Here is a 50,317-nt window from a genome sequence, read left to right as displayed (position 1 = left end):
CATTTTTCGTGGGGGGGCCCTTTTTTTTTTTTTATATGCCCCTGGGCCCCCCCCGCTACACTCTCGGCGCGGGGCGCCCCCCCCCCCGGCCACGGGGGGCCCCCCCACGTCCGGGGAGGTGGCTAACTCCGGCGCCGGGACGCCTCGTAGAGCACGACGCCTGCCGCGACACCGGCGTTCAGGGACTCCGTGCCGCCCGGCATGGGGATCCGCACGCGGTAGTCGCAGGTCTCGCCGACCAGCCGCGAGAGGCCCTTGCCCTCGCTGCCGATGACGATGACGACGGGGCCGGAGAGCGCCTCGAGGTCGCCGACCTCGTGCTCACCGTCCGCCGCGAGCCCGACGATCGCGAGCCCGGCCTTCTTGTACGACTCCAGGACGCGGGTCAGGTTCGTGGCCCGCGCCACGGGCGTACGGGCGGCGGCACCGGCGGCCGTCTTCCAGGCGCCCGCGGTCATGCCCGCTGCCCGGCGCTCGGGGACGACGACGCCGTGCCCGCCGAAGGCGGAGGCCGAGCGCACCACGGCGCCCAGGTTCCGCGGGTCCGTCACGCCGTCGAGCGCGACGATCAGCGGGTCCTGGCCCAGGTCGTACGCGGCGGCCGCGAGCTCATCGGGGTGGGCGTACTCGTAGGGCGGCACCTGGAGCACGAGGCCCTGGTGGTTGAGCCCGTTGGTCATGCGGTCCAGCTCGGGCCGCGGGGCCTCCATCAGGTGGATGCCGCCGCGCTCACCGGCGAGCTGCAGCGCCTCGCGGACGCGCTCGTCGTTGTCGATGAACTGCTGGACGTAGAGCATCGAGGCGGGCACGCCCTCGCGCAGCGCCTCGACGACGGAGTTGCGTCCGACGACCATCTCGGACGTGCTCTTGCCGCGGCCCTTCACGGAACTGGGACGGCGGCTGCCGCCGGGGCCGCCGGAGGCCTTCTTGGCCGCGGCGTTGGCGATGCGGTTCTTCTTGTGTCCCTTGCGCGCCTCGGCGGGCGGCGTCGGGCCCTTGCCCTCAAGGCCGCGGCGTCGATTTCCGCCGCTGCCGACCTGCGCGCCCTTCTTGCCGGACATGCGGCGGTTGTTAGCGGCCATGACCTACCTGTCTCTGTGTTGCGTGCGGCTGCCTGCGTGCTGCATGGCTGCCCACTGCGTGACTGCGTACGTATATGAAGTGTGCCGCCCGGGTCGCCGGGCGGCACATCGCGAGCCCCGACGGACTCGGCCGCTCAGCGCGGGCCGAGAGTCCACCGCGGTCCGGTCGGGCCGTCCTCGATGACGAGACCGGACTGGTTGAGCTGGTCGCGGATGGCGTCGGCGGTGGCCCAGTCCTTGCGGCCACGCGCCGCCTCCCGCTGCTGGAGGACGAGGCGGACGAGCGTGTCGACGACCCCGTGGAGGTCCTCGCCGCGGTCGCCGTCGCCGGCCCAGTGCGGGTCGAGCGGGTCGAGGCCGAGCACGCCCAGCATGGCCCGCACCTCGGCGAGCCGCTCCACCGCGGCTTCCTTGTCGTCGGCGGCCAGGGCGGAATTTCCCTGCCGGACCGTCGTGTGCACGATGGCGAGCGCCTGCGGGACGCCCAGGTCGTCGTCCATCGCGTCGGCGAAGGCGGGCGGCACGTCGGCGGCGGGCTCCACGACGCCCCCGGCCTTCTCCACCACGCGCTGCACGAAGCCCTCGATCCGCGCGAACGCGGACTCGGCCTCGCGCAGGGCCTCCTCGCTGTACTCGATCATCGAGCGGTAGTGCGGGGTGCCCAGGTAGTAGCGCAGGACGATCGGGCGCCACTTCTTGACCATCTCGGACACGAGGACCGAGTTGCCGAGCGACTTGGACATCTTCTCGCCGCTCATGGTGACCCAGCCGTTGTGCACCCAGTACCGCGCGAACGCGTCGCCGAAGGCCTTGGCCTGCGCGATCTCGTTCTCGTGGTGCGGGAAGATCAGGTCGATGCCGCCGCCGTGGATGTCGAACTCACGGCCGAGGTACTTGTGGGCCATCGCCGAGCACTCCAGGTGCCAGCCGGGACGGCCGCGGCCCCAGGGGGTCTCCCAGCTGGGCTCCCCCTCCTTGGCGGTCTTCCACATGGCGAAGTCACGCGGGTCGCGCTTGCCGGTCTCGCCCTCGCCCGAGGGCTGCAGGAGGTTGTCGAGCTCCTGGTTGGACAGCTCCAGATAGCCCGGGAAGGACTTCACGTCGAAGTAGACGTTGCCGTCCGACTCGTACGCGTGGCCGCGCTCGATCAGGCCGCGCATCATCTCGACCATCTCGGTGATGTGGCCGGTGGCGCGCGGCTCATAGGTGGGCGGCAGGCAGCCGAGGACGTCGTAGCCGTCGTTGAAGGCGCGCTCGTTCTCGTACCCGATCGACCACCACGGGCGGCCCTGCTCGGCCGACTTCCGGATGATCTTGTCGTCGATGTCCGTGACGTTGCGGATGAAGGTGACGTCGTAGCCGCGGTGCTCGAACCAGCGGCGCATGATGTCGAAGTTGAGACCCGACCGGATGTGCCCGATGTGCGGGGCCGCCTGCACCGTCGCGCCACACAGGTAGATCGAGACACAACCGTCGTTGAGCGGGCTGAAGTCTCGGATCTGCCGGGCGCTGGTGTCGTACAGGCGAATCGTCACCACTCCAGGGTAGTGGTCCAAGGACAGTGCCCTGCGACCTCCTGGGTCAACAGGGCACGGAACTGTGACATGCGCGGGGTCGGGGAGCCCTCAGAGGCGGCCGACGACCTTGCGCGGAGTGACGCGGACGACGACGCGGGGCTCGTCGTTCACGGAGGACGGGTTGAACTCGACGTACTTGAGGCCGGTGTACTTCAGCGCCAGTTCGTCGATGAGCTCCGGCCCGCCCTCGGTGGTCATCGAGGCCTCACCGCGGATCTCGGCGTACGTGTACGGCGCGTCGAAGGGCTGGAGCAGCACCGTCACGCGCGGGTCGCGGCGCAGGTTCTTCTCCTTGCGGCGGCCGAGCGTGGTGGAGAAGAGCAGTTCGTCGCCGTCACGCTTCACCCAGACCGGTGAGACCTGGGGGGTGCCGTCGGGCTGGATGGTGGCCACGCTGATGAAGACGGGGGTGTCGAGAAGGGCCTTGAGCCTGTCGGACAGTTCGGCGACCATGGGGGATGCCTCTCTCTCGTACGTCGACGGGTGACGTGGAGCTGTTGGAGCTGTGCAGGGGTGCTGTAGGGGTGCGTTCCCGATACTGCGCCAACGCACCCCGCCCCAGCGGCATTTCCCCCTTCGCCGGTACCGAGGTCAGGCCGTCCGCACGACCAGTGCCGTCGCGATCGCGGCGAGGCCCTCGGCGCGGCCGGTGAGGCCGAGCCCGTCGGTCGTCGTGCCGGACACGGCGACCGGGGCGCCCGCGGCGGCGCTCAGCGTCTTCTGCGCCTCGTCACGCCGCTTGCCGACCTTGGGGCGTACGCCGATGACCTGGACGGCGATGTTGCCGATCTCGAAGCCTTCGGCGCGCACGATCCTGGCCGCCTCCGCGAGCAGCGTCACACCGGAGGCACCGGACCACTCGGGCCTGCTGGTGCCGAAGTGCGCGCCGAGGTCGCCGATGCCGGCCGCGGAGAACAGGGCGTCGCAGGCGGCGTGCGCGGCGACGTCCCCGTCCGAGTGCCCGGCCAGGCCCGCGCTCTCGCCCTCCCAGAGGAGCCCGGCGCACCACAGCTCGCGCCCTTCCTCGAAGGCGTGCACGTCGGTGCCGATGCCGACCTGCGGCAGGGCGATACGGGCCGGGGTCTCAGAAGCCATCGTTGGCCCTCCTGCGGGCGAGCACGGCCTCGGCGAGGACGAGGTCGAGGGGCCGCGTGACCTTGAAGGCCTCTTCGTGGCCGGGCACGACGACGACCTGGAGGCCCAGCTGCTCGACCATGCTGGCGTCGTCCGTGACGTTGTCGGTGACCGTCGCGTGGGCGCGGACGAGGGTGTCGCGGTCGAAGCCCTGCGGGGTCTGCACGGCGCGCAGCCGGGCCCGCTCGGGGGTGGCGACCACGGGCTCGGGTACGCCCGGTTCCTTGGGGTCCCCGGGCTCGACCTGCTTGACGGTGTCGGTCAGGGGCAGCGCGGGGACGACGGCGGGGGCGCCGTCGCGTACGGCCTCGATGACGCCGTCGACGGTGTCGACGGGCACGAGCGGGCGGGCCGCGTCGTGCACCAGGACGACGCCGATGCCGTCCGGCAGGGCGTCGAGGCCGAGCTTCACGGACTCCTGGCGGGTTTCGCCGCCGGGGACCACGAGGAAGTCGGTGCGCTCGGGCAGCGCGTGGTCGGCCAGGAGTGACTTGACCTCGGCGGCGCCCTCCGGCGGGGCCACCACGACGACGAGCGAGACGGCGCGGGAGGCGGCCATGGCCCGTACGGCGTGGATGAGCATGGGCGTGCCGTTCAGCGCGCGGAGCGCCTTGGGGGCGCCCGGGCCGAGCCGTACGCCGCGTCCGGCGGCGGGGATCACGACCGCGGTGCGGGATTCCTCAGACATCGCTTCCGTTCAGGTTTGTGTGCTCGGCCGAGGTGGGTATGGCCTCAGCGACGCCGGGCGCGGGCCCTTGACCGGACCCTTCCGTGACATCTGGTCGAGCCAGCTGCCCGAGCCCGGCACGCACGCTTAAGGGATTACATCTGGGTACGAACATGCCGCAGCGCCCGGCGACACCATTGAGGGTCAGCGGGCACCGCGGCATTCATGGCGCCAAGACGTATGCGTATGTCAGGACGCGATCAGGACGCGAGGACCTCGTCAAGCAGGGCCTCGGCCTTGTCCTCGTTCGTGTTCTCCGCGAGGGCGAGCTCGCTCACCAGGATCTGGCGAGCCTTGGCGAGCATGCGCTTCTCACCCGCGGACAGTCCGCGCTCACGCTCACGACGCCACAGGTCACGCACGACTTCCGCGACCTTGATGACATCGCCCGATGCGAGCTTCTCGAGATTTGCCTTGTAGCGACGGGACCAGTTCGTGGGCTCTTCGGCGTACGGCGCGCGCAGCACTTCGAAGACCCGGTCGAGCCCGTCCTGACCGACCACATCACGCACGCCGACGAACTCCGCATTGTCCGCAGGCACACGTACCGTCAGGTCGCCCTGGGCGACCTTCAGCACCAAGTAGGTCTTGTCCACGCCTTTGATCTGGCGAGTCTCAATGGCCTCGATCAGCGCGGCCCCGTGATGGGGATAGACCACGGTGTCGCCAACCTTGAACGTCATGTGACAGGTACCCCTTCCGTGGCTATCCATCCTAACACGAGAACCGCCTCTTCTGAATGGCGTTTTCGCAGGTCAGGGCATATCTCGGGGCTTGACAACAGCAACAGGAACGTGCTGCGAAGGGCTTCCGGAGTGGGGTATTCGCAGGTGAGAGCGGCTCTTCGGGGAAGCGGAAACACGCCCGTCACACCCCCTCCGAGAGCGCTCCACGAGGCTGAACGTCCCGGTTTGCCAGGTTCCAAGCGGTGAACTTCCGCTACTCCGTTCGGCGACTGGAGAGACGTGCGAGCCCGCGTTCGATGTGAATCCGGAATTGATCAAGTGCCCCCGGTGATCAATTTCCCGGACTTCCCCGGACCGCCATGCATTCCTTACCGGAAATCCGCAGGACGGGCCGCGATGACTCTTGACGGCACTTAAGTGAATGGTGAACGAGAGGCCAATGTCGCCGACGTGACGGCTGGGGCGTGCGTGTCGGGGTACGAGCCGTGGGAGGCAGGCTCACCACCCGTAGGGGCGGGTCGGGTGCGGTGGCGCGGGAACGGCTCGGTAACCTAAGCCCGCTGACACACACTTAGGGCGGCTTTACGGCCGCCCGCCCTCCCGTATCGCCCTCGTTCAAGGAGTTGCCGCCGCCGTGAGCCGCAGCCTTCGACGTGGCGCCATTGCCGCCACCGCCATCGCGTTCTCGCTCGCGTCGCTCGCCGCGTGCGGCGCCGGTAACAACGCCCAGACGCACGAGATCAAGCCGGACAACGCCGCGACCGCCGTCGGCGACATCCAGATCCAGAACGCCATGGTGATCACCCAGCCCGACCTGAAGTCGACGGGCCCCGCGGTGATCGCCGCCACGATCTTCAACAACGGCAGCACCGACCAGACGCTGGACGAGATCGCGGTCAACGGCACCGGCAAGAAGGCCAAGATCACGCCGGCCAAGGACGACAAGACCTCCAAGCGTGGCGGTCCGCTGACCATCCCCGCGGGCGGCTCGGTCGTCATCGGCGGCAAGGACAACGCCTCCGCCGTCCTGTCCAGCAGCCGCGAGGCCGTCAAGGACGGCAACGCGCAGCCGGTCACCTTCGCCTTCAGCAAGACCGGCGACGTGAAGATGAAGACCTTCGTCGTGCCGGCCGAGAGCTACTTCAAGAAGTGGGGCCCGACCGAGGTTCCCGAGGCGCCGGGCTCGAAGCCGTCGACGAAGCCTTCGGGCTCCGCGAGCGGTGAACCCGCTGAGGGCGCGTCCTCCGGCGCGAGCACCAACCCTTCGGGGCAGCCGTCCGGGCAGCCGTCGGGCAACGCGTCCGGTGCGGCGAACACGGACCCGTCCGGCGCCGCGTCGCACGATGCGGGTGCGGGTGCCGGTTCCGAGCACTGATCGACGTACGAACGAGAGGGCGGGAACCCGGTACCGGGTTCCCGCCCTCTCGTGTGTCTGCGGCGTCTACAGGGGGGCCGTCTACGGCTCGAACTTGTAGCCGAGGCCCCGCACCGTCACCAGGTAGCGCGGGGCGCCGGGGTCCGGTTCGATCTTGGCGCGCAGGCGCTTGACGTGGACGTCGAGGGTCTTGGTGTCCCCCACGTAGTCCGCGCCCCAGACGCGGTCGATGAGCTGCATGCGGGTCAGGACGCGGCCCGCGTTGCGCAGGAGCATCTCCAGGAGGTCGAACTCCTTGAGGGGCAGGTCGACCTTGGAGCCGGAGACCGTGACGACGTGGCGGTCCACGTCCATGCGGACCGGGCCCGCCTCCAGGGCCTGCGGGGCCACCTCCTCGGGCTCGCCGCGGCGGCGCAGGACCGCACGGATGCGGGCCACGAGCTCGCGGGACGAGAAGGGCTTCGTGACGTAGTCGTCGGCTCCTATTTCCAGGCCGACCACCTTGTCGATCTCACTGTCCTTGGCGGTGACCATGATCACCGGGACGTTGGAGCGGCCGCGCAGCTGGCGGCAGACCTCCGTGCCGGGCAGGCCCGGCAGCATCAGGTCGAGCAGGACGAGGTCGGCGCCGTTGCGCTCGAACTCGTCGAGTCCGTCCGGGCCGGTGGCCGCGATGGCGACCTCGAAGCCCTCCTTGCGAAGCATGTAGGACAGGGCGTCGGAGAAGGATTCCTCGTCCTCTACGACGAGCACTCGGGTCACGGAAGGACCTCCGGGGCAGGAATGGGTTCGTACGAAGTGGTCTCGTCGGGCCGTGCGGTGTCGGCTTCGCTGCCGTCTCCGCCGTGACCGGATCCGCGGTCGCGGTTCGCGGCTGCCTCGGGCAGCCGCAGGGTGAAGGTGGAGCCCTGTCCCTCGGAGCTCCACACGGTGACCTCCCCGCCGTGCGAGGCGGCCACATGCTTGACGATGGCGAGGCCGAGGCCCGTGCCGCCGGTGGCGCGGGAGCGCGCCGGGTCCACTCGGTAGAAGCGCTCGAAGATGCGCTCCTTGTCCTTGTCGGAGATGCCGATCCCCTGGTCGGTGACGGCCACCTCGATGAGGTCTCCGCCGGGCGCGCTGACCCGGCGGGCGGCGATGCCCACGCGGGTGCGGGCGGGCGAGTAGTTCACGGCGTTCTCGACGAGGTTGCCGAGTGCCGCGGCGAGCTGGCCGCGGTTGCCCCATATCTGCAGGTCGGCGGTGCCGCCCGCGGCCATGGTGATCTGCTTGTGCGAGGCCTGGTGACGGCTGCGGTCGATCGCCTCCGCCACCAGTTCGTCGACACGGACGGGTTCGGCGTCCTCCAGGGGGTCGTCGTTCTGGACCCGGGAGAGGTCGATGAGCTCCTGGACGAGGCTGGTCAGGCGGGTCGCCTCGATCTGCATGCGGCCCGCGAAGCGCTCGACGGCCTCGGGGTCGTCGGAGGCGTCCATGACGGCCTCGGAGAGCAGGGAGAGCGCGCCTACCGGAGTCTTGAGCTCGTGGCTCACGTTCGCGACGAAGTCGCGTCGTACGGCCTCGATGCGGCGGGCCTCGGTGAGGTCCTCCACGAGGAGCAGGACCAGGCGGGAGCCGAGGGGGGCCACGCGTGCGGAGACGGCGAGGGCCTCGCCCCGGCCGGTGCCGCGGCGCGGCAGGTCCAGCTCGACCTGCCGTATCTCACCGTCACGGCGGGTGTCGCGCGCCATCTGGAGCATGGGCTCGACGGCGAGCTTGCCGCCGCGGACCAGGCCAAGGGCGTACGCGGCCGAGCTGGCCTTGACGACGCTGTCCGCCTCGTCGAGGACGACGGCGGACGAGCGGAGCACGGAGAGGACGGTGTCGACGCCCGGTGGAAGTACGGGGTCGGTGTGCAGGGAGGTCCGGGTGGGGCGTTTCAGGTCGCGCTCGCTCCAGCGGAACGCCAGCATGGCGATGACACCGGTGCACACCCCGGCGATCGCTGCCGCTGCGGCGACCGCCGCGTTCACGTCCATGCCTCCAGGTTATGCGCCGGACGAGCACCTGCCCCAGCCATCCGGGTGCCCGCTCGAACACTCGTCGCCCAGAGTTCACCGAGGGGACGGTGTTGGTTCACTTCGGCTGAACGGGTTACTCCGGGCCGCGGCGGGGCGGCTCCCGGCGGGGCGCTCCCCGTCGCCCACAGTTCACCTGGGTGACAGGGACGGTTCATTCGGGATGCCGGAAACGGACGCGTCGGGGCCGCACCGTGGGAGCGTGGGGGTCACCCCCCGGGACGTACTAGAGAGGGACATCCACATGCGGGACGCGTACCACGAGGAACTTGACTCGATCGGCGAAGGCCTGGTCGAGATGGCCCGCCTTGTCGGGTCCGCGATCGGGCGCGCCACCACGGCCATGCTCGACGCCGATCTGAAGATGGCCGAGAGCGTGATCGCCGCTGACCAGAAGGTCGACGATCTGCAGCACGAGCTGGAGGCGCGCGCGATAGCCCTCCTCGCACGGCAGCAGCCGGTCGCCACCGACCTGCGCATCGTCGTGACCTCGCTGCGGATGAGCGCCGACCTGGAGCGCTCGGGCGACCTCGCCCAGCACGTCGGCAAGCTGACCCGCCTGCGCTTCCCCGCGTCGGCCGTTCCGCAGGATCTGCACGCGACGATCCTGGAGATGGGTCAGCTGGCGCAGCGTCTGATGGCCAAGGCGGCGGAGGTCATCATCACGAAGGACGTCGACCTGGCGCTCCAGCTGGAGCAGGACGACGACGAGATGGACCTGCTGCACCGCACGCTCTTCCAGCACCTGATGGACGACCGCTGGAAGCACGGCATCGAAACGGCCGTGGACGTGACGCTCCTGGGCCGCTACTACGAGCGCTTCGCGGATCATGCGGTGTCGGTCGCGAAGAGGGTCGTCTACCTGGTCACGGGCGAACACGCGGACGAAATGCAGCAGACCGGGACGCCCGTGGAAGGCGCCTGAGGTCGTTCGTACGCAGGGGTGTGCCCCGCGCCGGTGGTGCGGGGCGCACCCTTTTGTTCTGCGGGCGTGGCTCAGCCGCAGCAGCCGCCGCACTGGCACGGGCCGCCCGACTGGCAGCCGCAGCCGCAGCCCGAGCCGCAGCCGCAGGAGCCGAGGAGCACGAGCTCGGGCAGGCCAGGTGTCTTCGCCGACTGCTCGGGGACGGGTTCGGTCATGGGGGACTCGGCCATGGGTCTCCTCCTCGAAGGCGTACTGCCTGATGCCCGTTCCATGCCCACTGCAGAGGGGCGCACCAACGGCGCACATGCGCGTTCGGAGGCCCCGCGACTGCCCCGCCGCGCCGGACGTGGCACGGCCCGTCACCACGGAAGTCACTCGTGAAACTCTCTCCACAACCTTCACAGTGATGGCCTAATGTGAGGGCTCTGTAACGGGGGATCAAGGCCCAGGCGTCTGACCTGGGTTCTTCTTATGTGGGGGGTCACATACCGTGCGTACGCGCACCATCTCGACCGCGACAGCGCTCGCGGTCCTCTTCAGCTCCGCGGCCCTGGTCGCGGTCACGTCGGCCCCGGCCGCGGCGGACTCGGCGAAGCTCCTGAACGTGAAGTCGGCGGGTGACGTGCTCGTGGACGGGGAGCACCAGCGCGTCTACGTCTCCGACCCGAGGGGCGGCAAGATCGTCGTCACGGACTACGCGGGCGCCGTCAAGGCCACCCTGGACGGGCTTCCGGACGTCGAGGGCCTCGCGCTCTCGCCCGACTCCGGCCAGGTGTACGCGGCCGTGGCGGGCCTCAACCGCATCGTCTCCGTGGAGACCTCCTCGTACACGCAGAGCGCGAGCTACGCGCTCGACGGCGCCGAGAAGCCGCGCACGCTCGCCCTCGCGAGCGGCAAGCTGTGGTTCGGCTACGGCCCGGACGCCGAGGGCGGCATCGGCTCGCTCGACCTCTCCGGCGCCGAGCCCGTCGTCGCGCTCGGCCAGGACGGTGACGCGAGCTTCTACGCGGCGCCCGAGCTCGGCTCCGATCCCGATTCCGGCATCCTCGTCGCCGGTGAGAAGGCGACCAGCAACGACACCCTGACCGTGTACGACGTGTCGGGTCCGAAGCCGGAGCTGAAGGTCTCCAAGTCGGTGGAGGGCAGCTTCTTCGACGACATCGCGGTCTCCCCCGACGGAACCCAGATCGTCACGGCCAGCGGCGCCCCGTACTACCACCCGGTGTACTCCACCAAGGACCTCTCCCCCCTGGGCCGCTACGACTCCGGTGACTACGGCACCGCCGTGGACATCGCCCCGGACGGCACCGTGGCGGCGGGCACCTCCTCCTGGTACGCGCCCGACGTGCACATCTACCGGCAGGGCAAGTGGTCCAAGGTCCGGGAGTACGAGTTCCCGAACACCGGCAACAGCAGCGGCGCCGACACCCTCGCCGACGGCGGCCTCGCATGGGCGCCGGACGGCAGTCGGCTCTTCGCGGTCTCCGAGAACAGCCAGGGCGCCTTCTCGCTGCGGGTCCTGACCGAGCCGGGCAAGTCCCTGCCGAAGCTCACGGTCACGGCCCCCGCGAAGGCCCCGCGCGCCAAGTCCCTCACCGTCACCGGCAAGATCACCGACTCGGCGGCGCCGCTGCCCGCAGGGACCGAACTGACCGTCACGCGCACGGACATCGAGTCCTCCGACGGCAAGAAGCTGCCCGTGGTGAAGACCAAGGCGGACGGTTCCTTCTCGCTCACCGACACCCCGCCCGCGGGCGGCAAGGTGAAGTACAAGGTCGCGTACGCGGGCGACGCCGCGCATGCCGCGGCCTCCGGCTCGGACACGGTCGACGTCTCGCGCTCCACGACCAAGCTGACGCTGAACAAGAACGGCAACGTCTACTCCTACGGCGCCGACGTCTCCTTCACCGCGCACCTCGGCACCACGTACAAGAACCGCACCGTCGAGATCTGGGCCAACCCCTACGGCGCCGACAAGCCCAACAAGCTGATCAAGAAGGGCGTCGTGAACTCCCGCGGCGACCTGTCGGCCACCGTCGACATGAAGCGCGACACGGATGTCACGGCCGTCTTCGCGGGTGACGCCCGTTACGCGTCGAAGAAGGCCACGTCCACGGCGTACGCCAAGGTGAAGGTCTCCACCGCCGTCTCCAAGCACTACAAGACGGGGACGATCGGCTCCACGAAGTACCACTACTTCCACAAGAACACCGACCCGGTCCTCACGACGTCGATGACGTACTACGAAGGCCGCAAGCACCGCTTCCAGCTTGAGGTGCGCGTGGACGGCAGGTGGCGCTCCGCGGGCGCGTCCGAGTACTTCAGGCTCGGCACCAACGGCAAGTCCGCCGTGCGCCTGGAGGCTCCCGGCGAGTCGGGCATCAGGGCGCGGATGCGCGCCTCGTACATCAACGGTTCGTCGGGCGACAACGTGAACTCGACGACGCACGGGTCCTGGAAGTACCTCAACTTCACCCGGTGACACCAGGGACGCGGTCGGCGACCGCGTCGGGGGCGGGGACGGTGGGTGTGGGGACGGTGGGTGTCGGCACCACGCCCACCGTCTCGGCCTCCTCCTCCGGGAGCCCCCTCATCAGCGACCAGTAGCCGAGGGCGGCGACCGTGCCGATGACCGCGCAGGCGCCCCAGAGCCACTCGGCCCCGAAGCGGTCGATGACGAAGCCGGACATCAGCGGGGCGACGAGCGCGGCGACGGCCCACGACAGGGTGTACATGCCCTGGTAGCGGCCCCTGCCGTGGGTCGGCGAAAGGCGTACGACGAGGCCGGTCTGGGTGGGGGCGTTGACGATCTCGGCGAGGGTCCAGACGCACACGGTCAGGGCGAAGACGCCGATGGACCCGGCGAAGGCGGTGAGCCCGAAGCCGTAGCCGGCGAGCAGCGCGGAGACGACCAACAGCCGCTGCGGGTCGCGGTGTTCGATGAACCGCGTGACGGGGATCTGGAGTACGACGATCAGGACGCCGTTGACGGCGATGGCCATCCCGTAGTCGGCGGGCGTGAACCCGGCCTCGCCCATGGCGACGGGCAGCCCCACGGCGCCCTGCTGGAAGATCAGCGCGATGAGGAAGGAGAGCCCCACGACGCCCATGAACCGCCCGTCACGCAGGACGGTCCCGAGGCCGACGTCCGGTTCTGACGCCTTCTCGAGGGCGGTCCGCACGGGCCGCGACTCCGGCAGCTTCACGAAGACGACGATGGCGCAGACCATGGTCATCACGGCTTCGATGAGGAACCCGGCGAGATAGCTGAACTCGGCGATGAAGCCCGCGCCCGCGGACGAGATCGCGAACCCGAGGTTGATGGCCCAGTAGTTGAGCGAGAAGGCCCGCACGCGGTCCTCGGGGCGGACGATGTCGGCCATCATCGCCTGGACGGCGGGCCGTGACGCGTTGCTCGCCATGCCGACGAGGAAGGCGACGGCCGCGATGGCCAGGGGGTCCTTCATGAAGCCGAGGAGGGCGACGGAGAGCGCGGTGGAGGTCTGGGCGATGAGGAGGGTGGGCCGCCGCCCGAGCCGGTCGGTCATGACACCGGCGCCCAGCGAGGAGACGACACCGCCGAGTCCGTGCAGGGCGGCGACCAGGCCGGCGTACGTGGCGGAGTAGCCGCGGTCGAGGGTCAGGTAGAGCGCCATGAAGGTGGCGACGAAGGCGCCGAGGCGGTTGACGAGGGTGCTGGTCCACAACCACCAGAACTCGCGGGGAAGACCGGAGACGGACTCCTTGGCGGCGCGTCTCAGGGCGGCGAGTGGCATCGGTTTTCCCCCACGGTTCAGGCACGGCTCGGGCAGACGGGCAAGCGTGTTCTGTAAGTGTCTCTGGCGCCGAGCGAACATTACGACGTGGCTGTCCCGGAGAGCCAGTGGATTAGCGAAACCCGTCAATCGACCGGCCCTCTGTCCGGGGCACGGGCGGACGCGCGGGCCACCCGGCGGTTCGATTACGCTCAGGGGCATGGCCGACGCACCGTACAAGCTGATCCTCCTCCGCCACGGCGAGAGCGAGTGGAACGCGAAGAACCTGTTCACCGGCTGGGTGGACGTCAATCTCAACGAGAAGGGCGAGAAGGAGGCGGTCCGCGGCGGTGAGCTGCTCAAGGACGCCGGCCTGCTCCCCGACGTGGTCCACACGTCGCTCCAGAAGCGCGCGATCCGCACCGCGCAGCTCTCCCTGGAGGCCGCCGACCGCCACTGGATCCCGGTCCACCGCTCGTGGCGCCTGAACGAGCGCCACTACGGCGCACTCCAGGGCAAGGACAAGGCGCAGACGCTGGCCGAGTTCGGCGAGGAGCAGTTCATGCTCTGGCGCCGCTCGTACGACACCCCGCCGCCGCCGCTGGACCGCGACGCCGAGTACTCCCAGTTCGAGGACCCGCGCTACGCGACGCTCCCGCCGGAGCTGCGCCCGCAGACGGAGTGCCTCAAGGACGTCGTCGTCCGCATGCTCCCGTACTGGTTCGACGGCATCGTCCCGGACCTCCTGACGGGCAGGACGGTCCTGGTCGCGGCCCACGGCAACTCGCTGCGCGCCCTGGTCAAGCACCTGGACGGCATCTCGGACGAGGACATCGCGGGCCTGAACATCCCGACGGGCATCCCGCTGGCGTACGAACTGGACGCCGAGTTCAAGCCCGTGAAGCCGGGCGGCACGTACCTCGACCCGGACGCGGCGAAGGCGGCCATCGAGGCGGTCAAGAACCAGGGCAAGAAGAAGTAGCCCGCGTTTGCATGAGCTGAGCCCCCTGCCTGCGGGTTTTCCCGTCGGCAGGGGGCTCTTCGCTGTGCAGAGGGGTCTTCGCTGTGCGGGGGCGGGCCTTTAGACGTTGTGCGGGGCGGGCCTTTAGACGTTCACCACGCACGTGGTGGGAACCCAGCCCTTGAGGCCCCGGTAGCTAATGTAGTTCCACTGGTCGCTGCCCTGGCCGCACTTGTCGTACCACTGACGTGCCTTCTCGTTCTTGAGCTTGCACACGATCTTGCCCTTCGGCACGAGTCCGAGAGCAGTGCCGTTGACGCTCTTGGTCTTACGGATCTTGACGCTCTCCTGGGCCTTCTGCTTGTGGCACGCGGCGGCCGCGAAGCCTCCGCCGGAGGCGGCAGGTGAAGCAGACGAAGCAGCGACCGCGGGAGTCGAGGCGAAGACAGCACCGGTCAGTACTGCGGCACCCAGGACACTCGTGAGCTTTTTGCGCATGATTCCCCGTATCTGTGTGAGTGGGACGAGGACCACGCTAGGGAACCGCACCAACAGCTCGCCAACAGCCCTCGGTCACGGGCTGCCCGTGTCCGAGATCCCCTGGGCGAGCTCGCCCACCGCGTCCAGGATCCAGTGGCCGAAGGCGGTCGGGGCGATCAGGACGCCGAAGACAAGGACGACCGCCATGGTCATCCCCGTGTCGAGCTTGGTCCTGGGCGCCACGCGTCTGCGCAGCAGCACGATGATGACCACAGCCAGCAGAACCGCGAGGTCGATCGTCATCACCACTGGGCCGGTCCCCCCATCAGGCAAGAACGTTCCAGTTCCCCTGTGTAGCCCGAACCGTGTGATGGGGGCACTCAGTTGGGCGGGGTTGGCGGCAAAGCGCCCATCCGGGGCCGAATCGGCGGACTTGCCAACCGTCGAGGGCTACAGCTCTCTCTGCGCCTCGTACAGGTTCCGCGGGCGGACCGTATCCGTGGTCCCGTAGAGCTCGATTCGGGAGTGAAGGTCTCCGGAGAAGTCCGGTACGTCGATCTGGTCGAACTCGCGGACTTCGTTGATGCCCACCGTGGCGCTGTACGGGGCCAGGCCGTCGATCTTCATCAGGCCCGCGCGCTCGTTGGTGACGCGAATGTTCCAGTGCGTGAAGCGGGCTCCGAAGAGAGGGCCCGCGCTGGCGTCTCCCCCGTGGCGGCCGTTGTTGTCGACCGTGATGTCCGTGCGGACGTTCGCGAAGGGCATGCCTCTGTGACTGTCGAAGGTGCCCATCCCCATCTCGCCCCGGGACCAGACGTTGTAGGAGGACAGGCCCTCTACGTTGATGCCGTGGAGCTGGGTGCCCGAGGGCGCCGGGGTCGTGCGCCGGGCTATACGGAAGTCCTCGATCAGGTTGTCGTGCGAGCCCTCCCGGCAGAAGTACGGGTGGTGCGATCCCCGGCCGGTGACCCCTGTGCGGCGCAGGGTGCAGGCCGAGGCGCTCACCAGGCCGAAGCCGTTGTCCACGTGCCGGACCACGATGCCGTCCGCCCAGCAGTCGTACGTGCACTGGAACGTGACCCCGTTGTAGCCCTTGTCCAGGAGGTGGGGGGATTGGGGCGTCTCGACTGCTTCCAGCGTCAGCGCTTCGACTCCCGCGCCCGTCAGTGCTTTTACGTGTGTCGTCAGTCGCGGGTCCCACTCAGGGCGCACGTCCAGGGGGAGCGGGCGTTCCAGGGTGACCGTGCTCTTCTTTACTGAAGTGATCCGTACCGGCCACTCGTACGGGACGTACGACGTCAGCTTCGTCTTGTCGTCCCAGGTGTACGCCTCCGGGCCCTCGCCCCCGCCCGCCATGTGCTCCAGAAGTGTGTGGCCGGCCTCGTCCGCGAGGCGCAGGAGCACCAGGTCGCCCTTGTGGAGGCGGGAGGTGTCCGCGACCCTCAGGGTGCGGTCGCCTCGGCTCGCGGTGCCTGTGGTCGTGAGCGTTTCCCACTCGTCGCGCTTGTTTCCCGTCCAGCCCTCGAAGGGCCACGCCTTCGCCCTGATGGCCGTCGTCAGCGACTCCCAACGAGGCTGCGGGCAGAGCCAGATGAGGCCGCCGGCCCAGGACCAGCTCGACTTGTCGCCGCCGTAGCGGGAGCCGTAGGGGCCGATCAGTTGCGTGAGGTTCTTCGTCGCGTGGAGGGTGGTGCGGGCGCTTCCCGCCCCACGAAGCACCACGTTGTCGTGGGCTATGCGGATGATGTCGTCGATGCGGTACCTGCCGGGCGGGACGAGCACCGTGCCGCCGCCGCGCTCCCCCGCTTCGGCCAGGGCACGGTTGATCGCCGGGGCCGCGTCCTGCGTTCCGTCCGGCCTCGCTCCGTAGTCCCTTACGTTCGCGATCACCTTGGGGCGGGGGAGGCGGCGGATGCCGGAGCGGGCGCCCGCGCGGGCTACGTAGGGGATCTGGGGGTGCGTGTACGGGGTCGCCCTGAACTCCCGCCAGAGGGTGGGGGTTTCGGCCACCTCGCCTGCCCCCGTGTGCGCCTGTGCCGCCGCCCCGCCGGTCGCGGCGACCGCCGCCACGGCAATCGCGCCGCCGAGTACGCCACGTCTGCTGGGGTGTTCCGTGCCCATGCCCGTGCCCATGCCGCCGCCACCTTCCATGGATGTGAACGCCATTCATGTCTGCGATGGGCGCGAGCATGCCACGGGGACCCCGTACGGGGAAGGAGTCGTACTGAGAGTCGTACTAAGCCTCTTGGCTCTGTTAGCTCTGCGGCTCAGCCCCGCGGCCGGGTCAGGTGAGTGAACGCGTCCAGGTTGCGCGTGGACTCGCCCCGCGACACCCGCCACGCGTACTCCTTGCGGATCGCCGAGGCGAATCCCAGCTCCAGGAGCGTGTTGAAGGAGCCGTCCGCGTTCTCCAGGACCGAGCCGAGCAGGCGGTCAAGCTCGTCCGGGGTGACCGCCGCGAGCGGGAGCTTCGCGGTGAGGTAGATGTCGCCGAGGGAGTCGATCGCGTAACTCACGCCGTACAGGCGCAGGTTCCGCTCCAGGAGCCAGCGGTGCACCGCTTCGTGGTTCTCCTCGGGGTGCCGGATCACGAACGCCGTCAGCGACAGCGCGTGCTTGCCGAGCTTCACGGAGAGGGTCGTCGAGAGTTTGCGCGTGCCGGGCAGCTTCACCACGTACGAGCCCGGCTCCGGGCTCTCCCACTCCAGGTCCGCCTCTGTCAGCGTCCCCTCGATGATCTCCGCCGCGCCCGCCTCATCAGCCATGATGCGAGCGTACGCGACGCCGGTACTCATGCACGGCTGCCGTGTACACGTCCGCCGTGGCCGACGCGGCCGTGTCCCAGCCGAAGGATTCCGCGTGCCGGGCGGCCGCCTCGCCCATGCGGTCCACGAGGTGCGGGGTCTCGGCGAAATCGCGCAGCACGCGCGCGTAGTGGTCCGGTTCGTGGCCGTCGATCAAGAAGCCCGTCACCCCGTCGCGTACGGCGACCGGCAGACCGCCCACCGATGCCGCCAAGACCGGGGTGCCCGCCGCCTGGGCCTCTATGGCCACCAGGCCGAACGACTCGCTGTACGAAGGCATCACCAGGACCGAGGCCGCCCTGAACCAGTCCGCGAGCTGCTCCTGGCCCACCGGCGGCTGGAAGCGGACCACGTCCGCGATGCCCAGCCTCGCGGCCAGCTTCTGGAGCCCCTCCGGCTTCGCGAGGCCGCTGCCGCTCGGGCCGCCCACCACGGGGACGACGATGTTCGAGCGGAGCTCGGGGCGCTGGTCGAGGAGGACCGCGACCGCGCGGAGCAGGACGTCCGGCGCCTTCAGGGGCTGGATACGGCCCGCGAAGAGCGGGACCAGGGCGTCCTGCGGGAGGCCGAGGCGTTGGCGGGCCGCCGCGCGGCCGTCGGCGGGGCGGAAGCGGTCGAGGTTCACGCCGGGGTGGACGACGGCGACCTTGCCCGCGTCGGCTTCGTAGTGCCGTACGAGCTCGTCGGCCTCTTCGGAGGTGTTGGCGATCAGGCGGTCGGCCGCCCGCACGATCTGCGTCTCACCGATCACGCGCGCCGCGGGCTCCGGGGTGTCGCCCTCCGCGAGCGCCGCGTTCTTGACCTTGGCCATCGTGTGCATGGCGTGCACCAGCGGCACGCCCCAGCGCTCGGCGGCGAGCCAGCCGACATGGCCGCTGAGCCAGTAGTGGGAGTGGACCAGGTCGTAGTGGCCGGGGCGGTGGCCCGCCCACGCCTGCATCACGCCGTGCGTGAAGGCACAGAGCTGGGCGGGCAGCTCCTCCTTCGCCAGGCCTTCGTACGGCCCCGCGTCCACGTGGCGCACGAGGACGCCCGGGGAGAGTTCGACGGCCGGCGGCAGCGCGCCCGTCGTCGAGCGCGTGAAGATCTCCACCTCGATGTTGATGGCCGCGAGGCGCTTGGCCAGCTCCACGATGTAGACGTTCATGCCGCCCGCGTCGCCCGTGCCCGGCTGGTGCAGCGGGGACGTGTGCACGCTGAGCATGGCCACGCGGCGGGGGCGCCGGTGCGTGCCCGGGATCCGGAGCCTGCTCGGCGCTGCCGGCGAGCGACGGCCGAGCCTGGTCACGTACTGGCTCACGTGGCGGTCCTCCTTGTGCGCGCGCGGGCATGGCTTAAGGGAGGGCGTGCACGGTCCTCCAGAGGGAGAACACCGGAAGGCGCAACTCCATTTCCTCTTTGCCAAATCATTACCGGCCAACGCTCAACCGATGCCCTCGCGCGGCTCGGCGAGTACCCCGGCCGCCGCGGCGCATACCCTTTTGCCCATGGCCTCCCGCACTCCTTCCCGCCCCGTGGGAACGGTGACGCGCGGGACCACCAACCCCAACCGCCTGCGCCGCATGGACCGCTGGATCGCCGCCACGCACGGCGCCGAGCTGCGACGTTCCGCCGATCCCCTCGCCGTCGACCTCGGCTACGGGGCCGCCCCCTGGACGGCCGTCGAGCTGCTCCTGCGGCTCAGAACCGCGGCCCCGCACGCGCGCGTGGTCGGCGTCGAGATCGATCCGGCGCGGGTCGCGGCCGCGAAGCCGTACGAGAGGGAAGGGCTCTCCTTCCGGCACGGCGGCTTCGAGATCCCGCTGCTGGGCAGCCCCTCGCTGATCCGGGCCGCGAACGTGCTCCGGCAGTACGACGAGGAACAGGTCGCCGCCGTGTGGGAACGGCTGTGCGGGCGGCTCGCGCCGGGCGGGCTGCTCGTCGAGGGGACGTGCGACGAGATCGGGCGGCGGCACGTCTGGGTCGCGCTCGGGCCCGAGGGTCCGCGCACCGTGACCTTCGCGACCCGCCTCGGATCGCTCGACCGGCCGTCCGACCTCGCCGAACGCCTGCCCAAGGCGCTGATCCACCGGAACGTGCCGGGCGAGCCGGTGCACGCGTTCCTGCGCGACTTCGACCGCGCCTGGGCCGCCGCCGCTCCCTACGCCTCGTACGGCGCGCGGCAGCGGTGGATCAGGGCGGTGCGGGACCTGGCGGCGGACTGGCCGGTGGCGGACCGCCCCGCGCGGTGGCGGCAGGGCGAAGTGACGGTGCCGTGGGGAGCGTTGGCGCCACGCCAGGGGTGAACGCGCGGGGTGCCTACGGGTGAATTCGCGAGGCGGCACGGGGTGAACTCCGCGTGCGGCGCGCCGCGAAGGGAACGATCTACGAGTGCCGTTCGTCACATGGGGCGGTGGGGATCGGAGTTGCCGCCGCGCTCTGTCGCATTGCGCGTCGGCGTGGCACCATCCCCGGTGCACTCGTAAGTTACTGACGGTAAATCAGTTCTGGGGGAGGCGGACGTGACCGGCAAGCGGAGTTCGACTGTGGCTGGCCTGGCGCTGATCTGCGCGGCAGTGGTGCTGAGCGCACCGGGCGCGGCCTACGCGAGTCCGGCGAAGCCAACGCCCGGCAAGACCAAGTCCCTTGAGGACCTGCGCAAGGAGATCGAGAAGCTCTATCACGACGCGGGCGTCGCCACGGACGCGTACAACGCGGCGGAAGAGAAGAGCGAGAAGCAGTCCAAGCAGATCGTGAAGCTCGCCCGCTCCATCACCGACGGCCAGCGGAAGCTGGACAAGCTCAAGTCCCGCGCGGGCGCCGCCGCCCGCGCCCAGTACCGCAGCGGCGGGGTGTCGTCCGAGGCCCAGTTGATGCTGAGCGAGAACCCCCAGGAGTTCCTGGACGGCGCCGGGCGGATGCGGGAGGGCCAGAAGGCCACCAAGGGCATGATGACCGAGATGGAGCGGACGCAGGAAGACCTGCGGATCTACGCCAAGGACGCCACCGCCCAGTGGAAGAAGCTGGAAGCCAACCGCAAGGCGAAGGCCGAGTCGAAGAAGAAGATCAAGAAGAAGATCGCGGCCGCCGAGGAGATGGAGTCGAAGCTCGAGAAGAAGGAGCTCGAACGGCTCCGGAAGCTCGAGGAGGAGGCCCAGCTCAAGAAGCAGTCGGCGTGGGTGAGTTCGGGCGTCCTGAAGGACATCAAGGGCAAGGCGACCGGTCCGGGCGAGAAGGCCATCGAGTTCGCCACCGCGCAGATCGGCAAGCCGTACGTCTGGGGCGCGGAGGGCCCGTCCTCGTACGACTGCTCCGGACTCACGTCCAAGGCCTGGGCCGCGGCGGGCAAGGGCATTCCGCGTACGTCACAGGAGCAGTGGAAGCAGCTGCCGCGCGTCGACATCAAGAACATGCGCCCCGGCGACCTGATCATTTACCACGCGGACGCCAGCCACGTCGGGATGTACGTGGGCGACGGCGCCATCGTGCACGCGCCACGGCCGGGGCGTGATGTCACCGTCGCGGGCGCGGGATCGATGAAGATTCTCGGGGTCGTGCGGCCCGACAAGTGACCGCTCCCGTGCGGTGTGTCAGGTGAACGGCCGGTCTGTGCCGTACGTCATGTGACCCACCGCACCCTCGACCCGCCTCTCAACCCTTCCGGCGTGATGTTCGTCATCCCTGTCGGGGCCGGTCGTGCCCAATTGCGGTCCATGATGCGGCATATGACGGTGGCTGTTTTCCGTGCGCCATTCCAATCGGGCCTCGGCTAACGCTATGGTCCCCGTCGGTGGAGCGTTCGACCGTCGATCCACCATGCCCTCGGGGGGAGGGAAGGAAACCGAAGCCATGCCCGTACCCATACCGCGGCAGAGGGCGATCCCGGCCGCGGAAGGCGGTCAGGCTCACGCTCTGCCGACGCCGACGCCCGCACCCGTGCGGGCGCCCGCACCCGTACCCACGCCCGTAGAGACCGTAGAGCCGGCAGATGCCGTAGAGCCCGAACAGTCGTCCAGGAACACGGACCAGCAGGCGAGCGGCCCCGGCCTCAGCCTCCTGGTGATCGAGGACGACCCGGTGGGCTCCCTGAGCGTCCCCCAGATGCTCGACTCAGCGGGCAAGCCCATCAGGGTCCGCACCGCCCGCAACCTCACCGAGGCCGAGCGGCTGCTCACCGACGACGTGCACTGCATCCTGCTCGACCTGGCCCTGGCCGTCCCCGCCGCCACCCCCGAAGAGGAGGAGGACGAGCTCGCCACGCTCAAGCACGTCCTGCGCCTCGCACCCCGGCACGCCGTCCTCGCGCTCACCGCGAGCGGCGACACCGAGGGCGGCGCGGAGGCCGTGCGGGTCGGCGCCCAGGACTATCTCTTCCGTGACGAGCTGGACGGACGGCTCCTGAGCCGCGCCATCCGGTACGCCGTGGAGCGCAAGCGTGCGGACGCCGCCCAGCGCCAGCTGACGGAGTCGCGGCTTCGGGCCCAGGAGAACGCCCGTCTGGAGCGCGGCCTGCTGCCGACGCCGCTCCTGGACGGATCACCGCTGCGGTTCGCCGCGCGCTACCGCCCGGGGCGTTCACGGGCGCTGCTCGGCGGCGATTTCTACGACACGGTGCGCACCCCCGACGGTTCCGTGCACGTCATGATCGGCGATGTCTGCGGCCACGGCCCCGACGAGGCGGCGCTCGGTGTCGAGCTGCGCATCGCCTGGCGGACGCTGACCTTCGCGGGCCTGTGCGGCGACGAGCTGCTCAGCACGCTCCAGAAGGTCCTGGAGCACGAGCGCGCCGACGATGAGATCTTCGCGACGCTCTGCACGGTCGACATCGCCCCGGACGGCCGCCGGGCCGGGCTCTGCCTGGCGGGCCACCCGTCACCGCTGATCGCCCGCGACGGCCACCTCGCCGAGCTGCTGCCGTACGAGAACAACGGCCCGGCGCTCGGACTCCTGCCGAACGCCCGCTGGCCGCGCCGCCAGGTGGAGCTCGGCGGCAAGTGGAGCCTGATGCTCTACACGGACGGCCTGATCGAGGGGCGCATCGGCCAGGGCAACCAGCGTCTGGGCCAGGACGGCATGGTGGAGATGCTCCGCCGCCAGATCGCGGCGGGCCTGCGCGGCGACGAGCTGCTCGAGGCCGCGGTGAACGAGGTGCGTGAACTCAACGGCGGGGACCTGACGGACGACGTGGCCGTACTGCTCCTGGACCGCGACCGCTAGCCAGGGCTGACCGGTAGACAGGGCTGGTGGTCAGCGGCCGCCGTTGTACGGACCGTAAGGACCGTCGCTGCTCGAACCGCGGCGTCCGCCGCCGCCACCGCCGCCGGTGATCTGCCGCAGCGCGGGCCGCACGTCGACCATGTAGACGATGGTCGCGATGAGCCCGATGATCGGCAGGAACGACAGGATGTTGAAGATCAGGTTCACGATGAAGGCGAGCCCGAGGATGATCAGCCAGAACGGCTTGGTCTTCTTGTCCGCCGCTCGATAGGCGTCCTCACGACGGATCGCCGCGTCCACGAGCGCGAAGCCGCTGAAGACGATCAGCGCCAACGACAGCAGCCACATGAAGTTTGCGAACCCCTGCATCAGCACAACGTCCACCACCAGTCTCGGCTCTTGAGTACGCGGACACCGTACCCGCTACCCGGAGAACGGGCCGGGCACTTCGAGAGTGCCCGGCCCCTCCACATGACAACCGCCGTACCGCGCGCCTACTTGGCGGGCGGCGTGGTCTTCTTCGCCACCGGCTTGCGGGCGGCCGGGGCCTTCTTGGCGGCGGGCTTCTTCGCCGGAGCGGCGGCGGCCTTCGGCTCGGTCCCCGACTCTGCGGATGCCGACTTCTCCTCGGCGTCCGGCTCGACGGCCACGGCCAGCTCGGTGATCTCCTCGGCGGCCTCGCCGCGCCAGGTGCGCACGGCCTGCTCGCCGTGCTCGGCGACCTCTTCGTACTTCTCGCGCGCCTTCACGGCGTACTCGGCGGCGACGCCGACGGAGCTGAGGGCAAGGCCCTGAGCGCTCTCGGTCAGCTTCTTCAGGTCCGTGTCGAGGGTGCCGAACAGCTCGGTGACCCTGGCCTGGATGGTCTCCTGCGCCTCCTTGGCGCGGGCGACGGCCTTGTCCTGGACGGCCTTGGTGTCGGTGTTGCGCACGGCGTCGATACGGGCCGGCGCCTCGGCGATCAGCTGCTCGATGGCGCCCGGCACCTTCTTCGCCTGCTGGAACGCCAGGTCGGCGGTGCCGACGACGAAGTAGGCGGGGGTGGTGTCGGTGAGGGTGTTGCGCAGGTCGTCCTTGATGGCCATGGCGATGGTCCTCCCGGATTCGCGTCAGCTTGAGGGATGGTCCTTGGGGTCCTTCGGGCTGGCATCACTGCCGTCGGCCGTGCGGGGGCCGTCAGCGGTGGCGTCCACGTCATCTGCGTACGAGGCCTCGTCCACGTCCACGAACGACGCGTCGTCCGCGTACTCCGAGACCTCGAAGCCGTTCTCTCTTCTGAACGACTCATAGATCTGCAACAGGACCTGCTTCTGCCGCTCGTTGATGGAGGGGTCGGCGAGGATGACGGCGCGCGTCTCCAGCTCGTCCCGCTCCTTCTCGTCGAGGATCCCGGCCCGGACATAGAGCGTCTCGGCGGAGATCCGCAGCGCCTTGGCCACCTGTTGCAGCACTTCGGCACTCGGCTTGCGCAGGCCGCGCTCGATCTGGCTCAGATACGGATTGGACACCCCGGCGGCGTCGGCGAGCTGCCTCAGCGAGAGCTGCGCGTTGCGCCGCTGCTCACGCAGGTACTCACCGAGATTGCCGACGTTGAGTGATGCCATGCGTCGATAGTGCACGCTCCTTGCTAACTATTGCAAGCGCCTGCTTGCAAAAGTGCGCCACGCCACTATTCGCGACTACTCGCGGCTACTCGCGCGAAGCGTGGCTGGACCAAGCCCCTTCAGGATGGCTGGACTTGGTCGAAGAGGGTGAGGGCTTCCGTGGGGTCCGGGCTCACGAGGCGTTCCAGGCCGGCTGTCGTGATCTTGGCCCACCTGCCGGCCCGTGCCCACATCCGTTCCTCGAAGGCGCGGACGGCCTCGTCCAGATCTTCGGGGCCGGTGGCGATGGCCTCGGCGAGTTCGGCGCCTTCCAGCATCGCGAGGTTCGCGCCCGCGCCCAAGGGGGGCATCAGGTGGGCGGCGTCGCCCAGCAGCGTCACACCGGGGACGTGGGTCCAGGTGTGGGACACGGGCAGGACGTAGAGGGGGCGGTGGACGAACGCGGCGCCGTGGCGGAGGAGGTCGAGGACGGGAGCGGCCCAGCCGTCGAACAGAGCCAGCAGGCTCGATCGCACGGCCTCGGCGTCGGCCAGGTCCAGGTCCAGGTCCGTGTGCCAGTCCAGCGGTGCGCGGAACTGGGCGTACACCTTGGCGTGACCGCCGCTGTTGCGCTGGGCTACGAGAGCTCGGTTCACGCCGTACGCGGCTACGGAACCGTCGCCGATCAACCGGGCGAGGTCGGGGTGGCGGGTGTCGACGTCGTCGAGGGAGGTCTCGATCAAGGTGACGCCGGTGTAGTGCGGCGTCACCGACGAGACCGCCGGGCGGATCCGGGACCAGGCGCCGTCCGCGCCGACCACGAGGTCGAACACCTCCTGCCGCCCGTCCTCGAAATGGACCAGTACGCCATCCCGGGCCCCCGGCGCCACCTGCTTCACGCCCCGGCCCCACTGGACGTCTAGGGGGGCCAGGAGCAGGTCACGGAGTTGCCCGCGGTCGATCTCTGGATTTGCCCGGTCATCCGGACCGGGTCGCCAGTCACGCAGGACGGTTCCGTCCGTGTCCAGGATGCGCATGGCCTGCCCCTCGGGGCGGGACAGCGTCTGGAACTCCGCCAGCAGCCCCGCCTTGTCCAGCGCGAGCTGACCCAGCTCTTCGTGCAGGTCCAGCGTGCCGCCCGGGGGCCGGGCGTCGGGGGCGGGATCGCGTTCGAGGACGGTGACGGGGTGGCCGTGGCGGTGCAGGACGCGGGCGAAGGCGAGGCCGGCAGGGCCGCTCCCGACCACTGCGATTCGGTGTCTCATGCCGATACAGTGTATTGCTCATATACGCCGTATCGCAACGGTACGGTGTGAGCATGACTGTCTGGGACCGGCCGGAGCCGCCGAACCGCCCCGTGCCGCTCGACCGGGAGCGGATCGTCGCCGCCGCCATCGCGCTGGCCGACGAGGGCGGCCTTGAGGCAGTTTCGGTGCGCAAGGTCGCGGCCCGCCTGGACGCCGGTCCGATGCGGCTGTACCGGTACATCTCCACCAAGGAGGAGCTGTTCGACCTCATGGTGGACGAGGTCCAGGCCGAGACCTTCCCCGAGGAGCAGCCCGGTGACTGGCGGGAGGCCTTGCGCGTCCTCGCCCAGCTCACCAGGCAGTCCGCCCTCCGCCACGAATGGCTGGCCGACCTGCTCGGCGGTCGCCCGACCCTGGGTCCGAACGGCCTCGCCGTGACCGAGGCCACGCTGGCCGCCTTCGACGGCATCGCCGATGTCGACACCGTCATGCGCGCCGTGGACACGGTCAGCGCCTACTTCATCGGCGCGATCAGGCGCGAGATCGCGAACCTGCGGGCCGAGCGCGCCACGGGCCTGTCCCAGCACGACTGGCAGCGCGCCCACGGCCCGCACGTGACGAGGATGCTGGCCACCGGCCACTTCCCGGCGCTGGCCAAGGCCGTGTACGACGGCACGGACGTGGACGCCGAGACATCCTTCGCAACCGGCCTGGACTGGGTCCTCGACGCCGTGGCCATCAAACTCACCCGATAGCCGACGCCTGGCCGACCTGGCGCTCAGCCGCCGAGCCCCTGAGCCCCTGAGCCGACCGGGCCAGCCCTCCGGCCGTCCGGTCCTCCAACCCTCCAGCCCTCGCCCGTCGCCCCTCGATGACTTGATGCCACCTGGCGCCAGAGTGGGGCAGCCATCCGACCTGCGAGTTTACGGGCCGGAGCCAACCTGTGACGCCTACTGCGCCACACGTGACGCCAAAGATGACTCGACATGGCACCACTCGTGTGCCACTATGGCGTCACCGAAACGGAGCAAGGCCAAGCGATCGGGCCCGAGCCACCAGGTCCGAGCAATCAGAAGGAGCAGCCGCGATGTCTCTCGCCCTCACCAACCAGGACAAGGCCACCCTGCGGACCGCCGCGTACGGCGCCGTCTCGCTGCTTGCCGCCGCCGACGCCGCCGGCTCGCCCCACAAGGCCGCCACCCACGGCAGCATCGCCCTGGCCTCGGCGACCGGCCCGATCGGCCACGTGCTGGCCGGGAGCAGCAAGGACATCAAGCTGCACGGCAAGTCCGTCGCCGAGCTCGCCGACCACGTGCTGCCCGCCCTGACCGCCGCGATGGACCTGCTCGGCAAGCAGGACCCGGCCGAGGCCGACAACTTCCGCGGCACCGTCGTCGTCGCCCTCGAAGCGGCCGCCCGCCCCCACCGGGGTGCGCCGAGCCCCACCGTCGTCGAGATGACCCGCAAGATCACCAAGGCCCTCGACGCTGCGGCCCTCGACGCCGCCTGAGTGAGCCGTAGAGCCAACCGAGACAGCCAGGGAACAGCCTGGGGACAGCCAGGGAGGGGTCGGATCATGGAGACAGCACAGAGTCCGCGGGCGGCGGCACCCGGCGCCTTCACCGCCTTCGCCCGCTTCGTGCTCTGCGGCGGCGGGGTCGGAGTCGCCTCCAGCTTCGCCGTGGCGGCCCTCGCCTCCTGGATCCCCTGGGCCCTGGCCAACGCCCTGATCACCGTGGTCTCCACGCTCCTGGCCACCGAGTTGCACGCCCGCTTCACCTTCGGCGCGGGCGGGCGTGCGACCGGACGTCAGCACGCGCAGTCGGCCGGGTCCGCGGCGGCCGCGTACGCGGTGACCTGCCTGGCGATGCTGGTCCTACAGGAGCTGGTGGCGGCGCCCGGCGCGGTGCTCGAACAGGTCGTCTACCTGTCCGCCTCCGCCCTGGCCGGCGTCGCGCGGTTCGCCGTGCTGCGGCTCGTCGTCTTCGCCCGCACCCGCTCGCAGGCCACGGCCACCGCCCGTACCCCCCGCACCCTGCACCCCGTACACGCGCCCGTGGCCCCCGCCGAGCTCTGCCCCGCGGCCTGACCCCCGCCCCGCTTCTCCCGGCGGTCGGTAACGTTCCTCATGTGCCTGTGTCTCTCCCCGACCTCGTCCGCCTGCGCAAGGCCCGTGACCGGATGGACCGCGACTACGCGGAGCCCCTGGACGTCCCTGCGCTGGCCCGGGACGCCCTCATGTCGCCGGGGCACTTCTCGCGCAGCTTCCGCGCCGCCTACGGAGAGACGCCGTACAGCTACCTCATGACCCGCAGGATCGAGCGTGCCAAGGCGCTCCTGCGGCGCGGGGACCTGTCGGTGACGGATGTCTGCATGGCGGTCGGCTGTACGTCGCTCGGCTCTTTCAGCTCACGGTTCACCGAACTCGTCGGCGAGAGCCCGAGCGCGTACCGCGCCCGCGACCACGGTGACAGCGCCGACATCCCTGCCTGCATCACCAAGATCCGCACCCGTCCGATCAGGAACGGAGAAGCGAAACCCGACGCCGGTCCGTAGCGTCGTACGCATGGACATCAAACTCGCGCAGTGCTTCATCGCCGTCGACGACCACGACAAGGCGCTCGCCTTCTACCGCGACGCGCTCGGTCTCGAAGTACGCAATGACGTCGGCTTCGAGGGGATGCGCTGGGTGACGCTCGGCTCGCCCTCGCAGCCGGACGTCGAGATCGTCATCGAGCCGCCGCTCGCGGACCCGAACGCCACCGATGCCGACCGGCAGGCCGTGGCCGAGCTGATGGCCAAGGGCATGCTGCGCGGCGTCATCTTCCGCACGGACGACGTCGACGCCACGTTCGAGCGGGTCCGTTCCGCGGGCGGCGAGGTTCTTCAGGAGCCGATGGACCAGCCGTACGGCGTCCGCGACTGCGCCTTCCGCGACCCCGCCGGGAACATGCTGCGGATCAACCAGCCGCGCGAGAAGTAGGCGAGAAGGAGAGAGAGCCCCGGTTACGCCACCCATGCCCCGTCACGCATAAGAACCCTGCCGCTCAGCTCGTGCTCGCCGCGCCAGGCTCGCACCGTGCGCGGTGTCACGCGCAGGTAGACGAAGGGGTTCTCCTCCTTGCGCGGGTCCCAGCCGAACTTGGCGGCGAACCCGTCCGCGGCATCCTGCGGGACGTCCTGAGCCGGGAAGCACTCCGCCTCGCCCTGTACGAGCACCACATCGGCGGTGTCCGGCAGGGAGAGGCGTACCCGGGGTTCCTTCCGCACGTTGCGGACCGTCACGGAAGCCGCGCCGGTGCACATCCACAGAGCCAGGCCGTCCCACCGGAACCAAAGGGGCACCTGATGCGGCCCGTGCTCCGGATGGGCCGTCGACAGCCACAAGTCCCGTTCCCGGTCGAGGCGTTCCAGCGTCTCGCGCCTGCGCTCCGCGCTTTCACGACGAGCGGGCTCGGTGACCTGCGTGTTCTGCGTGTTCTGCGGGTTCTCCGTGTTCTGCATGATCGCCGACCCTAAGCCCCACCGAACGCCCGCCGGTAGTCCCCCGGTGACACCCCCACCTGCTTGAGGAAATGGTGACGGAGGTTGTTCGCCGTGCCGAGGCCGCTCAGTTCGGCGATCTTCTCGATCGGGGCGGCCGTCGATTCGAGGAGGCTCTGGGCGCGGGCCAGGCGCTGGTTCAGGAGCCACTGGAGCGGCGTCGTCCCGGTGGCGGCCTGGAGCCGGCGGTAGAGGGTGCGCGGGCTCATCGCCGCTCGGCGCGCCAAGTCGTCGACCGTCAGGGGGCGGTCGAGGCGGGCGCGCGCCCAGTCGAGTACGGGGCCGAGCCCCTCGTCGTCCGTCGGCGGAACGGAGAGGTCGATGAACTGGGCCTGGCCGCCAGGGCGGTGAGCGGGGACGACCATGCGGCGGGCCAGCTGGTTGGCCACGTGCGCGCCCAGGTCGCGGCGGACCAGATGGAGGCACAGGTCGAGGCCCGCGCTCACGCCCGCGCTGGTCAGGACGTCACCGTCATCCACGTACAGAACGGAGTCATCGACCTCCACCTTCGGATAGCGCGCGGCGAGTTGGGCCGTGTGCATCCAGTGCGCGGTGGCCCTGCGGCCGTCGAGCAGCCCCGCATCGGCGAGCGCGAAGGCGCCGGTGCACAGGGAGACCATGCGGGCTCCGGCGTCGTACGCGCGACGCAGCGCCGCCACCAGGCCCTCCGGCAGCGGGCGGCCCTCCTCCACGCAGGCGTCCGGCACGGACGTGACGATGACCGTGTCCGCCCCGACAATGTCGTCAAGGCCGTGCGGGGTACGCACCGTCAGACCGACCCCGGGGCCGGACCCACCCTCGCCCTCGCCCTCGTACGCGTTGCACAGCCGGAAGTCGTACCAGTGGTCCGACAGATCGGGCTGTGGCTTCCCGAACACCGTGCAGGGGATGCTCAGTTCGTACAGATCCCACGACGGGATCGCTATCTCCTCGGTCACGACCAAGGCCACGGAACCAGCGCTCATACGGTGAGACTAGGCCGCCCCGGGCCATGGCAGCGCGTGGCAGGAATTTGGTGGCCGCCGTCACCCCTGTCACTGTCCGGCGCCGCCGCCCGCTGCGAGCGTGGTCCATATGGAAGAGAACAAGACCCCCGTCACCATCATCGGCCTCGGCAACATGGGCACCGCCCTCGCCGCCACCCTCCTGGAGCACGGCCACCCCACCACCGTCTGGAACCGCTCCCCCGCCAAGGCCGAGCCCCTCGTCGCCCGGGGCGCCCGGCTCGCCGCCACTCCCGAAGAGGCCGTCGCCGCAAGCCCGTTGATCATCGCCTGCGTTCTCGACCACGACGCCTTGTACGCCGTCATGGACCCCACTGCCGGATCCCTCGCGGGCAAGGCCCTGGTGAACCTCACCTCGGGTTCCCCGGAGCAGTCCGACAAGGCGGCGGCGTGGGCCGCTTCCCTCGGGCTCGGCTATCTCGACGGGGCTATCATGACCACGCCGCCGGGGGTCGGGAACCCGGAGATGATGTTCCTCTACAGCGGCTCGGCCGAGGTGTTCGAGGCGCATCGCCCCACCCTCGCCGCCCTCGGCGATCCGCTGTACCTGGGCGCGGAACCCGGCCGCGCCTCCCTCTACGACGTCGCCCTGCTCGGCCTGATGTGGTCCACGTTCACCGGCTGGCTGCACGGCACGGCCCTGGTCGGCGCGGACGCGACCAAGGCCACCGACTTCACGCCCGTCGCCATCCGCTGGATGCGGCACGCGGTCGCCGGATTCCTGGAGACCTACGCGCCCCAGGTGGACGCCGGGCGCTATCCCGGCGACGACGCCACCGTAGACGTACAGATCACGACGATCGAACACCTCATCCACGCGGCGGCCGACCGCGGCATCGACAACGCCCTGCCGGAACTCCTGAAGGCCACCATGGAGCGGGCGCGTGCCGCCGGGCACGGCTCCGACAGCTACGCGAGCGTCATCGAGGTGCTCCGAGGGGAGCGGCGGGACCCGACCCGAGTGTGACCATTCGGCAACAAGAGGGCGGAGAACCGTGCACCCGGGCGCATGATGAAGCGTCGTCGTGTCCGGGTGTCACGGGTCCGCCCGGGCGTCACGGGTCTAGGGGGGACCGGATGAACAAGCCGCTGCGCCACATCGCCGTCTTCTGCGGGGTGCTCACGCTCGCGCTGCTCCTGCGCGCGACCTGGGTGCAGTTCGCCGAGGGCGAGTCGCTGGCGAAGCACGACAAGAACCGGCGTGTCCAGATCGAGGCCTTCTCCCACCCCCGTGGCGACATCATCGTCGGCGGCAAGCCGATCACCGGCTCGAAGGAAGTCAGCGGCACCGACTTCAAGTACCAGCGGGTCTTCAAGAACGGCCCCATGTACGCGCCGGTCACCGGCTATTTCTCGCAGGCCCAGGGCGCGACCTTCCTGGAGGGCGTCGAGAACGACGTGCTCAGCGGCGACGACGACCGCCTCTTCATCCGCCGCACCCTGGACATGCTGACCGGCGAGAAGCGCCAGGGCGGCGACGTCATTACGACCATCGACCCCAAGGCCCAACAGGCCGCCTACCAGGGCCTTGTGGACCTCAACGCCCGGGGCGCGGTCGTCGCGCTCGACCCGCGCTCCGGGAAGGTGCTCGCGCTGGCGAGCACCCCCTCGTACGACCCCTCCGTCTTCGCCGGGATCTCGGAGAAGGAGGGCAAGGAGTTCACGCGGCTCAGCAAGAACAAGGACAAGCCGCTCTCCAACCGTGCGCTCCGCGAGATCTACCCGCCCGGATCCACCTTCAAGATCCTCACCGCGGCGGCCGCCCTGGAGCACGGTGTGATCGACGACATCGACGACCGCACCGACGCCAAGGCCCCCTACAAACTGCCGCTCAGCTCGACGACGATCGGCAACGACGTCCCGGGCGCCCCCTGTGACAAGGCCTCGCTGAAGGTCGGCATGCAGTGGTCGTGCAACAACGTCTTCCTCGACACGGCGCTCAAGGTCGGCGACGACGACATGCGCGAGACGGCGGAGAAGTTCGGCTTCAACAAGCAGCAGTTCATCCCCGTGCGCGCGTCCGCGAGCAGCTACCCCGACGACCTCGACAAGCCGCAGACCGCCCTGACCGGCATGGGCCAGGGCAGCCTGACCAGTACACCGCTTCAGATGGCGATGGTCGCGGCGGGCCTCGCCAACGACGGCAAGGTGATGAAGCCGTACATGGTGGAGGAGCTGCGCGGCCCCGACCTCACGACGATCGAGAAGGGCAAGCCGCAGGAACTGAGCCAGGCCGTCTCCGAGGACACCGCGGGCAAGGTGCAGGAGATGATGGAGCACACCGTCGAGGAGGGCACGGCGAACAAGGCGCGGATCGACGGTGTCACGGTCGGCGGCAAGACCGGCACCGCCCAGCACGGCTCGAACGTCAACGACGAGCGGCCGTACGCCTGGTTCGTCTCGTACGCCAAGAATGACGACGGCTCTTCGCCGGTCGCGGTCGCGGTGTTCGTCGACCCGAAGGACATGGACATCCCGCGCTCGGAGATCGCCGGTGGCAAGCTCGGGGCGCCGATCGCGAAGGCGGTGATGGAGGCCGTGCTCGCCGACTGAGCCGCCCGTCAGCCTCCAGGAGCTGCCCCGCAAGCTGTGTCCGTCATCCCTCCAGGAGCCGCCCCGCCAGCCGTTCGATCCGCGCATGCCAGGCGGCGAGCGCCTCGCCAGTAGCCGCCTCGCCGTCGGCGCCCTCGAAGGGCCCGGTCTGCGTGAGGACGAGCCGCGTGCCGTACCCCGTCCCCTCGCCGAACTCCCAGCGCACCTCACCCTTGGGATGCACGGCGTACGTGAGCGACACCGGAGCCAGCAGCGCGGTGACAGGACCCGCGGAGACGCCGTCCGCCAGGAATCCGTCGGGAGCCGTGTCGCCCACCAACGGGACCTCACCCGCGCAGAGTTCGGCCCACACCGCGTCCGCGGGCCGCACCAGCTGACGTTCGAAACGGATGCCGTCGTCGGTGATCTGCCCGTGCCCGAGGTCGAACTGTTCCAGATACGCCTCGTGCAGCTCACCCGCGTCCGCGCTCACCTCGGCCTGCCCGCCGTCCAGGAACTGGCCGAGCGCCGAGATGCACAGCTGCCAGCCCGCGGCGAAGCTCGGGGCGCCGAAGCGGTCGCCGAAGGTGTGGACGAGGGTGAGGAGCGAGCCACGGCCGTCGGGACCGTCCGGGGTGATCTCCCAGCGCAGGTGGTCGTCGCCCCAGCTGAAGGCGAAGAGGCGTGGCTCTTCCGCGTCGGTGACCTCGCCGGTCATGCCGGGGCCCTGGTCGCCGGGGAAGTGGAAGCCCATCGCGCCGCCGGGCCGCAGCTCCAGGGTCACCTCGGAGGGGAACCACTGGGCGAGGTGCTCGGGCCGGGTGATCGCGGCCCAGACCGTGGCGGGCGGGTGCGCGAGGCGGCGCTCCATCCGCAGGACGCTGTGTCCGCCTTCCTCATCGGGGCTCAGGGTGTCGGAGTGCGGGTTCATGAGGAGTCACCGTCCATGCTCAGGAGGGGGTTCTTCAGGACTCGCCGTCCATGACGTCGAGGTGCCGTTCGAGGGCGTCGAGCCGGCCCGCCCAGAGGTGCCGGTAGTGCGCGAGCCACGCGTCGAGCTCGGCGAGGGGCTCGGGCCGCAGCTCGTACCAGCGGCGCTGCGCGTCCTGCCGCACCCGCACAAGGCCCGCGTCGCGCAGGACCCGCAGGTGCTTGGACGTGCCGGGCTGGCTCAGGCCGAGCCGCTCGGTGAGCTCACCGACCAGGTGGGGACGCTCTAGCAACAGATCGAGAATCTTCCGGCGGCTCGGCTCGGCGAGTACATCGAACGGTATGGGCACACTCCGAACATAACCCTGTGGCTATATACCCGCAACAGCATGCACCGGTGTCCGTATGCAGCTCACTCCTCCCAGGGCAGCGGCCTGCTGTGCAGCACGTCGAGCCGGGACACCGCCCTGGTCAGGACGACGTAGAGGCGGCTGGGCCCGCGGTGTTCCGCCTCCGCGATGGCGGCGGGCTCGACGGCCACGACGTGGTCGTACTCAAGACCCTTCGCCACGGACGCGGGCAGCACCGTCACGCGCGCGCCCAGGTCGTCCGGGCCCGCGCTCTCGATGCCGGCCTCGGTGAGGGCCGCGTGCAGCCGGGCGGTGTCGGTGTCGGCGGCGATGACGCCGATCGAGCCCTCGCGGGCGAGCGCGCCACGCACCGCGTCGACGGTGGCGGCGGCGATGTCGATGGCCCGCACCTCCCGGATCCTCAACTCACCGTCCGTACGCAGCGATCGAGCGGGCGGTACGTCGACGTCGAGCGAGGCGAGTACGCGGTTGGCCAGGCCCACGACGGCTTTCGGGACGCGGAAACCGATGGTCAGAGGGGTGACGGAGGCGTCGGGTTTGCCGAGGTGGGCGAGGAGTTCGGGCCAGCGGCGGGCGGCCCACGGGGTGGTGCCCTGGGCGAGGTCTCCGAGGACGGTGAGCGAGCCGAAGTCCGCGCGGCGGGCGATGGCGCGGGCCTCCATCGGGGAGAGGTCCTGGGCCTCGTCGACGACGATGTGGCCGTAGCCCTCGGGCCGTTCGAGCAGCCCGCCGATCTCGTCAAGGAGCACGACATCGGCGGCGGACCACTTCGCCGACTTGTACGAGCGCGGGGGCTTGGTCCAGCGGATCGCCCGCTGCTCGGCGGCGTCGAGGATGCCGTCGGCCGCGGCGGCGAGCGCTTCCGGGTCCGCGAGCAGGGCGGCGAGCACCTCCTCCGGCTTGACCCTCGGCCAGGCCTCGTCGACGAAGGCCGAGACGGAGCGGGCGCGGGAGATCTTCTGCAGCCAGGCGTTGTTCACGGCGCCCGCGCGGCGCTCGGCCTGCTCCTGGATGTGCCGGACGGCACGGGTGCGCACGCGTTCGCGGCCGACGGCGTACGCAGGCTCCTCGGCGCGCACGTCCGCGATGATCCGCTCCAGGTCGTCGAGCGCGACCCGCCAAGTGTACGAACCATCCGGCACCGCAAGGGAGTTGGTGGGCGGCGTGACGCGCGAGTAGAGCGCGCGGCGCAGGACGGCCGCCATCCGGGCGTCGTGCTTGACGCGCGCCGCTGCCTCGTCGCCCTGGGCCCGCACGGGTGTGGTGGCCCTGGCGATCTCGTCCGCGACGGTGGACTGGCGCACGCCGGTCTCGCCGAGGGAGGGGAGCACCTCGGCGATGTAGCGGAGGAAGGTGCGGTTGGGGCCGAGGATGAGGAGCCCGGCGCGCTGCACGCGCTGGGGGTGGGTGTAGAGGAGATAGGCGGCGCGGTGCAGGCCAACGGCGGTCTTGCCGGTGCCGGGCGCGCCTTGGACGCACACGGACGAGGCGAGTTCACCGCGCACGAGGTCGTCCTGCTCGGGCTGGATGGTGGCGGCGATGTCACGCATCGGGCCGACGCGGGGGCGCTCGATCTCACCGGCGAGGATGCGGCTGCTGGGGGCGGGTGAGGTGACCGGGGCGTCCGGTTCGCCGTCGGCCAGTGGCTCGTCCTCCAGGCCGGTGAGGTCGGCGGAGTCGCCCTTGCTGCCGGGGGCCCAGCCGAAGCGGCGGCGGACGGCGACTCCTTGGGGGTCTCGGGCTCCGGCCTGGTAGAAGGCGCGGGAGACGGGGGCGCGCCAGTCGACGACGAGGGGCGGGGACGAGGGGTGTTCGGTGACGCGGAGGCGGCCGATGTAGTAACTCTGCCCGCGGTGATCACCGGCTTCGACGGCTTCGGGCCCGTCGGCGGCGAAGTCGAGGCGGCCGAAGAAGAGGGGCGCTTCGGGGAGTTCGCGCATCGCTTTGGCGTGGCTGCGGAACTGGTAGCCGAGGACTTCGGCGTCTGCGCCGGACGCGGAGACGTCGGCTCCGTGGATTACCTGCTCCTCGGCGCCGTCGACCATGCGGTCGAGGGCGGTGCGGCACGTGTCGTGGTAGCGGCGTTCTTGGGCGAGGGCCGAGTCGAGTGGGGTCGTGTCAGGCGATGGCATACGACCAAGAATAATGTAACCGAGTTAAGTTAGTTACCGAGTTAAATTCGTAACCACGAATCACTGGTGCGGTAGGCTCCCGCCATGACGGACGAAGAAGCGGCCACGGGCACTGCCGCAGGCTCTGGCGGCAGCCCCGGCCTGCGCGAACGCAAGCGGCAGCGGATGTACGAGGCGGTCTCCGACGCGGCGATCGCGCTCTTCCTGGAGAAGGGCTTCGAGAAGGTGCCGGTGGCGGAGGTGGCGGCGGCCGCCGACATCTCGAAGCCGACCCTGTTCCGGTACTTCCCGACCAAGGAGGACCTGGTACTCCACCGGTTCGCCGACCACGTGGACGAGGCGGCACGGGTGGTGGCCGAGCGCCCCGCGAAGCGCTCTCCTCTGGACGCCCTGCAGCGCCACTTCCTCGACGGCCTGGAGCGCCAGGACCCGGTGACCGGCCTCTGCGACAACGTCCACGTACTCGCCTTCCACCGGCTGCTGTACGGGACGCCGTCACTGGTCGCGCGGCTGTACGCGTATCAGGAGCGGTCGGAGAGGGCGCTGGGCGAGGCGTTGAGCGAGCCGGGGGCAGCGGGGCCTCGGCCCGACGACGCCCTGGCCGCACGGCTGGCCGCGGGCCAGATCATCGCCGTACAGCGCATCCTCGCCCTGGAGAACTGGCGCCGGATGGACGCGGGCGAGAGCGCGGAAGCGGTGTGGCCGGAGGCGGTGACGGCGGCGAACCGGGCCTTCGGGCAGCTGCGGTCGGGGCTGGCGCGGTACGCCTGAGAGCCGATTGCCCTCACCGCCCGCCCCCCAAAAAAAACCGCCCCCTCGCCGCTCCTCACCGCTCCCCGACCAACACCGCCACCCCGTCGAGCACCCTCTCGATCCCGAACTCGAACTCCGTGTCCTCGGCGTCCGCGACGTCGAGGACCCCCGCCTCCAGGGTCCGCCGCAGCGCCGGAAACCGTTCGGGGTCGGTCGAGATCAGAGCGTCGATGGTGCGCGCGTACCGACGCATCGCCTCGTCCGGCTCCTGCCCCTTCGCCCTCATCGCCGCGTCCAGATCAGCCATGAGCGTGACCTCGTTCCGCACGAACCCGCCCACCAGCATGAGCACGGAGAGCTTCCACCCCTCCTCCAGGCCACAGTCGTCGAGCGCCGCGAGTCCCTGCTCCACCCACTCCAGATAGTGGGGCGAGGCGGGCGGTGACGTGATGGGGATGCGTACGAGCCACAGGTTGCGCCGGAAGACCTCGCGCTGGGCCCGCGCCCACCACTCCAGACGCGCCCGCCACCCGGTGATCCCGGCCGGCATCTCGGGCGGAGCCCCGGTCGCCGCGTCCTGCATGAGGACGTACAGCTCGTCCCTGGCGGAGACGTACCGGTAGAGGGACATCGGCGAGACGCCGAGCGCCTTGGCGACCCGCCCCATGGTGACCGCGCCGATCCCCTCCGAGGCCGCGATGGCGATGCCCGCGTCGACGATGCGATCGAGGCTCAGGCCGGGCTTGGGCCCTTTCGACGGCCGCTCGCGCAGCCCCCAGGCGGTTTCGAGGCTCGCGGAAAGCCCCGAGCCCTCCGCGCCGCCGCCCGCGCCCGCGCCTTCGCCTTCGCCTTCGCCTTCGCCTTCGCCGTCTGCCGCCATGATCCGCCTCCGCCTCCTCCTGAGCTGCCGTGCTTGACGCACATCGTAGTTCTGCGTAACCCTTACTCAGTAATGCGTAGGCCATACGCAATAGATCGGCGAGACCCGACCACACCACGCCACAGGGAGAGAACCCATGCCACCCCCGTCACCCCCAGCCATCGAGGCAAAAGCCCTGACCAAGACCTACGGCTCCGGCCCCCGAGCCGTCCCCGTACTCCGCGGCATCGACCTCCACGTCCCACCCGGCACCGTCTTCGCCCTCCTCGGCCCGAACGGCGCCGGCAAGACGACAGCCGTCCGCATCCTCACCACGCTCACCACTCCCGACACGGGCACGGCACGGGTCGCGGGCCACGACATCCGTACGGGACGACGCGAGGTCCGCCGCGCGATCAGCCTCACCGGCCAGTTCGCGGCGGTCGACGAGACGCAGACCGGTGCGGAGAACCTCCGCATGATGGCGAGGCTCGCGGGCCTGTCCCGCCCCGCGGCCCGCGCACGGGCCGCGGAACTGCTGGCCCGCTTCGGCCTCACGGAAGCCGCCGACCGCCTGGTCCGCACGTACTCGGGAGGCATGCGCCGCCGCGTCGACCTGGCGGCGGGCCTGGTGGGCGACCCCGAGGTCATCTTCCTGGACGAGCCGACGACGGGCCTGGACCCGCGCAGCCGCCAGGAGATGTGGGAGGTCGTACGCGACCTCACGGCACAGGGCACGACGGTCTTCCTGACGACCCAGTACCTGGAGGAGGCGGACCAACTGGCGGACCGGATAGCGGTGTTGCACGAAGGGGAGATCGCGGCGAAAGGTTCCCCCGCGGACCTCAAATCCCTGCTGCCGGGCCACCGCCTGGACGCGACGCTCACCACCCGGGAGGCCTATCTGCGCCTGACCGACCGGGCCACGCACCACTCCCCCGAAACCCTGACGCTCGGCTTCCCGACAGACGGCACGGCAGGAGGCGTACGAGCCCTGCTGGACGACCTGGACCCGACGTGCACGGATTTCGCGACCTTCAAGCTCCACACAGCGACGCTGGACGACGTCTTCCTGACCCTCACAAGCCCGTCGAAGAGGCTTACCCATGTCTGAGGCCCTGATCATGACCGGCCGTTCGATCCGCATCAGCCGCCGCAACGTGGACGCCCTGATCACCTCGATGGCGCTCCCGGTGATGCTCCTGCTGATCTTCGTCTACTTCTTCGGCGGCGCGATCAAGACGGACACCCGGTCGTACGTCACGTACGTGGTCCCCGGAGTCCTCCTCCTCTGCGCCGGCTTCGGCTCGTCGAACACGGCGATCGCGGTGACGGAGGACTTGAAGGGCGGCATCATCGACCGCTTCCGTTCCCTGGACATCGGTGGCGCCCAGATCCTGGCGGGCCACGTCTTCGCCTCGGTGGCCCGCAACCTGCTCGCCACCTCCCTGGTCCTGGCCCTGGCCTTCGCGATCGGCTTCCGCCCGACGGCGACCCTGTCCGGCTGGCTCGCGGCAACAGCCGTCCTCCTGGCGTTCATCCTGGCCCTGTCCTGGCTCTCGGCAATGGCGGGCCTCCTGGCCAAGTCCGCCCAAGCGGCAGGCGGCTTCACGTTCTTCGTGAGCTTCCTCCCGTACCCGAGCAGCGCCTTCGTCCCCACATCCACCATGCCCGACTGGCTCCAGGCCTTCGCCGACAACCAACCGGTGACCCAGGTCATCGAATCCCTGCGAGGCCTGCTGCTCAACCAGCCGGTAGGCGCCACCCCTTGGATAGCCCTGACCTGGTGCGCGGGAATCCTGGCCGCATCGGTGGGGGCCTCGGGATTCTTGTTCAGGAGGCGGACCGCGTGACCCCCTGATCCGCCAGGCGGCGGCTCACTGGCGCCATGAAGGCGTCGCCGCCAGGCTCCACACGCCCTCGAAGTGACTGATCTGCGTGGCGACAGCCGTCTCGGCGGCAGCCGTCCCCTCCTTGCGGGAACGGATGGCGAGGTCCGTGTTGTAGCCCTTGGGGTCATAGACCTCGCAGTCGGGATCCTGCAAGGACATGGTGGCGACCACGTCGTAGAGACCGCACAGCACCAGTTCCTTGTTGAAGATGCAGACCTTGTCCCGCGGATCCCCGTTGTACAGCCGGTACTCGCACTGCACCGTCACCCTGCCGCCCGCGGTCAGCCGGTCCGCGAGCCGGGAGAGGATCTGGTCGTACTCACGGCACTTGGCCTCGAGCCTCGCCCGGAATTCGGGATAGTCGACGGGCCTCCCGTCGACGCCGACCCGCGAGGGCACCGCCATCTCACGGCCGAAGTCGGGTATCAGCATCCTGATCGACACCCGCTTTGTGGGCCCCGGGTCGTCCAGAAGGCTTTCGAGCCGGTGATACAGCTCGTTGTAGAGCGTCTCGCCCGTGTAGCCGAGGAAGCAGATCTCCACCTTCCTGGAGTGGAAGGCCTCCCCCACGAGTCCGCCCAGATCACGGGAGTTGACCAGGCCCCGGTCAGGAGGCCTTGCCGAGACGGTCAGCTCCTGGACAGCGTCGTACAGCACGTACCCGACCAGGCTGAGCAGCGCCCCGCCCAGAAACGCCTGGCCCTCCAGAGCGTCTCCGACCGGCTTCACGAACTGCGCGGTCAGCCCGGTCAGGAAGATGCCGAGCAGCAGGACACGCGTGACGCCCGATTCGTACCGGGCCCGGTATCGACGAAGCCATGCGCTCAAGCCACTGCCCGCTGCCCCGTTCACTGTTCCGGCCACGAGAGCCCTCCCCCGAGCATGCCTCTACGGCATCGCCCTCATCGCTCCATGCTGACCGTGCGGGAGCGCCCGGGCAAGATAGGGATTGGCCGTCGGGCTGGGCCGGAGCCCCAGGGAGGCCGTCGCCGCCGCCAGCGTCATCGCGAACGAGTCCACGGCGCGCTGCACATTGGGGGCGTCCAGGCTCGTGCCGGTGACGAGGCGGTCCAGGTCCACGTAGGCGGAACGGACCACCTCGATCCAGCGGTAGACGGGCCAGTCGTCCTTCCATCCCGCCGTGCACTCTTCCGGGAGGCAGTTCCTCCAGCGGTCGAACATGCGTTGTCTGATCCCGGGGCGGGCGGGCGTGAGATGCATGTGGCGGACCAGGTCGTACAGCGGGTCGCCGATCATCGCCATCTCCCAGTCGATGACGGTGAGTCCAGTGCGATCGTCGTGACGAACGAGGTTCCAGGGGTTGAGGTCGCCGTGCAGCAGGGCCGGTCGGCGTGGCTGTAGTCGATGACGACTCAGGAGCTCCCACAGGCGGAAGCTGTCCGGCAGGCCCAGCTCCCTGGCCAGCTTCTGTGACTGCTTGGGCAGATCCCCGACCAGGCGGGCCAGTTCGTCGCAGAGCCACGGGTAGAAGTTGGCCTTGTTGATCGTGGGGTCCAGCTGCTGGGTGTCGATGCGGGCCAACGCGCCCATCTGGTCCACCAGGTGGTCGGCCTCAGCGGGGCGCAGTCCGTCCACGGGGTGCGCGGGGGGCAGTTCGCCGGAGCCTGACCCCTCGTAGGAGTGGATCGCGAACTCGTCCTTCAGGTGACTGACGCCCAGGGCCAGTACGCGGGGCGCGCGCACCGGCTCGCCCGACGTCTCGATGGCCCTCAGCACCGCGTGCTCGCTGAGGATGCTGCGTTCGCGGCGCTCGGCCGAGTTCAGTTTGCGCCGGACCACGACCGGGAACTTGATCCCGGCCACTGTGACCACGGTGTTGAGGTGGGCCGTCCCCTTGAAGACCCGGGAGGCCGGGGCGGCCCCCTCGGCGATCAGCGCCTCGAATACGGCGGAGCGGGGGAACGCGGGGTGCTCCGGCACGCGCTCGTTCGGCTCCCACGAGATCGGGGTGACCTGCCGGACCCCCTCGGCCCGTCCCCCGAAGCGGGCGGCCCGCCAGCGGAACAGGACCCGCTGGATCTCCTCCTCGTCCGGCACTGCCGGCAACTGGAGGGGAGCGGCCGCGCCTTCGAGTGCGTCGCGGACCACGCGGGCGGCCTGGTCGAGGCTCTTCTGGTCGGGCGAGTCACCCAGCGACTGGGCGGCGCGCATGACGTCCGGATAGACGGACTGTGCGCGTTCGAAGGCAACGTAATGGTCCAGGTCCCGGGACAGTCCGTTGACCGCCCTGGGCTTGCAGGCCTCCATCGCCTCCGCCCAGGCGTCGATGACCTCGACCCACTGATCTTCCGGGTACCGCATGCGGACGAGGTGGGTGGCCAGGTCGTGCAGCGGATCACCGTAGGTGGCGAGTTCCCAGTCCACGCAGATCAGCGGTGGCTCGCCGCCGTACGAGACGATCACGTTGTCGCGGTGCAGATCCGTGTGGAGCAGGCTGTAGGGGCGGCGGGCCATGCTGGGGGCGCGCTCGGCCAGCCTGAGCAGCGCGTCGTCGGGAATGCCGAGGGCCGCGAAAAGGCCGCCGAACTCAGGCCAATTGGGCTGGCGGATCTGCGACTCCGCGAGATGCGCGAGGGTCCGCAGGAAGGTCGGACCGCCCTTGTCTATACGGGGCCAGTCCGCCGGCAGCCGAGGCAGCGATTCCCTGCGCACCTGGGTCATCTGCGCGAGCAGTTCGGCCAGGGCCTTGATCAGCAAGGAGTCGACCGGTTTGCCGTTCTGGCAGATGCTGGAGAGCGGCACGCCTTCCACATAGCTGTGCACCGCGGAATCGCCACGCTTGGCCAGGCACTCCGGCACGTGAGGCAGTACGCCCTTGATCGCCCGCAGGATCGCCGACTCGTCCTGCCAGGTCCGGATGACGACCGGCAGCGCGTCCTGCCGCCGCAGCCGCACGGTGACCGCCCGCCCGGGAAAGCGGTCGACCAGCTCGGCCATGGGATCCGTCAGCGGAAGCACGTAGTTCCGGTTGTGGTGGCCGCCGCTTACCGTCCCGTGCCGCAGAGCATGGTCGACAAACGCGTCGTACACATCACGGGCTTCGTGCTTCTCCGCACATACCTGGGGCTCGGTATGGGACGAAGGTGGCACGACCACGGGCCGCTCCTGAATAGTCACGCGAGGAAGGCGAAAGTGATGCACACCTTAGTGGCGCGTGAGGGCACGCACGACGCGGGAGCGGTAATCAGTGGGCCCAATGAGGTACGCGCCACTCCTTGGGGTCGCGACGTTCGAAGACGGCTCAGGCTTGAGAGCGCAGCACCTGCAGCACCGGCTCCAGCGAACTCACCACGCACGACGCCCCCGCTTCCTTCAGGAGCTTCGCCTTTCGTTCGTTACGCGCGTAGCCCAAGAAGGCCACTCCGGCCTGTTCGGCCGCCTCGTGGTCCGTGGGGGCGTCGCCGATCATCAGTGCGGCGGAGGGCTCCGCGCCCATCGCGCTGAGGGCCCGGTTGAGGCAGTGGGGGTTCGGCTTGAGGAGGTGGAGGGCCTGGGTGCGGCCGTAGATGTGCGGGGCGAAGCACTGGCTCAGCTGCCGGTCTTCCAGGTAGCGGGTCACCGCGCGGGGTGAGTTGTTCGTGGTGACGGCCAGGCGGGAGCCCATGGCGTGCCACGTCATGATCAGGGGGTCCGCGTACTGGGTCGGCCACGCCGAGGCCACTGCCGTCAGCTCCTGATGGGTGAGCCGTTCCTCCAGTTCGGCCACCAGATCGCTGCCGGGGTGCCTGCGGTCGACCGCCCGCAGGACGGCGTGCGGATCGGGCTGCTCCCGCTCCTCGTCGGTCAGCAGCCCGTGCAGCCCTCTCCCCTCCAGCCAGCGGACCTGGTCACCCGCGATCCGCTCCGCCGAGTGCCCGGCGAACAGCCGGCAGATGGGGCCGTCAAAGTCGAAGAGTACGTAGCGGGCGCGTTCGATCAGTTCCCGCAGTTTCTCGGTCTCTTCCGCCATCCACTCAGTCTGTGTCGTATCAGGAGTCACTAAGAGAGTGTCAGCTCCGTCGCGATGGTTGCCCAGAGCGCGTCGAACCATTTCTGGGACTCTTCGACGAACGCGGCGTCCCGGGGGGCCGCGTTCTTCTCGAAGGAGAACAGGGGTGACTTCAGTCCGGAGACGTCGAACGCTTCCATCTCCGCGCTGCCGATGTCCAGCGTGCTGCGCTCGACCGTGTAGTAGGCGAGGAGCGCCTCCGAGCCGTTGAGGAGATACAGCTTCACCGGCGGCGTGAACGGCAGTGCGCGGAACGACACGTCCACATCGATGCCGTGCGAGGACCGCAGCGCGCGGAGGTTGTGGCGCAGCACCTGTCCCTGGGTGTTGCGCAGCGCGAGCCAGCGCTCGTGGACCCTGCCGTCCACGTCGCGTTCCCCGTTGACCGGCCGGGGAAAGGCCAGGTTGATGTCGCTGCTGGGCAGCAGGATGCGGACGGTGATCGACTCGGGGCGGATGAGTCCCTCGTGGATGCGGCGCAGCGGATCACCGAGCGCCAGTATCAGCGTCTCCGCCGTGTACGACACCACGTCTATCCGCACCTGCGGCTCCGAGAACGCGGCAGCGAGACGTGGCGCGAGGCCCACCATCGAGGCCTGCGGTTCCACGGCCGCCGACGTCGCCCCCGGCGCATCCGCCGCGATCCTTGGTGGGCTGCCCTTGCTCACGTTGGCGAGGAGGCCGTCGTCCTGCAGTGTCCTCAGCGCCTGGCGCACCGTGCCCCGCTCCACGCCGAACTCCTCCGCGAGCACCGCTTGCGTGGGGAGGCGGTCGCCCGGTCTGAGGTCGCCGGAGCGGATGCGGTCGCGGAGGGTGTCTGCGATGTCCTGGGGCGTGAGTTTTCTGCTGCCGTTCACTGCAACGTTCTCCTGGGTCACGACCAGACGATACAACTCCCCGCCATCTCAGGGCAGTTGTCTTGAAGTTGTTTATGTTGTGGGGCCAAGTGGGGACAACTTAAGTGAAGTTGGTTGCCAACTCACCCGAGATGGCAGAAGGGGGAACCATCATGGCCGTCCTCGCCCTCCTCGCAGCCGCGTTCGCCGTCACCTTCGAGCAGTTCGTCCAGTGGCAGTACGGGCCCATGGGCATCGCCGGGCTGCTGCTCCTGACCGTCGGAATCAAGGCGAAGAGCCCCACCTGCAGTTCCATCGGCGCCGTCGTCCTCGCACTGATGATGACCGGGCCCGCGCTGTAGCGGGCCGGTGTCCGGCGAAGCTAGCCGCGCGCCAGTTCCAGGTCCTGACTGATCGTGCCCCAGAGCGCGTTGAACCACAGATGGGACTGCTCCACGAACGTCGTGTCCCGCAGGCCGTCACCCTGGTGGAAGGGGAAGAGCATCGACTGCGCGCCCTGGGCGTCGTACATCTCCAGGTACTCGTGGTCGATCTCTTCGCTCTGCTTGGTCAGCGTGTAGTACGCGAAGAGCGCCTCGGAGCCGTTGAGGAGATACAGCTTCACCGGCGGCGTGAACGGCAGCGCTCGGAACGAGACGTTCACGTCGATGCCGTGCGAGGTGCGCAGCGCGAGCAGGTTGTGCCGCAGCACCTGCCCCTGCGCGTTCCGCTGGTCGAGCCAGCGCCTGTGCACCTGGCCGCTCTCGTCGTCCCCACTGTCCACCGGCGCAGGAAAGGCGAGATCGATGCTGCGGCTCGGCAGCAGCACCCGGACGTCGACCTTGGCCGGTTTCCGCTGTCCGGCGTGAATCTGGCGGAGCGGTTCCCCGATCGCCATCGTGAGCGAGATGGAGGTCAGACAGAGCGCGTCGATCTCCACATGAGGGGCCTCGAACGCCGCGGCGATGCGCGGGGCGAGGCCGACCATGGTGGGCTGCGGCTTCACGCCGCCGGGCCCGGACAGCGCCTGCTTCGACGTCAAGGCGACCGTGGCCGGGCTCCCCTTGGACACGTTCGCCAGCAGGTGCTCGCCCTGCAGAGTGCGCAGCGCTTCGCGTATCGCGCCGCGCTCGACACCGAACTCGTCGGCCAACTCGGCCTGGGTCGGCATGCGTTGGCCCGGCCGCAGCGTCCCGGATCTGATCCGGTCGCGCAGTTCGTCGGCCACCTCGCGATGCGACCTCGGCGGCCTCTTCATCCCGTTGACGGGGGCAGGTTCCGGGCTCACAACCAAACAGTACAACTTCGCGCCATCTTTGGGGAGTTGCTCGGAAGGTGGTTATGAATCGAGCCATCGCGGAGATAACTCAGATGAAGTTGGTAGCCAACTTAGGCAACCTGGCAGGAACCCCGAGGGGTTGGCCGCCAGTAGTGCGCCATCGGATGGCTGCCGACCGGATGGGACGGGGTCCGCATGCCCCGTCCCGAAAGGGGGAACGTCATGCCGCTCATCGCCATCGTCATCGCCGCCCTCGTGATCGGATTCGAGCAGCTCATCCAGTGGAAGTACGGACCGATGGGCATCGTCGCCTTCGTCCTGCTGACCGTGGGCATCAAGGCCAAGAACACCAAGATCAGCGGCGTCGGGGCTGCGCTCCTCGTCCTGCTGCTCGCCCAGTCGGGCAGCTGACAGAGCTGGCTGACCGGGCTCCCATCCGGAGGGGAGCCGGGAGTCCGGTCAGCCATCACCACCTCGAGGGGTCAGCTCAGAACATGTCCGGGCACCACGGGCGCCGGGACGCACGGAACAGGGCGTCGGCGACAGCGGCGGCGCCCACCCGCTCCTCCGTCACCCGTCCCGCCGCCGCAAGCCGCACCGCGGACTCGTCACCGAGCCACAGCGTCCCCAACTCACCCACGCCAAGGGACAGTTCGGCCGGGTCCGCGGTCGGCGCGCACACCGCGCCGCCGGGCGAAGCGTCAAGGCGGTAGCGGCCACCCGCGAGGCCCGCGCGGTCCCCGATCTCCAGGACGAGGGACGCCGACGCCTCGTACGTACGTGCTTCCAGGGCCCGTACGACATCCAGGATCCGCACCCAGAGCCAGTCCGTCTGCCTGCTGAGGCGGGCCGCTCGGGGGTCAGGCAGGAAGAGCGGGAGCAGGTCGTCGGGGGCGCGGTTGCCCGTCTTCACGACGCTCACCCAGTCGATCGAGCAGAGGTAGTGCCACAGGGCGCGCTCGGCCTCGGGCGTGGTGGCGATCAGCCGCTGCACGGTCGCGGTGTTCCGCGGCTGGCTGCTGTCGCTCCAGCTGTCCTCCGTCGCGTACGTGACCAGGCCTTCGACCTCTCCGGACGGGGAGCGGTAGAGCGCGTGGAAGGGCTCGGTCCACGGGTTCTCCGGGGTCACGAGCTGCCCGGTGTTCTCCAGCCACCAGCGTTCGTCGCGGTCGGTGACACCGTGCAGGCGGGCGCGCAGCCGCTCGTGCAGGGGCGGGCCCTCCTTGCGTACGTCGCCGCCATCCACGAGGTCGATACGGGCGCCGCCCTCCGGGCCCGCCCAGCGGGGGTCGAGCCCGGCCCGCGGTACGTCGATGGTCCACTCGGTGGCGGTGGTGGCGGGCCCGAAGCCGTAGCGTCCGTAGATCGGATGCTCGGCGGCGATCAACGTGGCGACGACGTCACCGCGCTCCTTGGCGGCGGTGAGGTCGGCGGACATCATGCGGCTCAGCAGGCCGCGCCGGCGGTGGGTCGGGGAGACCGTGACGCCCGAGATGGCGTCGGCCGGGACGGGGGCGCCGCCCACGGCGGTGAGCTTCTGCGGGAAGGACCTGAACGTCGCGACGGCACGGTCACCGTCGAAGGCGGCCTGGTTGCGGCCGAAGTCGAGGCTCTCCCTGCGGTTGGCCACCACCTCGTCCGAGACCTTCGCCAGCGGCCGCAGGAACCCGGCGTTGACGGCGCGGATCCACTCGGGCAGCTCGTCCTCGGTGATGGCCCTGACGTCAAGATCACTCATACGGCCAGGCTAGGTCTGCCGGGGCCGGGGGTGCACCCGCTTTACCTGGGGCCCGGTGGCTCCCGGTGGTCCTAGAACGCCGCCCGGATCTCCCCCACCTCGACAGCGCCGCCAAGGAGGGGCGCGCGGCCGACGCGGGCGAGTACGTCCTCCTCCACGCCCGCCAGGCGCAGGGCGCGGGCCAGGACGGGGCCCAGGGCCCGTATCCCTCCGTCGTCCACCTTGAAGGCGAGCGCGCGGCCGTCCGGCAGGGCGAACGCCTGGACCGCCTCGGCGCCCATCTTGGAGAGGGCGCCCGGGATCTCGCGCATGAGCCAGGTGTCGGGGCGGCGCGTGCCGGCCACGTACTCGGGGTGGGCCCGCATCGCGTCCGCGACCCTGCGCTCCGCCGTCTCCTCGGGGGCGAGGACGAAGTGGCGGAAGGCGCGGGCCAGGCCGGTCAGGGAGATCGCCATCAGAGGGGCGCCGCAGCCGTCCGTGCCGACGGCCGTCACCCGCTCCCCCGCGGCCTCCTCGACCACCTGGCGGATCAGCTGCTGGAGGGGGTGGCCCGGGTCCAGGTAGGAACCCGCGGGCCAGCCGTTCAGGTCGCACACCGCCAGCATCGCCGCGTGCTTGCCGGAGCAGTTCATCGTCACCCGGTCACGAACGGCACCCGCTGCCAGATATGTCTCGGCCTCGACCGCGTCGAGCGGGAGGTCGGGCGGGCACTGCAGGTCAGCCGCCGTCAGGCCGTACTCCGCCAGCATCTTCTGGACGAGGTCCCGGTGGAACACCTCCCCGGAGTGGCTCGCCGCGGCCAGCGCGAGACGCTCGCCCGCCAGGTCGAGCCCCGCCCGCAGCACCGCGGCCGCCTGCATCGGCTTGTTGGCGGACCTCGGGAAGACGGGGGCCGTCACGTCCCCCATCGCCAGCTCCACACTGCCGTCCGCCGCGAGCAGCACCAGACTTCCCCTGTGACGGCCCTCGACGAAGCCTGAACGTACGACCTCGGCGAGGACCGGGGATATGACAGGGGTGGCGACGGACTCGGCGGACGTCGAGGTCATCTTCGGCCTTCCGGGGCGGGGGTGGCGTGGCGGCCGCCCGCGGAAGCCGGGATCACCGGGTCACGCGAGCAGGTCGTCTACTTGTGCTTCGCCTTCACGGTACCTGCGGGCGATCTCCGCGCTGCAATCGTCCGCCGTGCGCTGCAGCTGCTGACGGCGCCGGGAAACCTGCTGCTCGTAGCGGACGAGGCGTCCCATGGCCGTGTGCAGCTCGTCGTCCGTGCGGGCGTCCAGGTCGGAGAGCTCGACCTCGGCGAGCATCTCCGTCGCCAGGAGGCCGTACTCCGCGCTGTGCGGCGTGCCCAGCGTCACATGCCGGGCCGACGAGCGGTGCCGTGCGGGGCCGTCCGTGAGGATCTCCGAGAGCCGGCTCACGACGGGCCCCTCCGCCGGGCCCAGCCCCTCGGGACCGGGCGCCGCCGGGTCCCTGCGGCGCGCGACCTCGGCCCGCAGGATGTCGATCCGCCCCTGGAGCAGGCGCCGGACGTAGCTCAGGTCCGCCTCGTTCTGCTGCGCGTCCTTGCGCAGCTCACGCAGCTCGCGCAGGAGCAGCGCGGGGAGGTCGTGCTCGGGCTGCCCGGACAGCACCGCGCTGCCCGTGCGCTGCATGGGCGGACGCGGCACGTTCGTACGCCGCGCGGCGCTCATGCGGGTCAGTGACACAGATCCGGGCGGCTGACCCGTACTTGGTGTGCTCATGTGGCTCTACCGTCCCCTCGACCGGCGCGGTACACCGCGTGTGAGCATGGTGCCACCCCCGGTGGCCGCTATGTGAGCGAGTGCCCCCAATCGGCCCCAGATGGGGGGTTCAGGGCACCCCATGGACGGCGCATACGGCGGCGCACCACGGCCGTACGGAGCAGGCATGATGGGCCATATGCGTGCTGTGGTGCAGAGGGTGGACGGGGCGAGCGTCGTCGTCCAGGGAGAGAACGGCCCCGAGACGGTCGGCGAGATCAACGGCGAGGGACTGTGCGTCCTCGTGGGCGTGACCCACGAGGACACCAAGGAGAAGGCGGCCCAACTGGCCCGCAAACTCTGGTCCGTTCGGATGCTGGCCGACGAGAAGTCCTGCTCGGACATCGACGCGCCGCTGCTGGTCATCAGCCAGTTCACGCTGTACGGCGACGCGAGGAAGGGCCGCAGGCCCACCTGGAACGCCGCCGCGCCCGGCGATGTCGCCGAGCCCCTGGTCGACGAGGTCGTGGCCCAACTACGGTCTCTGGGCGCGACGGTGGCGACGGGGCGCTTCGGCGCACAGATGCGGGTGGCTTTGACGAACGACGGGCCGTTCACGGTGCTGCTCGAAATGTGACCGCCCACCCACCCGATTACCCCGCAGCTACGGCTCGACCACGACCTCCTGGGCTGCCGCCGTGCCCCCCGCGCTCAGCGCCGCGTCCAGCGGAACGTTCCGCTTCACCAGAGCCAGGGCGATCGGGCCCAGCTCGTGGTGGCGTACCGCTGTCGTGATGAAGCCCAGCTTCCGGCCCTCCTCGCCCTCCGAGGCCAGGCGCAGCTCCGTGCCGGCCGCCGGCAGGTGGACCTCGCTGCCGTCCAGGTGGAGGAAGACCAGGCGGCGCGGCGGCTTGCCCAGGTTCTGGACGCGGGCGACCGTCTCCTGGCCGCGGTAGCAGCCCTTCTGCAGATGCACCGCCGTGCCGATCCAGCCCAGCTCGTGCGGGATCGTGCGATGGTCCGTCTCGAAGCCGAGCCGCGGCCGATGCGCCTCCACGCGCAGCGCCTCGTAGGCGAGGATGCCGACCGCGGGGGCGTTCTCGTCGGCGTACGACTCCAGGGA

54 protein-coding genes (1 of these 54 running past the window's edge) are annotated in these 50,317 nt (G+C 70.0%); 20 read left to right on the top strand and 34 right to left on the bottom strand.

What is annotated here, in order from left to right; translation table 11 throughout:
* Positions 1 to 122: 122 nt before the first annotated feature.
* From rlmB to ACWGI2_RS28570, 6 genes are all read right to left on the bottom strand, one after another.
* A complete protein-coding gene (rlmB, locus tag ACWGI2_RS28595; protein ID WP_453400738.1) occupies positions 123 to 1,082 on the bottom strand; it encodes a 23S rRNA (guanosine(2251)-2'-O)-methyltransferase RlmB in 960 nt (319 codons plus the stop codon).
* 134 nt (positions 1,083 to 1,216) lie between these two features.
* A complete protein-coding gene (cysS, locus tag ACWGI2_RS28590) occupies positions 1,217 to 2,617 on the bottom strand; it encodes a cysteine--tRNA ligase (protein WP_453698409.1) in 1,401 nt (466 codons plus the stop codon).
* 90 nt (positions 2,618 to 2,707) lie between these two features.
* On the bottom strand, positions 2,708 to 3,112 hold the full coding sequence (locus ACWGI2_RS28585; protein WP_453698408.1) for a PPOX class F420-dependent oxidoreductase: 405 nt from the start codon (positions 3,110 to 3,112) through the stop codon (positions 2,708 to 2,710).
* 138 nt (positions 3,113 to 3,250) lie between these two features.
* Complete coding sequence (gene ispF, locus ACWGI2_RS28580) at positions 3,251 to 3,754, bottom strand: 2-C-methyl-D-erythritol 2,4-cyclodiphosphate synthase (RefSeq protein WP_453698406.1); 504 nt, start codon at positions 3,752 to 3,754, stop codon at positions 3,251 to 3,253.
* Entirely contained in the window at positions 3,744 to 4,481 is a 738-nt protein-coding gene (ispD, locus tag ACWGI2_RS28575) for a 2-C-methyl-D-erythritol 4-phosphate cytidylyltransferase (RefSeq protein ID WP_453400742.1), read from the bottom strand. Before ispD ends, ispF begins: the two co-directional genes overlap by 11 nt.
* 239 nt (positions 4,482 to 4,720) lie before the next feature.
* Positions 4,721 to 5,203: a CarD family transcriptional regulator gene (locus tag ACWGI2_RS28570; RefSeq protein WP_003953493.1), complete on the bottom strand. Its 483-nt coding sequence runs from the start codon at positions 5,201 to 5,203 to the stop codon at positions 4,721 to 4,723.
* A gap of 637 nt (positions 5,204 to 5,840) precedes the next feature.
* Between ACWGI2_RS28570 and ACWGI2_RS28565 the strand changes: the two genes are divergently transcribed.
* A complete protein-coding gene (locus ACWGI2_RS28565) occupies positions 5,841 to 6,581 on the top strand; it encodes a DUF461 domain-containing protein (RefSeq protein ID WP_453400743.1) in 741 nt (246 codons plus the stop codon).
* 81 nt (positions 6,582 to 6,662) lie between these two features.
* On the opposite strand, the gene ACWGI2_RS28560 is transcribed toward ACWGI2_RS28565, so the two are convergent.
* Both ACWGI2_RS28560 and ACWGI2_RS28555 read right to left on the bottom strand, forming a co-directional pair.
* A complete protein-coding gene (locus ACWGI2_RS28560; protein WP_018527980.1) occupies positions 6,663 to 7,343 on the bottom strand; it encodes a response regulator transcription factor in 681 nt (226 codons plus the stop codon).
* Complete coding sequence (locus ACWGI2_RS28555; RefSeq protein WP_453400744.1) at positions 7,340 to 8,599, bottom strand: sensor histidine kinase; 1,260 nt, start codon at positions 8,597 to 8,599, stop codon at positions 7,340 to 7,342. The genes ACWGI2_RS28560 and ACWGI2_RS28555 overlap by 4 nt, the downstream gene beginning before the upstream one ends.
* Positions 8,600 to 8,882: 283 nt before the next feature.
* On the opposite strand from ACWGI2_RS28555, the gene phoU reads away from it, so the two are divergent.
* Positions 8,883 to 9,563 (top strand): phosphate signaling complex protein PhoU, encoded by a 681-nt coding sequence (phoU, locus tag ACWGI2_RS28550; protein ID WP_160510362.1) that lies wholly within the window; start codon positions 8,883 to 8,885, stop codon positions 9,561 to 9,563.
* A gap of 71 nt (positions 9,564 to 9,634) precedes the next feature.
* Here phoU and ACWGI2_RS28545 read toward each other — a convergent pair whose 3' ends face one another.
* Positions 9,635 to 9,793 carry a hypothetical protein gene (locus ACWGI2_RS28545; protein WP_202121221.1) on the bottom strand — a complete coding sequence of 53 codons (159 nt, stop codon included), beginning with the start codon at positions 9,791 to 9,793 and terminating at the stop codon, positions 9,635 to 9,637.
* A gap of 260 nt (positions 9,794 to 10,053) precedes the next feature.
* Between ACWGI2_RS28545 and ACWGI2_RS28540 the strand changes: the two genes are divergently transcribed.
* Positions 10,054 to 12,045 carry a YncE family protein gene (locus tag ACWGI2_RS28540; protein ID WP_453698404.1) on the top strand — a complete coding sequence of 664 codons (1,992 nt, stop codon included), beginning with the start codon at positions 10,054 to 10,056 and terminating at the stop codon, positions 12,043 to 12,045.
* On the opposite strand, the gene ACWGI2_RS28535 is transcribed toward ACWGI2_RS28540, so the two are convergent.
* Entirely contained in the window at positions 12,035 to 13,339 is a 1,305-nt protein-coding gene (locus tag ACWGI2_RS28535) for an MDR family MFS transporter (RefSeq protein ID WP_453698402.1), read from the bottom strand. The two genes, ACWGI2_RS28540 and ACWGI2_RS28535, sit on opposite strands and share 11 nt — an antisense overlap.
* A gap of 199 nt (positions 13,340 to 13,538) precedes the next feature.
* Here ACWGI2_RS28535 and ACWGI2_RS28530 point away from each other — a divergent pair, with 199 nt between their 5' ends.
* Complete coding sequence (locus ACWGI2_RS28530) at positions 13,539 to 14,300, top strand: phosphoglyceromutase (RefSeq protein ID WP_453698401.1); 762 nt, start codon at positions 13,539 to 13,541, stop codon at positions 14,298 to 14,300.
* A 123-nt stretch (positions 14,301 to 14,423) separates the two neighbouring features.
* Here the strand turns inward: ACWGI2_RS28530 and ACWGI2_RS28525 are convergent, their stop codons facing one another.
* The 5 genes from ACWGI2_RS28525 to mshA form a co-directional block, all read right to left on the bottom strand.
* Positions 14,424 to 14,777, bottom strand: coding sequence for a hypothetical protein (locus ACWGI2_RS28525; protein ID WP_453698400.1), 354 nt, complete (start codon positions 14,775 to 14,777; stop codon positions 14,424 to 14,426).
* 75 nt (positions 14,778 to 14,852) lie between these two features.
* Complete coding sequence (locus ACWGI2_RS28520; protein ID WP_202121222.1) at positions 14,853 to 15,062, bottom strand: hypothetical protein; 210 nt, start codon at positions 15,060 to 15,062, stop codon at positions 14,853 to 14,855.
* Positions 15,063 to 15,209: 147 nt separating this feature from the next.
* Positions 15,210 to 16,892: a glycosyl hydrolase family 28-related protein gene (locus ACWGI2_RS28515; RefSeq protein ID WP_453698398.1), complete on the bottom strand. Its 1,683-nt coding sequence runs from the start codon at positions 16,890 to 16,892 to the stop codon at positions 15,210 to 15,212.
* A gap of 134 nt (positions 16,893 to 17,026) precedes the next feature.
* On the bottom strand, positions 17,027 to 17,524 hold the full coding sequence (locus tag ACWGI2_RS28510; RefSeq protein WP_453698396.1) for a YbjN domain-containing protein: 498 nt from the start codon (positions 17,522 to 17,524) through the stop codon (positions 17,027 to 17,029).
* Entirely contained in the window at positions 17,517 to 18,863 is a 1,347-nt protein-coding gene (mshA, locus tag ACWGI2_RS28505) for a D-inositol-3-phosphate glycosyltransferase (protein WP_453400751.1), read from the bottom strand. Before mshA ends, ACWGI2_RS28510 begins: the two co-directional genes overlap by 8 nt.
* 187 nt (positions 18,864 to 19,050) lie before the next feature.
* Between mshA and ACWGI2_RS28500 the strand changes: the two genes are divergently transcribed.
* The 3 genes from ACWGI2_RS28500 (at position 19,051) to ACWGI2_RS28490 (ending at position 22,759) form a co-directional block, all read left to right on the top strand.
* Positions 19,051 to 19,848, top strand: coding sequence for a class I SAM-dependent methyltransferase (locus ACWGI2_RS28500; RefSeq protein WP_453698395.1), 798 nt, complete (start codon positions 19,051 to 19,053; stop codon positions 19,846 to 19,848).
* 216 nt (positions 19,849 to 20,064) lie between these two features.
* Positions 20,065 to 21,114: an NlpC/P60 family protein gene (locus tag ACWGI2_RS28495; RefSeq protein ID WP_453698394.1), complete on the top strand. Its 1,050-nt coding sequence runs from the start codon at positions 20,065 to 20,067 to the stop codon at positions 21,112 to 21,114.
* 277 nt (positions 21,115 to 21,391) lie between these two features.
* Positions 21,392 to 22,759 (top strand): SpoIIE family protein phosphatase, encoded by a 1,368-nt coding sequence (locus ACWGI2_RS28490; RefSeq protein ID WP_453698392.1) that lies wholly within the window; start codon positions 21,392 to 21,394, stop codon positions 22,757 to 22,759.
* A gap of 30 nt (positions 22,760 to 22,789) precedes the next feature.
* Here the strand turns inward: ACWGI2_RS28490 and ACWGI2_RS28485 are convergent, their stop codons facing one another.
* The 4 genes from ACWGI2_RS28485 to ACWGI2_RS28470 form a co-directional block, all read right to left on the bottom strand.
* Entirely contained in the window at positions 22,790 to 23,128 is a 339-nt protein-coding gene (locus ACWGI2_RS28485; protein ID WP_160505813.1) for a DUF2516 family protein, read from the bottom strand.
* Positions 23,129 to 23,253: 125 nt separating this feature from the next.
* Entirely contained in the window at positions 23,254 to 23,844 is a 591-nt protein-coding gene (locus tag ACWGI2_RS28480) for a hypothetical protein (RefSeq protein WP_453698390.1), read from the bottom strand.
* Positions 23,845 to 23,868: 24 nt separating this feature from the next.
* Positions 23,869 to 24,363, bottom strand: a complete 495-nt coding sequence (locus tag ACWGI2_RS28475; RefSeq protein ID WP_453698389.1) for a helix-turn-helix domain-containing protein — start codon at positions 24,361 to 24,363, stop codon at positions 23,869 to 23,871.
* Between the two features lie 119 nt (positions 24,364 to 24,482).
* The gene (locus tag ACWGI2_RS28470) at positions 24,483 to 25,607 is read right to left on the bottom strand and encodes an FAD-dependent oxidoreductase (protein ID WP_453698387.1); all 1,125 of its coding nucleotides are present in this window, start codon (positions 25,605 to 25,607) and stop codon (positions 24,483 to 24,485) included.
* Positions 25,608 to 25,660: 53 nt separating this feature from the next.
* On the opposite strand from ACWGI2_RS28470, the gene ACWGI2_RS28465 reads away from it, so the two are divergent.
* The 5 genes from ACWGI2_RS28465 (at position 25,661) to ACWGI2_RS28445 (ending at position 28,572) form a co-directional block, all read left to right on the top strand.
* Positions 25,661 to 26,344 (top strand): TetR/AcrR family transcriptional regulator, encoded by a 684-nt coding sequence (locus tag ACWGI2_RS28465; protein WP_453698385.1) that lies wholly within the window; start codon positions 25,661 to 25,663, stop codon positions 26,342 to 26,344.
* Between the two features lie 332 nt (positions 26,345 to 26,676).
* Positions 26,677 to 27,099: a hypothetical protein gene (locus ACWGI2_RS28460; RefSeq protein ID WP_453698383.1), complete on the top strand. Its 423-nt coding sequence runs from the start codon at positions 26,677 to 26,679 to the stop codon at positions 27,097 to 27,099.
* 66 nt (positions 27,100 to 27,165) lie between these two features.
* Positions 27,166 to 27,678 (top strand): hypothetical protein, encoded by a 513-nt coding sequence (locus ACWGI2_RS28455; protein WP_453698382.1) that lies wholly within the window; start codon positions 27,166 to 27,168, stop codon positions 27,676 to 27,678.
* A 47-nt stretch (positions 27,679 to 27,725) separates the two neighbouring features.
* Positions 27,726 to 28,145 carry a helix-turn-helix transcriptional regulator gene (locus ACWGI2_RS28450; protein ID WP_453400848.1) on the top strand — a complete coding sequence of 140 codons (420 nt, stop codon included), beginning with the start codon at positions 27,726 to 27,728 and terminating at the stop codon, positions 28,143 to 28,145.
* 10 nt (positions 28,146 to 28,155) lie between these two features.
* On the top strand, positions 28,156 to 28,572 hold the full coding sequence (locus tag ACWGI2_RS28445) for a VOC family protein (RefSeq protein ID WP_160505818.1): 417 nt from the start codon (positions 28,156 to 28,158) through the stop codon (positions 28,570 to 28,572).
* 23 nt (positions 28,573 to 28,595) lie between these two features.
* Here the strand turns inward: ACWGI2_RS28445 and ACWGI2_RS28440 are convergent, their stop codons facing one another.
* Both ACWGI2_RS28440 and ACWGI2_RS28435 read right to left on the bottom strand, forming a co-directional pair.
* On the bottom strand, positions 28,596 to 29,093 hold the full coding sequence (locus ACWGI2_RS28440) for a pyridoxamine 5'-phosphate oxidase family protein (RefSeq protein ID WP_453698381.1): 498 nt from the start codon (positions 29,091 to 29,093) through the stop codon (positions 28,596 to 28,598).
* Between the two features lie 11 nt (positions 29,094 to 29,104).
* Positions 29,105 to 30,076 carry a GlxA family transcriptional regulator gene (locus ACWGI2_RS28435; protein WP_453698876.1) on the bottom strand — a complete coding sequence of 324 codons (972 nt, stop codon included), beginning with the start codon at positions 30,074 to 30,076 and terminating at the stop codon, positions 29,105 to 29,107.
* Positions 30,077 to 30,206: 130 nt separating this feature from the next.
* Between ACWGI2_RS28435 and ACWGI2_RS28430 the strand changes: the two genes are divergently transcribed.
* Both ACWGI2_RS28430 and ACWGI2_RS28425 read left to right on the top strand, forming a co-directional pair.
* Positions 30,207 to 31,103, top strand: a complete 897-nt coding sequence (locus ACWGI2_RS28430; protein ID WP_453698379.1) for an NAD(P)-dependent oxidoreductase — start codon at positions 30,207 to 30,209, stop codon at positions 31,101 to 31,103.
* Positions 31,104 to 31,213: 110 nt separating this feature from the next.
* Positions 31,214 to 32,689: a peptidoglycan D,D-transpeptidase FtsI family protein gene (locus ACWGI2_RS28425; protein WP_453400764.1), complete on the top strand. Its 1,476-nt coding sequence runs from the start codon at positions 31,214 to 31,216 to the stop codon at positions 32,687 to 32,689.
* Positions 32,690 to 32,732: 43 nt separating this feature from the next.
* Here the strand turns inward: ACWGI2_RS28425 and ACWGI2_RS28420 are convergent, their stop codons facing one another.
* The 3 genes from ACWGI2_RS28420 to ACWGI2_RS28410 all read right to left on the bottom strand — a co-directional run bounded on the left by ACWGI2_RS28420 (position 32,733) and on the right by ACWGI2_RS28410 (position 36,101).
* A complete protein-coding gene (locus tag ACWGI2_RS28420; protein ID WP_453698378.1) occupies positions 32,733 to 33,599 on the bottom strand; it encodes an SRPBCC family protein in 867 nt (288 codons plus the stop codon).
* Positions 33,600 to 33,633: 34 nt separating this feature from the next.
* On the bottom strand, positions 33,634 to 33,948 hold the full coding sequence (locus ACWGI2_RS28415) for an ArsR/SmtB family transcription factor (RefSeq protein ID WP_453698376.1): 315 nt from the start codon (positions 33,946 to 33,948) through the stop codon (positions 33,634 to 33,636).
* 62 nt (positions 33,949 to 34,010) lie between these two features.
* The gene (locus ACWGI2_RS28410; RefSeq protein WP_453698375.1) at positions 34,011 to 36,101 is read right to left on the bottom strand and encodes a HelD family protein; all 2,091 of its coding nucleotides are present in this window, start codon (positions 36,099 to 36,101) and stop codon (positions 34,011 to 34,013) included.
* An 84-nt stretch (positions 36,102 to 36,185) separates the two neighbouring features.
* Between ACWGI2_RS28410 and ACWGI2_RS28405 the strand changes: the two genes are divergently transcribed.
* On the top strand, positions 36,186 to 36,872 hold the full coding sequence (locus ACWGI2_RS28405; RefSeq protein WP_453698373.1) for a TetR/AcrR family transcriptional regulator: 687 nt from the start codon (positions 36,186 to 36,188) through the stop codon (positions 36,870 to 36,872).
* Between the two features lie 55 nt (positions 36,873 to 36,927).
* Here the strand turns inward: ACWGI2_RS28405 and ACWGI2_RS28400 are convergent, their stop codons facing one another.
* Positions 36,928 to 37,734, bottom strand: coding sequence for a TetR/AcrR family transcriptional regulator (locus tag ACWGI2_RS28400; protein WP_453698372.1), 807 nt, complete (start codon positions 37,732 to 37,734; stop codon positions 36,928 to 36,930).
* 136 nt (positions 37,735 to 37,870) lie between these two features.
* On the opposite strand from ACWGI2_RS28400, the gene ACWGI2_RS28395 reads away from it, so the two are divergent.
* Together ACWGI2_RS28395 and ACWGI2_RS28390 are read left to right on the top strand one after the other, a co-directional pair.
* Positions 37,871 to 38,827, top strand: coding sequence for an ABC transporter ATP-binding protein (locus ACWGI2_RS28395; RefSeq protein WP_453698370.1), 957 nt, complete (start codon positions 37,871 to 37,873; stop codon positions 38,825 to 38,827).
* Positions 38,820 to 39,566: an ABC transporter permease gene (locus ACWGI2_RS28390; RefSeq protein ID WP_453698368.1), complete on the top strand. Its 747-nt coding sequence runs from the start codon at positions 38,820 to 38,822 to the stop codon at positions 39,564 to 39,566. The genes ACWGI2_RS28395 and ACWGI2_RS28390 overlap by 8 nt, the downstream gene beginning before the upstream one ends.
* A 24-nt stretch (positions 39,567 to 39,590) precedes the next feature.
* Here the strand turns inward: ACWGI2_RS28390 and ACWGI2_RS28385 are convergent, their stop codons facing one another.
* The 4 genes from ACWGI2_RS28385 to ACWGI2_RS28370 form a co-directional block, all read right to left on the bottom strand.
* A complete protein-coding gene (locus ACWGI2_RS28385) occupies positions 39,591 to 40,433 on the bottom strand; it encodes a hypothetical protein (protein WP_453400772.1) in 843 nt (280 codons plus the stop codon).
* Between the two features lie 60 nt (positions 40,434 to 40,493).
* Positions 40,494 to 42,722, bottom strand: coding sequence for a phosphotransferase (locus tag ACWGI2_RS28380; RefSeq protein ID WP_453698367.1), 2,229 nt, complete (start codon positions 42,720 to 42,722; stop codon positions 40,494 to 40,496).
* A gap of 145 nt (positions 42,723 to 42,867) precedes the next feature.
* On the bottom strand, positions 42,868 to 43,575 hold the full coding sequence (locus ACWGI2_RS28375; protein ID WP_453698365.1) for an HAD family hydrolase: 708 nt from the start codon (positions 43,573 to 43,575) through the stop codon (positions 42,868 to 42,870).
* 29 nt (positions 43,576 to 43,604) lie between these two features.
* A complete protein-coding gene (locus ACWGI2_RS28370; RefSeq protein ID WP_453400851.1) occupies positions 43,605 to 44,498 on the bottom strand; it encodes a winged helix-turn-helix domain-containing protein in 894 nt (297 codons plus the stop codon).
* A gap of 125 nt (positions 44,499 to 44,623) precedes the next feature.
* Here ACWGI2_RS28370 and ACWGI2_RS28365 point away from each other — a divergent pair, with 125 nt between their 5' ends.
* Positions 44,624 to 44,812, top strand: a complete 189-nt coding sequence (locus ACWGI2_RS28365) for a hypothetical protein (RefSeq protein ID WP_453400776.1) — start codon at positions 44,624 to 44,626, stop codon at positions 44,810 to 44,812.
* A 20-nt stretch (positions 44,813 to 44,832) separates the two neighbouring features.
* Here ACWGI2_RS28365 and ACWGI2_RS28360 read toward each other — a convergent pair whose 3' ends face one another.
* Complete coding sequence (locus ACWGI2_RS28360; protein WP_453698363.1) at positions 44,833 to 45,744, bottom strand: FadR/GntR family transcriptional regulator; 912 nt, start codon at positions 45,742 to 45,744, stop codon at positions 44,833 to 44,835.
* 207 nt (positions 45,745 to 45,951) lie between these two features.
* Between ACWGI2_RS28360 and ACWGI2_RS28355 the strand changes: the two genes are divergently transcribed.
* Positions 45,952 to 46,140 carry a hypothetical protein gene (locus tag ACWGI2_RS28355; protein WP_453698362.1) on the top strand — a complete coding sequence of 63 codons (189 nt, stop codon included), beginning with the start codon at positions 45,952 to 45,954 and terminating at the stop codon, positions 46,138 to 46,140.
* A gap of 76 nt (positions 46,141 to 46,216) precedes the next feature.
* Here ACWGI2_RS28355 and ACWGI2_RS28350 read toward each other — a convergent pair whose 3' ends face one another.
* The 3 genes from ACWGI2_RS28350 to ACWGI2_RS28340 all read right to left on the bottom strand — a co-directional run bounded on the left by ACWGI2_RS28350 (position 46,217) and on the right by ACWGI2_RS28340 (position 49,215).
* A complete protein-coding gene (locus ACWGI2_RS28350) occupies positions 46,217 to 47,467 on the bottom strand; it encodes a GNAT family N-acetyltransferase (RefSeq protein WP_453698361.1) in 1,251 nt (416 codons plus the stop codon).
* A gap of 71 nt (positions 47,468 to 47,538) precedes the next feature.
* A complete protein-coding gene (locus ACWGI2_RS28345) occupies positions 47,539 to 48,516 on the bottom strand; it encodes an asparaginase (protein WP_453698360.1) in 978 nt (325 codons plus the stop codon).
* Positions 48,517 to 48,576: 60 nt separating this feature from the next.
* Complete coding sequence (locus ACWGI2_RS28340; protein WP_453698359.1) at positions 48,577 to 49,215, bottom strand: RsiG family protein; 639 nt, start codon at positions 49,213 to 49,215, stop codon at positions 48,577 to 48,579.
* A 178-nt stretch (positions 49,216 to 49,393) separates the two neighbouring features.
* Here ACWGI2_RS28340 and dtd point away from each other — a divergent pair, with 178 nt between their 5' ends.
* Positions 49,394 to 49,831: a D-aminoacyl-tRNA deacylase gene (dtd, locus tag ACWGI2_RS28335; RefSeq protein WP_453400782.1), complete on the top strand. Its 438-nt coding sequence runs from the start codon at positions 49,394 to 49,396 to the stop codon at positions 49,829 to 49,831.
* Between the two features lie 27 nt (positions 49,832 to 49,858).
* On the opposite strand, the gene ygfZ is transcribed toward dtd, so the two are convergent.
* A protein-coding gene (gene ygfZ / locus ACWGI2_RS28330; protein WP_453698358.1) for a CAF17-like 4Fe-4S cluster assembly/insertion protein YgfZ crosses the window boundary here: on the bottom strand, positions 49,859 to 50,317 show its end. It continues 507 nt past the right edge of the window; the window shows 459 of its 966 coding nt (coding positions 508-966); the start codon falls outside the window, past its right edge; its stop codon occupies positions 49,859 to 49,861.

The organism is Streptomyces sp. NPDC054866 (assembly GCF_053610745.1).
The sequence above is the reverse complement of the archived record's forward strand: the minus strand, read 5'-3'. Positions and strand labels throughout refer to the sequence as shown.

What these genes read in the sequence shown, in the direction of transcription:
- ACWGI2_RS28525 (WP_453698400.1), bottom strand. Translation starts at nt 14,777, where the DNA reads ATGCGCAAAAAGCTCACGAGTGTCCTGGGTGCCGCAGTACTGACCGGT.
- ACWGI2_RS28545 (WP_202121221.1), bottom strand. Translation starts at nt 9,793, where the DNA reads ATGGCCGAGTCCCCCATGACCGAACCCGTCCCCGAGCAGTCGGCGAAG.
- ACWGI2_RS28555 (WP_453400744.1), bottom strand. Translation starts at nt 8,599, where the DNA reads ATGGACGTGAACGCGGCGGTCGCCGCAGCGGCAGCGATCGCCGGGGTG.
- ACWGI2_RS28510 (WP_453698396.1), bottom strand. Translation starts at nt 17,524, where the DNA reads ATGGCTGATGAGGCGGGCGCGGCGGAGATCATCGAGGGGACGCTGACA.
- ACWGI2_RS28460 (WP_453698383.1), top strand. Translation starts at nt 26,677, where the DNA reads ATGTCTCTCGCCCTCACCAACCAGGACAAGGCCACCCTGCGGACCGCC.
- dtd (WP_453400782.1), top strand. Translation starts at nt 49,394, where the DNA reads ATGCGTGCTGTGGTGCAGAGGGTGGACGGGGCGAGCGTCGTCGTCCAG.
- ACWGI2_RS28465 (WP_453698385.1), top strand. Translation starts at nt 25,661, where the DNA reads ATGACTGTCTGGGACCGGCCGGAGCCGCCGAACCGCCCCGTGCCGCTC.
- ACWGI2_RS28445 (WP_160505818.1), top strand. Translation starts at nt 28,156, where the DNA reads ATGGACATCAAACTCGCGCAGTGCTTCATCGCCGTCGACGACCACGAC.
- ACWGI2_RS28520 (WP_202121222.1), bottom strand. Translation starts at nt 15,062, where the DNA reads ATGACGATCGACCTCGCGGTTCTGCTGGCTGTGGTCATCATCGTGCTG.
- ACWGI2_RS28405 (WP_453698373.1), top strand. Translation starts at nt 36,186, where the DNA reads ATGACGGACGAAGAAGCGGCCACGGGCACTGCCGCAGGCTCTGGCGGC.
- ACWGI2_RS28480 (WP_453698390.1), bottom strand. Translation starts at nt 23,844, where the DNA reads ATGGCCATCAAGGACGACCTGCGCAACACCCTCACCGACACCACCCCC.
- ACWGI2_RS28585 (WP_453698408.1), bottom strand. Translation starts at nt 3,112, where the DNA reads ATGGTCGCCGAACTGTCCGACAGGCTCAAGGCCCTTCTCGACACCCCC.
- ACWGI2_RS28530 (WP_453698401.1), top strand. Translation starts at nt 13,539, where the DNA reads ATGGCCGACGCACCGTACAAGCTGATCCTCCTCCGCCACGGCGAGAGC.
- ACWGI2_RS28455 (WP_453698382.1), top strand. Translation starts at nt 27,166, where the DNA reads ATGGAGACAGCACAGAGTCCGCGGGCGGCGGCACCCGGCGCCTTCACC.
- ACWGI2_RS28490 (WP_453698392.1), top strand. Translation starts at nt 21,392, where the DNA reads ATGCCCGTACCCATACCGCGGCAGAGGGCGATCCCGGCCGCGGAAGGC.
- ispF (WP_453698406.1), bottom strand. Translation starts at nt 3,754, where the DNA reads ATGGCTTCTGAGACCCCGGCCCGTATCGCCCTGCCGCAGGTCGGCATC.
- ACWGI2_RS28425 (WP_453400764.1), top strand. Translation starts at nt 31,214, where the DNA reads ATGAACAAGCCGCTGCGCCACATCGCCGTCTTCTGCGGGGTGCTCACG.
- ACWGI2_RS28375 (WP_453698365.1), bottom strand. Translation starts at nt 43,575, where the DNA reads ATGGCGGAAGAGACCGAGAAACTGCGGGAACTGATCGAACGCGCCCGC.
- ACWGI2_RS28535 (WP_453698402.1), bottom strand. Translation starts at nt 13,339, where the DNA reads ATGCCACTCGCCGCCCTGAGACGCGCCGCCAAGGAGTCCGTCTCCGGT.
- ACWGI2_RS28515 (WP_453698398.1), bottom strand. Translation starts at nt 16,892, where the DNA reads ATGGGCACGGGCATGGGCACGGAACACCCCAGCAGACGTGGCGTACTC.
- ACWGI2_RS28410 (WP_453698375.1), bottom strand. Translation starts at nt 36,101, where the DNA reads ATGCCATCGCCTGACACGACCCCACTCGACTCGGCCCTCGCCCAAGAA.
- ACWGI2_RS28340 (WP_453698359.1), bottom strand. Translation starts at nt 49,215, where the DNA reads ATGAGCACACCAAGTACGGGTCAGCCGCCCGGATCTGTGTCACTGACC.
- rlmB (WP_453400738.1), bottom strand. Translation starts at nt 1,082, where the DNA reads ATGGCCGCTAACAACCGCCGCATGTCCGGCAAGAAGGGCGCGCAGGTC.
- phoU (WP_160510362.1), top strand. Translation starts at nt 8,883, where the DNA reads ATGCGGGACGCGTACCACGAGGAACTTGACTCGATCGGCGAAGGCCTG.
- ACWGI2_RS28485 (WP_160505813.1), bottom strand. Translation starts at nt 23,128, where the DNA reads ATGCAGGGGTTCGCAAACTTCATGTGGCTGCTGTCGTTGGCGCTGATC.
- ACWGI2_RS28350 (WP_453698361.1), bottom strand. Translation starts at nt 47,467, where the DNA reads ATGAGTGATCTTGACGTCAGGGCCATCACCGAGGACGAGCTGCCCGAG.
- ACWGI2_RS28470 (WP_453698387.1), bottom strand. Translation starts at nt 25,607, where the DNA reads ATGAGACACCGAATCGCAGTGGTCGGGAGCGGCCCTGCCGGCCTCGCC.
- ACWGI2_RS28570 (WP_003953493.1), bottom strand. Translation starts at nt 5,203, where the DNA reads ATGACGTTCAAGGTTGGCGACACCGTGGTCTATCCCCATCACGGGGCC.
- ACWGI2_RS28345 (WP_453698360.1), bottom strand. Translation starts at nt 48,516, where the DNA reads ATGACCTCGACGTCCGCCGAGTCCGTCGCCACCCCTGTCATATCCCCG.
- ACWGI2_RS28420 (WP_453698378.1), bottom strand. Translation starts at nt 33,599, where the DNA reads ATGAACCCGCACTCCGACACCCTGAGCCCCGATGAGGAAGGCGGACAC.
- ACWGI2_RS28365 (WP_453400776.1), top strand. Translation starts at nt 44,624, where the DNA reads ATGGCCGTCCTCGCCCTCCTCGCAGCCGCGTTCGCCGTCACCTTCGAG.
- ACWGI2_RS28390 (WP_453698368.1), top strand. Translation starts at nt 38,820, where the DNA reads ATGTCTGAGGCCCTGATCATGACCGGCCGTTCGATCCGCATCAGCCGC.
- ACWGI2_RS28400 (WP_453698372.1), bottom strand. Translation starts at nt 37,734, where the DNA reads ATGGCGGCAGACGGCGAAGGCGAAGGCGAAGGCGAAGGCGAAGGCGCG.
- ACWGI2_RS28430 (WP_453698379.1), top strand. Translation starts at nt 30,207, where the DNA reads ATGGAAGAGAACAAGACCCCCGTCACCATCATCGGCCTCGGCAACATG.
- ACWGI2_RS28355 (WP_453698362.1), top strand. Translation starts at nt 45,952, where the DNA reads ATGCCGCTCATCGCCATCGTCATCGCCGCCCTCGTGATCGGATTCGAG.
- ACWGI2_RS28395 (WP_453698370.1), top strand. Translation starts at nt 37,871, where the DNA reads ATGCCACCCCCGTCACCCCCAGCCATCGAGGCAAAAGCCCTGACCAAG.
- ACWGI2_RS28500 (WP_453698395.1), top strand. Translation starts at nt 19,051, where the DNA reads ATGGCCTCCCGCACTCCTTCCCGCCCCGTGGGAACGGTGACGCGCGGG.
- ispD (WP_453400742.1), bottom strand. Translation starts at nt 4,481, where the DNA reads ATGTCTGAGGAATCCCGCACCGCGGTCGTGATCCCCGCCGCCGGACGC.
- ACWGI2_RS28475 (WP_453698389.1), bottom strand. Translation starts at nt 24,363, where the DNA reads ATGGCATCACTCAACGTCGGCAATCTCGGTGAGTACCTGCGTGAGCAG.
- ACWGI2_RS28440 (WP_453698381.1), bottom strand. Translation starts at nt 29,093, where the DNA reads ATGCAGAACACGGAGAACCCGCAGAACACGCAGAACACGCAGGTCACC.